We start from the raw sequence: 57671 nt of genomic DNA on the forward strand, positions 1-57671 counted from the left end.
ACAACCAGGAGGTTGGCTTAGAAGCAGCCATCCTTTAAAGAAAGCGTAACAGCTCACTGGTCTAAATAAGGGTTTCTGCGGCGAAGATGTAACGGGGCTCAAGACGTGCACCGAAGCTTAGGGTGTGTTCTATGAACACGCGGTAGCGGAGCGTTCCGTAAGCCTGCGAAGCCGAAGGGTAACCGACGGTGGAGGTATCGGAAGTGCGAATGCAGACATGAGTAGCGATAAAGAGGGTGAGATGCCCTCTCGCCGAAAGACCAAGGGTTCCTGCTTAAAGCTAATCTGAGCAGGGTGAGCCGGCCCCTAAGACGAGCCCGAAGGGGGTAGTCGATGGGAACCACGTTAATATTCGTGGGCCTGGTGGTGTGTGACGGATTTCGTGTGTTGTCAGACCTTATTGGATTGGTCTGGCTTCGAAGAAGTCCCAGGAAATAGCCCCACCGTATAGACCGTACCCGAAACCGACACAGGTGGTCAGGTAGAGTATACCAAGGCGCTTGAGAGAAGTATCCTGAAGGAACTCGGCAAATTGCCTCCGTACCTTCGGAAGAAGGAGGCCCCACATTTGGGCAACCATTTGTGGGGGGCACAGGCCAGGGGGTAGCGACTGTTTAGCAAAAACACAGGGCTCTGCTAAGTCGGCTTCAAGACGACGTATAGGGCCTGACGCCTGCCCGGTGCCTGAAGGTTAAGTGGAGGGGTGCAAGCTCCGAAATGAAGCCCAGGTAAACGGCGGCCGTAACTATAACGGTCCTAAGGTAGCGAAATTCCTTGTCGGGTAAGTTCCGACCTGCACGAATGGCGTAACGACTTCCCCACTGTCTCCAGGATATGCTCAGCGAAATTGAATTCTCCGTGAAGATGCGGAGTACCCGCGGTTAGACGGAAAGACCCCGTGCACCTTTACTGCAGCTTCAGAGTGGCATTAGGAAAGAATTGTGTAGCATAGGTGGGAGGCTTTGAAGCCGAGGCGCCAGCCTTGGTGGAGCCATAGGTGAAATACCACCCTGTTGTTTTCTGATGTCTAACCCAGCACCGTTATCCGGTGCGGGGACCCTCTGTGGCGGGTAGTTTGACTGGGGCGGTCGCCTCCTAAAGAGTAACGGAGGCGCGCGATGGTAGGCTCAGGACGGTTGGAAACCGTCTGCAAGAGTGCAATGGCATAAGCCTGCCTGACTGCGAGACTGACGAGTCGAGCAGAGACGAAAGTCGGTCATAGTGATCCGGTGGTCCCTCGTGGAAGGGCCATCGCTCAACGGATAAAAGGTACGCCGGGGATAACAGGCTGATAACCCCCAAGAGCTCATATCGACGGGGTTGTTTGGCACCTCGATGTCGGCTCATCACATCCTGGGGCTGGAGCAGGTCCCAAGGGTTTGGCTGTTCGCCAATTAAAGTGGTACGTGAGCTGGGTTCAGAACGTCGCGAGACAGTTTGGTCCCTATCTGCCGTGGGCGTCGAAATTTGAGAGGAGTTGACCCTAGTACGAGAGGACCGGGTTGAACATGCCTCTGGTGGACCTGTCATCGTGCCAACGGTGCAGCAGGGTAGCTATGCATGGACGGGATAACCGCTGAAAGCATCTAAGCGGGAAGCCTCCCTCAAGATAAGATTTCATAGAGCCGTCGAAGACCACGACGTTGATAGACTGGATGTGGAAGTGCAGTAATGCATGGAGCTAACCAGTACTAATTGCTCTATTCACGCTTGATAGTCCCACCATCAATGACAGCCCTGGGCTGTCGGATGGATGAGATTTAAAGCTCAACCAGATGATTGAAAACGCACGGATAACATCGACAAGAACCCAACATATTGCGCCGGCTTCATAGCTTGGTGACCATAGCGTCTGTGACCCACCCGATCCCATCTCGAACTCGGCCGTGAAACCAGATTGCGCCGATGGTACTATTGCTTAAGCACTGGAAGAGTAGGTCGTCGCCAGGCTTTGAAGCTCGCGCAATATGTTGTGTAAGAACCCATTCACAAACCCCGCTGCCTCAGGACAATCAAGAGGCCCAGCCCTCTCCTGATCCAGCACAAAGTTGACGCGGGATGGAGCAGCCCGGTAGCTCGTCAGGCTCATAACCTGAAGGTCGCAGGTTCAAATCCTGCTCCCGCAACCACTGATAGCGCACTCGATACGCCGCCCTCACGGGCGGCGTTGTCGTTTGTGGCAAATCCTACCAGAACATCCGTCCGCGCGACGACTTCGGCCTCGGGACCCTTAGGGCCACCGGGGTGGATCGTCACGCGCTCGATCAACTGCCCGATGATCTGCGCGGCTTCGGTGCGGATGCGCTCGTCATTGAGCGCGTCGCGCAAGGCGCGCACCTTGTCCTCGAAGCGCGCGAGCAGCACCGGGTGGGGCAGGATATCGGCCGATAGCGGGGCTTGAGCTTTGGACGCGAGCTGGGCTTCGAGCCGGGCCTTTTCGGCCTCGCGCTCGGCGAGCAGCCGCTGGAGCGTCGGGCTCAGCACCCCGCTCAGCATATTCTGCTCGAGATTGGCGAGTTCCATCTCGACCAGTTTAAGCTTCTGCGCGGTCAGGGTGTCATTTCCCTGCTGTTCGCGCGTGAGGCGCGCCGCCTCGGCGCGGAACGCTTCGACAAAGGCGCGGGCATGGTCTTCGGTGAGCAGCCGGTGCTGGAGGACCGAAAGCGTCGCGTGCTCGATCTGCGCGAGGCGGACCGAAACGCGGTTGTCGCAGGTCGCGCGCTCCTTGACGCCCGCGCAACGATAATAGTCCTTCCCCGAAATTGTGTAGTTCGCGCCGCAGGTGGCGCATTTGATCAGCCCCGAAAGCAGGTGTCTGCGCCGGCGCTGGCGTCCGGGGTTTTCGGTCGCGCTGCTTTTGCTGCGGCGTCCGAGTTCGCGCCGGACGTCGTCCCAGAGGTCATCCTCGACGATGCGAAGATCGGGGACCGCGATTCGGATCCACTCGTCTTCGGGGCGCAGGCGGTAGAGCCGCTCGCGGCGGTCCGAATCCGGATTCTTCCGCCATTCGCGGCGGTTCCAGACGAGTTCGCCCCGATAGAGTGGATTGTTGAGCATGCCGACCAATTTTTTCGGATCGCCGCGGATGCTCGACGCGTTCCACGCGCCGCCGCGTGGGCCGGGAACCTCAGCCAGGTTTAGCCGCTTGGCGATCTGGATCGCGGACAGGCCGCTCGCAAACCACGCGAAGATCAGTCGGACATGCTCGGCTTCCTCGGGATGGATCTCGAGCAGGCCGGTCAGAGGGCGCCCGCGATCGTCGAACCCGGTGACCTTGCGATAACCATAAGCGCGGCCCCCCGCGAAGCGCCCGGCAAGCACCGCGGCGCTGAGGCCGCGGTGGACCTTCTGGCGCAACTGGCTGAGGAACAGCGCACCCAACATCGACGCGACCGCGAACTTGACGTCGTCGATCTGGTTTTCGGCGATCGTCCACAACGCTACGCGGCTGAACCTGAGCTTCTTACCAATCCAGGCCACGTCTTCGGGGTCGCGGGCAAGGCGGTCGAGCGATTCGGCAACGACGACGTCGATTCGTCCATCTTCGATGTCGCGGAGCAGGCGCTTGAGGCCGGGCCGATCTCGACGATAGCCAGAAATTTCGGGGTCGATATAGGTGCCGACGACCTCGCCGCCGAGAAACTGGACCAACGAGTCACACGCGGCGACCTGGTCCGCGCTCGAAGCTGGGTTCTGCTTGTCGCTTGAGTGACGACCGTAGATCGCGATGCGCGGGGGGCTTAACGACATGGTTTTTCTTCCATCTGCATATGTACAGAATCTTCAGCCTGCTTCTTCACATGCTCTTGCGCGGCGAGGCGGCCGAGCAGCCGGGCGAGGGCGCTGAGGCCCTCGCTGGGCGCGGTACTGGTCTCCGCGGTCATCAGAGACCGTCGAGCCAGGCGGTGATGTCCGAGAGCCGCCAACCGACACACTGCGCGCTGAGCTGGCGCTTCGCGGGAAAAGTCCCGGCTTTGACCTTGCGCTCGATGGTGCGGGCGCTGAGCCCGGTGATTTCGCAAATTTCGGCTATGCGAACGATGCGGTCGATCTGCATGGGAACCTCGGATGAAACGACCACGACTGTGTGGCCGTCATCTGATTTGTCGCGTTCGCCCGCGCGAAACTGGTCTACCCACCCGGGGGGGGGGGGGTATTAAAATTTCGGCGCGAATGGGCGCGCGAAACTCGGCGTTGGAACGTGATCGCGCCGACAGGAGAAGCGCCAGGCGAGTGCTGGCGACAGCGCTGGATCGAGACCAACGGGCTCGAATTGCTTGTTCTGATAGTCGAGTGGCAGGCCGGATTCCTGGTCGAGGATCCTGCGTGCGTCGGTGATCATGTCGCGGCCCGGACGCGAAGCGTCGGCCTTGTTCTCGCGCGCGGTTTTGGCTGGTTTCAAATTGGTGAGAAGGCGGCTCGATGCCTGCGCGATCAGCGCTTCACGAACCTCCTGTCGGTCCCAGCTTTGTTGCCGCGCGACCTTGAAAAAATCGGGCCCCGTCTTTTCATCGCCTTTTGCAAACTGGTTCGCATCGAGCAGAAAGATCGCGCGGTAGGCGGCGATCAGACCTTGGATAAAGACTCGGATGTGACTGAAATTATGCGCAACAAGCGTTGCGCGCTCCAGCGCGGTCACGTCTCGATTGTCGACGAAACGGTCGACCCTGTCCGGCAGTTCGATCACCATGTGGACGAAGCTGATGATCGCATAGCTCAAAGCCGTTTCTGGTCGCATCCCATCGCGAAACGACCCTGCGTGCAAATGCGTGCTCGAACGCGCCTTGCCGTCGCGATCTACATGCTTGTCGCCTAATATCTTGCCGATGCTTTCTACGTGTGAAAGGCCATATTGGGTGGTCGCAAGAAAGTGTCTTCGCTGGCCTTCTCTAAGAGGCACGTTCTTATTGTGTATTTCAGATTCAGAAAAGCCCGATCTGTGTGCGAGAGAAACAGCGATGTTTTTTAGTCCATTTCCCGTGGCAAAGCCGATCAGCGAGCGCATTTCTTTTTCATATTGAGGATCGTGCCCCGGGCCATCATAAAGCGGATGCTGACGCTTCAGAGATTTTTCGATCGTCTTCAAATGCAGCCGAGTTTTACTTGCCAATTGGTCAAGCCGTGCCATCGTCTGGGGCTTGAAGTCTTGTCCTTCAAGCCAGCCCCCGGTGGGCCATACCGTGGCCTGAAAGAGCCGGCAGGCGATGACTTGCAGATCGTGAAGGCCCCACAGAGCCGAGAGATTGATCAGCATATCCCGCGCGCTTGATGTCGGCATGTTGATCTTGCCATCGGCGAGGGCCTGCGCGCAGTCACCGAGATACCCCCTGAGCAAGTCATCGACAAAGCGGCGATCCTTGACGCGGGCGTGTGCGAGGTCGCGGGCCAGAATCTCCAGGCTCAAAATTGGGTTGAAATATTCGATCTTTCCCTTGGCGTTTTTGCGAGGGATAACGACCTGGCTCAGGATTGCAGCGATCGCGGTGTCGTTGGCCGGGGTGTGGACCATGCGTTTTAAGCGTGTGCGGATGGCATCCTCGCCCTCCGGAGCGAAACCGTCCGGCAGCAAGACCTGGTGATGATCGAGCCAGCCCGATGGGACCGTTCTGAGTTCGGTGGCGGTTGCAAGTTCGAGATCAAACCGTGTCGTGCGAAGCCTCTGCAGGTCCCGCTCATTGTCCACTGTTCGACCGTACAGCAATTCCGCCTGCGCACTGGCGATGGAATCCATGGCGCTCTTGAGGGTGAGATTGGCGGGAAGGTGACGGGACAAAAAATCAAACTGAAACATCGCAGCGCTATGAGACGCAATGCTGAACAGTCAGTGCAGTGCGTTGGCTAAATTTTGGTAAAATCGCGGAAGGGCGTCACTTGCGAAAATGCTCTTCGCGGCAAACGTGCAATTGCCGCCCTCGACCCTCTGCCGCCGTTTATTTATCGGTTTCCGTTCTCCAAATGCAGACGGGCAGCTTCCCAATTTCTCACGTGCCATGTGGGCCGCAGGTGCCGATCTCACAAACGCCGAAATGGGCGGCCCCTGCGATCGGCCGGGGGTTGGGCCTACAAAACATTGCTGATGCGATCCCGGCCGAGGTGCTAGGGCTCCGGGATGTCAGGAAGATCGTGCCCGCCAGGCGCTCGGCGCCATCTTGGTCCAACCTAAAAAGGCACGACGGAAAGTCGCCACGTCGGCATATTGCAGGCGCGATGCGATTTCCCTCACAGTGAGGTTGGTCCCTGCCAGCATGGTCATCGCTAGATCTCGGCGGCAATGGGTGCGCAGCGCAACCAACGAGGCGCCTTCGCGCGCAAGCCGGCGACGCAGTGTGGCTGGGGTAAGGCCGAACATCCGTGCCATTGTCTGTATTTCGGGAATGCCCTCTCCCATCGACAGCGATGCGCGCATCGCGCTCACCAGGCGTTGCGATAATGTCTCGGTTCCATAATCCGGGGGCAGCAAGTCGAAGGGGAACAGAGCGAACAGGCCATCGATTTCGGATGGCTTGCGGGCAATCGGCCAGTCCAGATAATGCTCGGCGAACGAAAAGCTGTCTTTCGGCTGAGCGCAGCGGGGATTGATACTGAAGAGATCCTGGAGCCCGGTTTCATCCAGCATATCCGGAAAGGCCAGCGTCACATCGATCAGCGGCACTTCCTCACCGATCACCCAGCCCAAAATCCGGTGATAGGAGGCAAGTGAAAACAGCGAGATAAGAAATTCGGCGACGCTTTTTTCGCGCGTTCGTCTGTCCAGTGCGAAATTGACCACATTCCCATCGATCGTGACGGCCCACTGTGCCGCGCGCTCGCCGAGCATTGCGTAGAAATCCGTCATGATCCCCACCGCCTCGCGTAACGTCGAGCAGCCGAGCATGGCCATCAGCAATATGCGGTGGTTACGCACCGGAAAGGGTATGAGCCTGTTCTTGCGGCAACTCTCATCGTGCAGCGCAAGCACGCAATCCGATGCCAACTGAGCAAACGCCGCCCGCGGAATTAGCGTCGCACGCCCCTCACGCGCGGCGCGTTCGAGCAGACCAAGGCCCGAACGCTTGAGAACACTCCGGACATCGCCTCCGGTCTCGGCCAATGTGTCAAGCAGCACGACCATGGCCGAGGCCGGCACAAAGCGTGGCGATGTCGAAGCCGCAATACGCACGTAGGAAACCCCAGGTGGCCGTGAGAGTATCCTAGCACACCTGCTCTCTAATGCCTCCTATTTTGCACCCAAATGCCTCCATCTTCGAAAGTCACTGATCCTATGCATGTGCCCGACCAACAGGAGGGGATCTGCAATGACGAAGGGACTATTGAGCCCGGTAATGGGAGTGGTGTGTCTTGTTTCGGGACAGGCATATGCGCAGGTGCCCGCCGAACCGTCCGCCGGGCTTGAGGACATTATCGTCACCGCGCAGAAGCGCCGCGAAAACCTGCAGGAAACCCCCCTTGCAGTAAGCGCCCTTACGGCGGAGACGATTGAGCGGCGCGGGATCACTGATGTTTCGTCGCTGACGGCAACGGCACCCAATCTGACCGTGACGACGACGGGCGCCTCCACATCCAATATCGCCTTGTTCATCCGCGGGATCGGGGAATCCGAAACGATCCTGACGGTCGACTCGCCCGTCGGCCTCTATGTCGACGGCATCGTGCTTGGCCGCAGTTCTGGTGCCGTCTTCGACCTTGTCGATCTCGAGCGGGTCGAAGTGCTGCGCGGACCACAAGGTACGCTATATGGCCGCAACACCACCGGCGGCGCCGTAAACCTGATCTCCAAACGGCCGTCGGACGAATTCGGTGCTGATTTCTTTACCAGCTACGGCAATCTCGACGCCATCCAGCTCAAGGGCAGCATAGACACCGGCGAATGGGGCGACAGCGGGATTAGCGCGCGGCTGACCTATCTCCATAAGCAGCGCAGCGGCTATGTCGACAATGTCCTGACGAAGAATTCGCACGACCCCGGCGCCTATAACGTCGACGCTTTTCGCGTAGCGCTCCGCTACGACAAGGGCGGCGCAGTGCGGCTCAATTACGCCTATGACTTCAACGATCGACGCAGTGTCGCCAATCCCATGCAACTCGCGATCGCCCGCTCCGACATTCTCGCCTATGCCAGCACCTCGTCAGCGCTAGGTGGTGCCCCTCTTCAGATCTCACGCGACCGCCTGAAGTCTCTGCGCCTCGACGCCGATGGCCCTATCAAAGACCGCGTCACGGGGCATGCGCTCACCGCCGAAATCGATCTTGGCGACAATCTCATGCTTCGTTCGCTTACGGGCCATCGCCGCTGGTCCAACCGCGTCGTCAGCGATCAGGACGGCAATGGTGGCTTGGTCGGCTTCGTAGTCGACCCCGTGCTTTTTGCCGGAGGCCCGTTCCTGCCGCTCGGCGTGCAACCGATCAGCCTGTTCAATCTGACCTTCGAGCGCGGCCAGCGGCAATGGACCCAGGAACTAAACCTGATCGGCAAGATCGGCGACAATGTCGATTTTGTGCTCGGTGGCTTCTATTTCAACGAGGTTGCCCATGAGGATAATCCAACCTTCCTCACCTATATTCTTCCATCTCCCGTCCCGATCGAGGCTGCACCGGGGGTGTTGGTCGATTCCTTCGGCGTAAACCTCGCCAGCAACTTCAATTACCGCTTCAAATCCCAGTCAAAGGCGCTTTTCGGACAGGTTACCGGCCGGCTCAACGACCGCCTGAGCGCGACCGGCGGGTTGCGCTACACCCGCGACGATCGAAAGCTTCGCCAGCGCGAGCCCTATGTCCGCGATCTCGACCGCGATTTCGAGAAGCTCAATTGGGCGGCGACCCTGCACTATCGCTGGAACGACGATCTCATGACCTATGCGCGCGTCGCAACCGGCTACAAGGCTGGCGGCTTCAATGCGCGATCGCAAAATGACGGTTTCGAGCCAGAGGATCTTACGTCCTATGAGGTCGGCCTGAAGAGCGAATGGTTCGATCGCCATCTGCGGTTCAACCTGACCGCGTTCCATGCCGACCACCGCGACGTGCAGGTCGGCCAGTTCCTTGCCGGATCGGGGGGCTCGGTCGGCATCACGGTCAACGCGGGCAAAGCGGAATATAACGGCATCGAAGCTGAATGGACCGCGTTGCTTGGCCAGCGTCTGACAATCAACGGCAATTTCGGCTATGTCGATCGCAAGTATAAGAGCTTCATCATTCGCGACCCTGCGACAGACGCGCTCGTCGACATCGCGAAAACCGCGCGGTTCATCTATTCCGCAGGCACCACGGCAAATATCGGCGCGGAATATCGCTTCGGGGATGTTGGCGTCGGTACATTGTCCGCCCGCCTCGATTATTCCTATCGCAGCCGCACCTATTTCCATTCGACGACGATCCTCAATCCGTTCAACAACGAATTGTCAGACGGCAAGGTAGGCCTGCTCGACGGCCGCGTCACTCTGGCGGACATGCAATTGGGTGCCGGCAAGGCGCAGCTGTCGGGTTGGGTCCGCAACATCACCAACAAGGACTATCTGCTGGGCGCGGTTGATTTCGGATCGCTCGGTTTTGGGACGGTCGGATACGCCCAGCCCCGCACCTATGGTCTCGATCTGCGCGTGGGGTTCTGATCATGACAGTGCAATTCGAACACCTTCTCTCCCCCGGTCGTATCGGCCCGATGGCGCTGCGCAACCGCATGCTCCTCACCGCCATGGGAACCGGCCTCGCCGAAGATGACGGCACCTGCGGTGCGCGCGCGCTGGCCTTCAACCGCCGGCAGGCCGAAGGCGGTATCGGGCTCGTCACTCTGGGCGTCGTCGGCGTTGGCTGGCCGATCGGCAGCAACATGAAGGGGCAGCCCGCGCTGTCCGAGGATCGGCACATCGCGGGCATCGCCGCCATGGCGCAAGCTGTGCAGCAGCATGGTGCTCGCTTTGCGGTCCAGCTGCATTTCGGTGGCCTTGTTGGAATGGAGGATATGCTTGCGGGGCGCCCCGCATGGACCCCGTCGCTCCCGAAAACTGTCGATGGCGATATGCTGGACGGCTTTCTCGCGGAGGAGGCCGCCACCACGCCGTTCTTCCAGCTGCGCGACGTCCGCTACAAGGTGATGACGCGCGACGATATCGCCGACCTGGTGGAAATGTTTCGCGCGGCGGCAAACCGTGCACGACGCGCCGGGGTTGATGGTATCGAGATCCACGGCGGTCACGGCTACATCATATCCTCCTTCCTCTCTCCCGCGACAAACAAGCGCGACGATGATTATGGCGGCAGCGTGGCCAACCGCGCCCGGTTGCTCGTGGAGATCATCAAGGCCGTGCGGGATGGAGCTGGCCCAGACATCGCCGTCTGGTGCAAGATCGACACCGAGGAATATGAACGCGAAGGTGGTATACGCATCGAACATGCGCTTGAAACCGCCCGGCTGGCGGAAGCGGCCGGTGCGCATGCCATCACTGTCACGGCCAACCACGAGGGATCGCGCGGAGCATTGCACTCGGGATCGCACACCCCTCAGGCGCCCGGCCTAAATCTTCCCAAGGCAGCCGCCATCAAGCGCGCGGTTTCGATCCCGGTGATCTTTTCAGGCCGGGTCGAACTCGAACTTGCCGATGCGACCATTGCACGCGGCGAGGGAGATTTTCTCGGCATGGGGCGCAAACTTCTCGCGGATCCTTCTCTTCCCGCAAAGATCGCAAAGCGTGATCCATCGGCGATACTGCCATGCGTCTATTGCTACACCTGTATCAGTTCCATCTACTATGGCGGATCGGTCCGGTGCGCGGTGAACCCGGAAACCGCCTTCGAAGACGAAGACTGGTTATCGCCTGCCTCCATCACGCGACACGTCGCGGTGATCGGCGGTGGCCCTGCCGGCATGGAAACGGCCCGCAGACTGGCCCTGCGTGGTCACTGCGTTACGCTCTTTGAACGCAGCCGGATACTCGGCGGAACGCTGCGCTTCGCTTCAATCGCATATGATGCCAATGAGCGCCTGTTGGATTGGCTGGTCCGCGAGATCGGGCAGTCGAATGTCGACGTTCGGCTCGGCGAAGAAGCGACGCCTGAGTTGCTGCGGTCGATCGCTGCCGATGCGGTCGTTGTTGCGACAGGCGCCCGGCGAGATCTCTTTGCGGTCCCCGGCGATGATCATGATCATGTCCTCAACGGCGACGATCTGCGTCGGCTGATGATGGGCGACAAGGCCTTGCCCGGCCGCGCGAAGCTGGGATGGGCAAGCCGCGCACTCGCCAAGGCGGGGGCATTGACCGGAACGACGAGCCGTCCTGCGCTGGTCCGCGAATCGACCCGAAGCTGGATGCCGCTCGGCAAACAGATCGTCATCATCGGCGGCGATCTTGTCGGGCTCGAATTGGCGGAATTTCTCGTCCATCGCGGACGTCAGGTCACCATCCTGGATGACACCCCAAAATTCGGGCGCGGCCTCCAGATCGTCCGTCGCTGGCGCGTGCTCGACAATCTTCGGCAAGCGGGCGTGCATTTCGAACCGGGGGCGAACGACTTTGCGATTGAGAAGACCGCCGTTCATGCAACCCGCTCCGACGGGCAGCGTATTCGCTTTCCGGCAGACCATGTCGTGCTGGCTCGGGGTGCGGGCGCAGACATCCGCTTTGCCGAAACGCTTCGGGCCGCGGGCTTTGCTCCGTACGTCGTCGGGGATGCCGCGGGCGTTAGCTATATCGAAGGGGCGATGAGGAGCGCCGCAGAACTGGCGCGCACTCTGTAACGAGGCTGAAGGTGCGCGGCGCGGGCAATCAGCCTGTCCCGCACACCCCAAAGCGCCCGTAACCACATATCCGTATCCGAAGTTCAACAAGGGAGGGGCTTATGGCCGTCAATGGAGTCAATCGCATCCTGATCGCTGTGCACGATCTGGAAGCGGCCAAGAAGAAATATCACGACCTGCTCGGCGCCACGTTCCTGGATGCGCATTGGACCGGCACCCCGTTTGGCATCGCGGTGTCGATCGCCTGGGATGCCGGGATCGAGCTGTGCGCCCCCCTTCCCGACCGAGAAGACAGCAGCGCCGTTTCAGGCTTCCTCGCGAGCCACGGAGAAGGCGTGATGAATGTCTTTTTCAACGTCACCGATGGGGAGGTCGCGATGGAGCGTGCCACCCGGCACGGTTACACCAGCGTCCATTCGCTTGATTATACGCAGGCCGAAATCGACAAGCATCTGGGCGGTCTGTTCCAGCGCTATCAGGAATTCAACCTCGACACCGCCCAGCGCTGCGGCTTTACGATCAGTCTCGCCCGCATTGAAGCCAAACAGGAAAGCTGAACGGGGTCCGCGTTTCGGACGGCCGCGAAGAAAAACGCCCCAGAAAGCCGACATAGCCGACACTGGAGGGCCTTTGCTAGCTCCCAAACGCCGCCTCGATGGGTGGGAGCGTCGGTTATGTCGGATGGAGCGGTCCGGCAGATTTTGTCGCGGCGGCGGGTTTTATGCAGAGGGTTCGGCGAGCGCATCCAAAACCGCTGCTGCCGCGCGCAGAATCTTCAAAAAATTATATTACAATTCAAATGATTAGTTTCAAAATGCACCGAATTAGGAGGAGTGGACCATGGCGATTCGTAGCCGCACGATTGAGCATGACGGCCCCGGTGGCCCCGTTCGAAGGGGTTTTCGTATGGGACGATGCCGTATCCGACCCACGCCCCGGCGTCATCATCGTGCATAATGTCATGGGGGTGAAGGCGTTCGACCGTGGTCGGCGTGCTGGTCGAAGTGCCGGTGATGCTGTCTGTCGTCTCGATCGTGAAGCGGACGCGGCCCTGGTACGAGGCGAGAGCGACGGCATGACCCAGATCTATTTCTCGGAGGCTCGGCACGCCGATGAGGTCCTGCAGCTCGCGCTCGGCGCCGCGCAGCTCCCAACCGACGATCTCGGCGGTCCCGACCAGATGTTCTTCAGCCTGTCCGACGATGAAGGGCTAATCGGGTTCATCGGTCTAGAAGGGAACGGCGCTGACCGGCTGCTCCGCTCGCTGGTCGTGCTGCCGAGCCGGCGCGGCAAAGGATATGGCCGGATGCTGGTCAAGCGCCTTGAAGGCGTCTTTGATGGCGCGGTCGAACGGCTGCATCTCCTGACCAACGGCACCGGGGAGTTCTTCCGTAAGCTCGGCTACGCCGACGCCGATCGCGACGCGGCGCCGGCATTCATCGTCGCGACCGCGCAGTTCACGTCGCTGTGCGGTCCGCGCGCGACCTATCTCGTCAAGGATCTTGGATGACGCGCCTTCGTGACCTGATCGACCCCGACCATTTGCCTGCGCTCGATCGCAGCATCGCCATCACCCGGCCGGGCGCCGGCATGGGCGATGATCAGCCGCCGCCGCGTATTCTGTTGCTCTACGGGTCGCTGCGCGAACGCTCGTTCAGCCGCCTCGCGGCCGAGGAAGCGGCACGGCTGCTGATCCTGTTCGGTGCCGAGGTGCGGATATTCGATCCGAGCGACCTGCCGCTCCCTGATCAGGTGAAGGGCGACGATCATCCCGCCGTCCATGAGCTGCGCCAGCATGCGCTTTGGTCCGAAGGCATGGTCTGGTGCAGCCCCGAGCGGCACGGCCAGATCACCGGCATCATGAAGGCGCAGATCGACCATCTGCCGCTGGAGTTCGGCGGCATGCGGCCGACCCAGGGCCGCACCCTCGCGGTCATGCAGGTGTCGGGCGGCTCGCAGTCGTTCAACGCGGTCAACACGTTGCGCCTGCTCGGCCGCTGGATGCGGATGATCACCATCCCCAACCAGTCGAGCGTGGCAATGGCGTTCAAGGAGTTCGACGAAGCCGGCCGCATGCGACCGTCGAGCTATTATGACCGGATCGTGGACGTGATGGAGGAACTGGTCCGCTTCACGATCCTGACCCGCGCCCACGCTGGGCAACTCGTCGATCGCTATTCCGAACGGAAGGCCGCACAGGCGAAGCGTGATGCTGCGGCCGATCTTGCCTCGCGCGCTCTCGGCTGATGGCCGCAGGTTACCCGCCACCTAGACTTAGAATGACCGCTTATTCTGAAAACAGCCTTTCGGACTAACCCATCCAAACGGCAGCTAAGTCCCACGATGCGGCGTTTGGCGCTCCGGAAAACCGACCCTTGCCGGTCATTCAGCCGCCGATTTTCCGTTCCTAGGTGCGGCCTGTCCGCTATACCATTCTGGATGCCCAAAATGGCCGTTTGGAGACGGTCCGCTTTTGACGCCTAAGGTCGAATGGCCGACCTCTTGCGACAAGCTGCGATTACGGAAGCGGCGTGATAGCGTCCATGATCGTGAGCCGTTCAAGCGGCCGTGCCCCAACACGCGAATTGGTCACGAGAATCGTAGCGCCCGGACCGAGCTCCTTCTTCACGAGATCGTGGAAACGGCGTGGCAGGTGGATGCGATTTAGCGTCGCCTCATCGACCTCGCGGTCGGCATCCCCTGCGTGGCCCGGCAGTCCGACATAAACCCAATGCGGCCTGCCGCCCTTGAAGACAAGATTGATGACGTGCGAGCCGGGATCGTCGTCGGCGATCTCTGCAACGCTGCGACCGATCTCCACGCCGTTTCGCAGGACGACGACCCGCTTGGTCGAGCTTCGAGACAATGATGGTGAGCGGCCCCTCGCGCGCCAGTTCGGGTGTCCACAAGCCTCCAAAGGCGAGGAGCAAGCCCGACAACCGCTGCAAACTTACCGCCCGCTCGGTCAGCACGATGGTGAGGATGGGCTGGATTCCCAACAGCGTTGCCAGCGCTCCAGGCGTGACGCCGTGGTCGAGGGCCAGGAGATAACAGGTCGAATAGAGGCCAGCGATCAACAGGCCGGTAATCGCAACCCGTACTGACATTACGCCGACGTTCGGCGTTAAGCCTGTCGTTCCGTAGTTGCGCCCACTGCACATACGATTATGATGAACGTATGAAGTTCATCACTCTCAATCGCACGTTCGCTTTCCCGCTGATCTGAGCGGGCCGGTTTCGGCTCCATTGGCGGCATTGCCGCCCGATGATACCTTTTTGAGAGACTTTATGCGAAACCAATCAGATCCTGCGCTGAGCGCAGATGACATTGCTGCATTCGTGCGCGACGGCTTCATTCGTATCGACGAGGCTTTCAGCGAGGAAACAGCAGCACAAGCGCGCGCAATCTTGTGGAAAGCCACCGGCTGCGATCCCAACGACCGTTCAACATGGAACCAGCCGGTGGTGCGATTAGACCAATTCAGCCAGGTCCCGTTTCGGGAGGCAGCAAATACGCCGAAGCTGTGTGCGGCATTCGATCAGCTTGTCGGTGCTGGCCGCTGGTGTCCTCGTGGAACCCTTGGCACCTTCCCAGTTCGCTTTCCCTCTCAGGAGTCGGCCGGCGACGATGGTTGGCATATCGATGTTAGCTTTGGATACGAACACCCCGACTTCATGGAATGGCGCGCTAATGTCAGTAGCAAAGGTCGAGCCTTGCTCATGCTGTTCCTTTTTTCAAATGTTGGTGTTGATGATGCGCCGACCCGCATCCGTGTCGGATCGCATGCTGACATAGCCAGGCAACTTGCGCCGGCCGACGAAGCTGGCCTGACGCTTCGCGACCTTGCCGCCGATGGTTTCGCCAGCTCGGCGGAGAGGCAAGAGGAACTGGCGCTGGGTCAAGTTGGCACGGTATATTTGTGCCATCCGTTTCTAGTCCATGCAGCGCAGCGGCATCGAGGCACAGCGCCACGGTTCATGGCTCAACCTCCCCTGATGCCGAGGGAGCCCCTTTCGTTGCATCGGCAGGACAGAGACTATTTGCCGGTTGAACGGGCGATCTTCAATGCGATCTCCCGCCAGTAGCAATATCTCATCGGCCCGTCCGCTGCGCGCTCCCGACGGCAAAAGCGGGCGGCTGTAATTTGCTCGCCACTCGCGCACTCAAAGGGGAGCTTGGTATTGAATCGGTGATCGATTTCAGCGTGAGGCTGTCGATCCCATCCCAGCTTGCAGTCAAATTGTGTCCCTGAGCCGTCACGTCGTTGGCAAGCAGGTCACGCACGAACGGCGAGCCTTCCGAGGGACGATCTACCGCAATCGCCGACATTGCGGCCGTTCAACGGCCAATGCGCATCCCCGAAAGCGGACATCGCCCATCAGGTGGGGCGTCCGCACTGTGCTTCAGGTTTTACTGCCACACCCGCGTGGTCAAGTGCTATTTTCCCTTCGAAATTCGGAGGGGCGCTGACCGGTCCAGCCAATAAAGGCGCGACGGAAGGTGCGTGCGTCGTGAAAGCCGGTACGCCGGGCAATAGCCGGAATATTCAGCGCGGCCTCGCCAAGAAGATGCTTGGCCATTTTCTGCTGCCAGGTGGATCGCAGAGAGAGAAAGGATGTTCCTTCTTCCTTCAGACGGCGATGGAGCGTCGAGGGACTAAGCTGCAGATGTTCGGCGGTGGCGATCCGATCGGGAACCGGGGCTTCCGCCAACTCGCATTCAAGGAACAATGCGCTGACACGGCCTGATATCGGCGCACGCTTGCGCACGGAAAACAGCGGATCGTGGGCGATAAGCTCCATGGCCTCTGTCGCGAGAAACGGGCGGCCGGAGATATCTTCATCGAGCGCGCCGACTGCGAACTGAAGATATGTTCGGCCGCGGCCGAGTGAAATGGGGATGTCCAGGGCCAAGAGGCAGGGATCGTTGATCGCGCGCCCCTCAAGGGGGAGGCCGATTTCGACGATTTTCGATTTCGTCCCGCCAAGCCAGGTCAACACATTTACGAGGAAGATCAAGCCCGCGGCTGTGAGACTGAGCGGTGGATTCTGCAATGTCGACGACAGATCAACGACCAGTCGATCGCCATCCTCCTCATGGGTGAGGGTGATGCCGATGCCGTTCTGGGCGATCGCGACATTGAACTGGACGATGCGCTCCACCGCTTCGCGCAAGGTTGTGGTAGGCGCGAGAGCCGTGACGAGCATCGCGATGACGTCCCTGCGCGCGGCAAATGCAACCGGGGCGTCCCGCCCGATTGCTTCTGCAAGCAGGATCGCCGCAGCGCCGTACATGCGAGCGAATCGATGCCGCGGAAGCGCGAGAACCGCCTCGCCCGATACAATTCCCGCCAGTGGCAGGTCATGTTCGGCAGCGGCCAATATGCCGAACCGATCATCAGCACACATCGCAAGATCGCGGAGTAACGGTGCCAGCATGCAGCTTGGAATTACATCCTCAGCGGTGCGTACGTCCATATTGTCTGATGGTGTGGTCGCCATGACTTGACAAATTATGTCCCCTTTCTGGCAAAATTCAAGCGCTAGCCGCTCAATCGCGCGACGTTCATTCTTCAGTCTCGAAAGCATCGAGCAGCGATCAGGGCGGCAAGGTGACCGCGGCGGGGAAGAGAATGAAGCCTGAACCATTCATTATCCACGCCGAGCAAGCGATGCTCGATGATCTTGAGCGACGTCTGCAGGCAACCCGCTGGGCAGACGACATCGCCAATGACGATTGGTCTTCCGGAACAAACGCATCCTATCTCCGTGAGCTCACCGACTATTGGCTCAATCACTTCGATTGGCGGACGCAGGAAAGGGCCATGAACGCTTTTTCTCATTTCCGTGTCCTCCTTGATGGCATTCCGATCCATTTCATCCATCAGAAAGGCGTGGGCGGTCATGCGATGCCACTGATCCTGACCCACGGCTGGCCGTGGACGTTTTGGGATTTCGCGAAGGTGATCGGTCCGCTGACGGATCCCGCGGCGCATGGCGGCGATCCGGCGGATGCCTTTGATGTCGTTGTGCCGTCCTTGCCGGGGTTCGGCTATTCAAGTCCCCTCCGTCAATCCGGCGTGGATGCCCGCGTGACGGCTAATCTGTGGCGCAAGCTGATGGTCGAGATATTGGGCTATCCCCGCTTTGCGGCGCATGGCGGCGATTGGGGGGCGTTCGTGACCGCCCAGCTCGGGCATAAATATCCGAAAGACGTGCTGGGCATCCACATGATCGGCGGGGCGCCGCTCGATTGCTTCGGCAAGCCGCTGCCCGACGCCTCAGCCTATGCGGCGGATGAAGCTGGCTGGCACGCCAGGACCCAGGCCTTCTTCGCCACGGAAAGTGGCTATTCGGCGGAACAGAGCACCAAACCGCAAAGCCTTGCTTATGGCCTGCAGGATTCGCCCGTCGGTCTTGCGGCATGGCTGGTCGAAAAGCGCCATGGCTGGAGTGATTGCGGCGGCGATGTTGCACGACGATTCACCAAGGACGAGTTGCTCACGTCGATCATGATTTACTGGCTTACCGGCACGATCGGTACGTCGGCGCGATATTATTACGAAAATCGCAAAGCTGGCTGGCGGCCGTCGCATGATGGTGCCCGCATGGTCGATGTACCAACCGGCTGCCTCAAACTGGAGGCAGACGTGTGCCATTGGCCGCGCAGCCTGATGGAAGCCAATTTCGATCTGCAGCGCTGGACCCGTTCAGCCGTGGGCGGCCATTTCGCCCCGGCGGAGGTACCCGATCTGGTCGTCTCCGAGATCCGGGATTTCTTCCGACCCTTGCGCCGCAACGAGCAGGAGGATCAGCGATGAAAGTGCGTCGGCCCACGCTCGATTTTGCGAAATCCCTGCCGCTCTGGATGAAGGATCGCGAGTTCTGCCACATCCTGAACGCGTCGTCGGTCGTAATCATGCAGCTCGAACCCTATCTGAACAAGGTCATGCTGCGCGCGCGGACAATGCTGCCGTCCGACGATCCGCTCCAGCCCGATCTCAAGACGTTCGTCCAGCAGGAAACCGTCCATTGCCGGCTGCATGCACGCTACAATCGCGCGCTGTACGAGGCTGGCTATGATCGCCTGAAATCGTTCGAGGCAGCCATGGGGGCCGATTATGAGCGCTACCTCGACACAAAATCGATGAAGTTCAACCTCGGTTACTGCCAGGGTTTCGAATGCCTGGGCCCATTATATGCGGAGCTGATCTTCGAAGGCCTCGACGATCTGTATGAAGGGGGTGACGAGCAGGTCATCCACCTCTGGAAATGGCACCTTGCCGAGGAATATGAGCACCGCATGGTCGCCCACGACGCGTATTACCGTCTTGGGGGTAACTGGCTGCACCGGTTGTACAGCACCTACACCACGCTGCGACATCTCAAGAAATATAGCGGGATTATCGCGGCGCATATGCTCAAGGTCGATCGAGCGAGCATGTCGCCCGACGAGGTGCGCCAATCGAGACGGGCAGCCAAGCGCGCGCGGCGACGCTTGGCCTGGTTCCTCGTCCCCCGCTTCTTGCCGCTCCTTTCGCCCTTCTACACGCCCGCGCGCCACCGGCCGCCTAATGGACTGAACAGATATCTTGGTGAGGCGTTGCCAATATGAGGGAATGAGGCCGGATCGTCGCCGGTGGGATCCGCAGTTTTCCAGCTTTTTCGGCTGACGTACATGATGGGACCGTATTCTTCAGGGACTCCCGCCCGACTTCCGCAAGCGCCGCCGTTGTTCTAAACCTGAACGGCCGGCAGCTATTGGGCAGCTGAAATCGAGATATGGATGATTGCAAGCTGCTTCCCGTCACCGCCCGCAACTTCCAAATCCTATCGGCGCATCGAGTGAATGGCGGTTTTGGGCAGTCACCCACCTACTATGACGCGCTGGATCTATACCGCACCAAGGTCGCGGCATACATCGACAGCGTGGACGCCAATGTCAGCGTCGCGAAGCGCAGAGGTGGGCGCGGTAGCCCTCGCAACATGATCCTGAACTTCGGCGGCAGGTCGAAGAAACCGCCGTCAAACACGCGACCACCTATTACGAGTCGGAAGAAGGCGGTGTCTGGGAAGTGGAATCGGTCGAAGCGCACGCGCGGGGATGGGACCTTGAATGCAGACGTGACGACGAGGTTCTTTACGTCGAGGTCAAAGGCTGCAGCGGGAACGAGGTAAGAGCTGAACTCACGCCAAACGAATGGTCCAAGATGAACGATTTGAGTTATCGTCCAGCCTAAGTTCTATACGTGGTGACCGGCTGTCTTAGCGAAGCGCCCCTCGCATCTATATTCCAACATGAGCCCAGGCGCGGCTGGCGGACGATGGATGGCAGAAGCTTGAAAATCGAGGAGCGGATGGCGGCGCGGGTGTCGTGTTTGGACTGAAGCTCGGAACCGAGAAACGATGCATATGACGCCGACGGCGGCATTCGCCGTTGTTCGGCGTATCGGTTCAACAGGCGCCGCGTGGTTCCGATCCAGATAAACGGCAACTTTCGGGGTCTCTCGAGCGGTCTGAACGGCGGGAAGTAGGGCGCAAATCGGACATGGACGCTCGCGCCGAGAATGTCCGTTATCTACCTTGTCTTGCTCCAGAGCTGACCGAGCACAAGGTCCCATTCATACCCGAATGGAAGGCGATAATCCGACCTGTCAGTCACCGGTGGACGGCGTTCGCCATGGCGGGGCTCGCCGCAGGCCTCAGTTACCGCCAGCGATCCCGGCCAACACCGAATGCGGTCCGAACGCTTCGACCCATTGGACGAGTTCTTCGTGGACAATGGCCTTGCCCTGATCGCTCGCGAGCGGCCGGATGCAGTCGGAAAACCCCCACGACTGAAGCTTGCGCGCCGGAATCATCAAATGCACATGCGGCGTATTGGTCGACCCCCGGGCCGAGGGAAGGTGCATGGCGGCGATCACGGCGAGGCTGCGCTGAAGACAGAAATGCTCGTAAGCAAAGGCGCGCACCTCTTCCCAGATCGTGTGCAGCCGGTCGGCATCGGGGAAGCGCAGCGTAAGCATCACGACGAGGTCCTTGAGCGCATCGAAAGCGTCGGCCTCATAGCGTTCGCAGAGCGCTTTGGGCGTGTAGAGTGCATCGGGCGCAGCCGGCGGCAACAGCACATCCGATCGGTAACAGCCCGGTGCCCAGTCGACAGAATTGTTCGTCTGCCCAGGCCGCAGACGCCGCAGCACCGTGTCCGGAACATTATGTTCGGGGCCGTTCTTGATCGCGCGACGGACGACGCCGAAGACAAGATTGGCAGGACCACCTGCCACGGGCACGAAATCCAGCCCGGCGGGCGCGAAACGCCTGGCTGCGTGTCCGGAATGATCCCAGCTTCTGGTCGCACGCGAGTGCGGCGCATAGGCATATTTCTTCACGGTACCTACCTGTATCCGGGGCGCTGGCAGCCGAGGCCCTGACGGCAGCCGAACAGGAAAACGCTTTCATTCTTCCTATCCGACCACCTTCTCTTTCCATCTCCATTTCCCTTCTCGCTCAGCGGTCGCGACCGCCGCGCTGCAAATGCGTGTACAGGGCCAGCAGGTCATCCTCGGAGCCCTGTCGTTCAAGCACTCGCCGCGCCTTTCGCTTGCGCTCTGCTGCCAGCAGCGCGAGCCAGTCATGGTCGTTTCGCGCGCTGGTTGCCGCGATCCGCTCGCCGGCGGGGAGGCGTTGCTCAGCCGCCTGGTCGGTATCATCAGCGGAATCGGGCATGGCTGCGGCCAGATCGCGTGCCCAGCGGTCGAGCTGTTGGCGGCGCCTCGCTTCGAGCCGCGCTTGAATGTCCTCGAGATCCTGGACCGCAGCGACGCGCTCCAGCCCGCGTCGATCCATGGGATCCTTGACGGCTTGAAGATCGATCATGAGCGGACCGCTCAGGCCGGTATCGCGCGTGTCGCCGGCCAGACGGCGCCGGCGCATCGGTATGAATTCAAGGTTGGCAAGAATTGCGATACCCGTTTCGAGCGGGCCGCGCGTGGCCGGGGATGGCGAATCCGGTGCCGGCCGGGCTGCTGGCGCCGGTGTGCGAACCGGGAGCGGCGGGGGGAGCGGGCGTATCGGCTGCTTCTCCGCAACCGGGATGGGCCGAACCGGCGCGGGCATTGGCCGCGCCACATGCGCGGCATCATTTTCACCAGCGATGGCGATCCCGAGCACGCGCGCGCGCTCGGTCGCGCGCGCGACAAACTGCGCGGAGCCGGTGATATGGACGGTGCCCCATCGTTGTGCGGCGAGCTGCAACGCCGCGTCGATCGCCGCGACATCGCGCGCAGCGTGAACGACGATAAGCAGGCGGTGATCGGTAAACTGAACGCGTCCCTGATAGTCACAATATTCGGTCGCGTGCGCGCTATGACGCGCGACGAACTGCGAAGCCGGCGACCATGATCGTTCGACCGCGTCGCGTGCGGACGCAAAGAGGAGCGCGGGCGCGTCGACGGGCTGGGGCGCGTTCGGCTGACCGGCAGGTGTCCATTGGTCGCGCGAAAGCTTTTGCCGGGTATATGCGGTGATCGCGTCGGCGTAAGCGCGCCGCAGCGCCGCCCGAGCGGAGCGTGCCTCCGCCCGCACGGTCTGGGCAATCGGCTTTGACCGCGCAGGCAATCGCGCAAGGCTCGCATCCAGCCAATGCGCGATGCGGTCGCAATCCGTGTCGCGCCGCGCGCGCAGCAGCGCCTGTTGCTGCGCAATGCATTCTATATAGGCGTCGTAACCGCTATTTTCATGTCCGATATCGGGTTTGAAGGCGCCAAGGCGCTTTTCGAGCGCGCGCCGCGCCAGCGAACGATGGAAGTCCGAGGCCCTGAAGTTTTCACACTCGACCGCGATCCGCGCACCGCTACCGACTTTTTCATAAGTTGCTCCGACATCATGAAATCGGGCGTGCAGGTCTTGCCAGCTCGATGCGTCGTGCGCGGCCACCAGGAGCGCAGGACGGAGGGCGTGTAGCTTCGTCGGGAGGCGTTCGCGCGCAGCGGCGGGCGTCTTGCCTCCCTTTGCGTATTGCCCCGACGTGTCGCGCACCATCTGGCCGGTCTGGCGGTCATAGACGATGCCGCGGCGCGCGACGTAAAGCGCGTTGGGCTCGCGGATGCGGCCCTGGCGTTCCTCAATCAGCGCCAGCGCCTGGTGCAAATCGTCGATCAGCCAGTCACTGCCAGCAGCTTTTCCGGTCTCCGGATCGACCCGGACCACCGAGAGATGGATGTGCGGATGCGCGGTATTCGAGTGCTCGGCCCAGACCGTCGGGCAGCGCTCGAGCTGGAGCGTCTCAAGTACAATGGTGATGGCCTCGTCGCGCTGCTGTTCGGTCCAGCGCTCGCCTTCGTGAAGGCTGAGGATGATGTGGGTAAGCGGCGCCTTGACCCTGGGCGCCCGCGCCGCGACCGCGAGCATCTGCGCCTGCCAGGCGCGCAGGTCGTCCTCGCCGACCAGGTTGCGCGCGCCACAGGCTTCGACCTTTTCGCCGGGCTCGGCACCGCCGTCTCTCATCGCGAGCGCATAATCGGTGAGCGCGAGGATGTTGCCGTCGCGCTCGACCAGCGCATGCGGATTGGCGTCGACAATATAGCGCGTCAGCGCGAAGACGGCGTCACGCAGATGCGCGAGATGCGGGTGTCGGCCGGCAGCGCTCGCCCGGGTGCGCGGACGATGCATCCGGATGATCTTGCCGATCACCGGGCGAACTCGCGGTGAACGAGGCGCGACAGGCGGTCGACCAGTTCGGTAAGCGTTCGCATGTGCTCGGGGTTGACCGCCGCGCTTCGCTGCACAGTCGCATGGATCGCAATCAATTGCGCCAACGCGGCCAGTGCAGGGCTGACCTCGGGTTCATCGCCGGCAAGGCGAGCGAGGATATAGGCCGACCGGCTCATCTGCGCGGCCGCCGCCCGCGCCTCGATCTTGCGCAGCAGGCGCTCGGGAATCCGGATGGTGACCGGGCTGCTGGACGCAGTGCTATGCGTCATGCGCGGGCCTCCTTCAGATGCTGCGAGAAGGCCTGCCGCCGAGCTGCAAAACGGTCATGTACACATGACCCATCCTGCTTGCACTTCTTTCCTCCCAGGCGAGCGACAGTCGAGCGAATGGTGGAACCCGGCGCCGAGCGACGGTCAGATGTTTCTGGATAAAGGCCGAATGGCTGGGCGGGCGCGCCTGCGATCGGCGCGGCGGACGGAATGCGACGACACGCGTGAACAGGTAATGAGTAAATGTCGTGTCGAAATTTCGAATGAGGTGAAGTCATGTGAGCATTCTCGCGAAATGTGATCGAATGATCGTGAATTGCGAGAATTTATGGCCGTAAGAAAGGTGTTGGTGACGTCTATGAAAATATTGCGCGTCAACATGCGACAATGGGCGTCAACGTGCGACAGGCCTCAATGGACATGGTTTGTTCTCGTGATTTATTGATCATTCATTCCGAACAAACGAAGGAGTGACGAATGATCAACGAACGAGAGCGCCTCGAACAGGCGCGGGCGCGCCTCGCGCAAAAGCGGCTGACAAGGCGCCGGGAGGATTCGGTGATCGAACTGGTCGAAGCGCTGAAGGTCGAGATCCAGGCGGCGCGGGCGGAAGGCAAAACCTGGCGCGAGATCACCAGTGATATCGCGGGCGGTGAGAGCATCAAGACCGACTCGGTGCGGCTCGCCTTTTCGCGGCTGCAAGCGTGCGCGCCGAAGACAGACGCGGTGCCGCGGGGGAAGCGCAGGCGCGCGGAGCCGGCATCGGAAGTGCACGCTGATCCGGCGTCAGTTGCTCAAGTTATCCACAGCCCGACGGAAGCGCCCGACGCTGGATTGTTCGCGCCAATGTTCGATGCACAGGACACACGCGGGCGTAGCCTGGAGGGGCAGGCATGAGCAAATCTGTGCTTGCCATCACACTTACCAACGCGGGCGGCGAGGGTAAGACTACCTGGTCGGAGACGCTCGCCGCTCTGGCCCGCCTGGGTGGTCGCGCCGTCACCGTCGCCGATATCGACCCGGGGAATCGCGGCTTCCTCAACCGCAACGGCGACCGCGCTGCGGTCTCCCTCGACTGGGCGGGGCTGGAATATGATGCGGGCGACCCAGCCGGCTGGTTCGAACGCCACGTATGTGGTCAGGATCTGACGATTCTCGATACCGGCGCGAACATGCTCGCAGCGCAGGGCAAAACCACCGCTTTTTTGGCGGGGTTACTGAACCTTGCTGCGCAGAATGAGGTACGGGTTATTTTTTACTGTGTCACAAGCCCCAACAAAGCGGGTTCGGATGGGCTCGTCGAACTCATGTATCAGCGGTTTGCCCGGGCCGGAGAAATCGTCATCGTGCAGAATGATCGCGACGGCTCGGGTGACTTCAAGGTCTCGCTGGCCCAATTGGGCGCGACCATGGTCGAGATGCCGCATTTGCCCGCCGCGCTGCAGGCGGTACGCCTGCGGCGCGCTATCCCGCTCGACGCGGTACTGCGCGATCCTGAGCCCGATTACGAGCGGGCGACCGCGATGATCGCCGCCAAATTGCTGGGGGTGGCAAGGCAGCCCGCGATTGCCGAAATAGTCGGGGACGCAGCGATCACCGAACTTCAGGCACTGAGTGCGCGCGCCCCGCTTGACTACCACTATACGCTGTCCACGCTGCGCCATGCTTCCAACGCCAGCCTGAGTGCGAACGAACGGCTTGGCCGAGCCTGGAATGGTTTCCGTAGTTCGAGAGCGGAGGACGATGCCGAACTCCTCATCGTTGCGCGCGAACTGCGTGCGGCGCTGATGAACTGGAGGCAGATGCACTGAAACGAAAAAAAGGCACGGGGCGTATCGCCCCGTGCCCCCTTCAGTCAGCTAGTCGTCAATGCCGCGCCCGCGGATGTTCATCGACAGCATCGGTGGCTCGTCGGCCATTTTCCAGCCCTCGCCATGTTGGTCGCACAACGTCGCATAGACATGGTTGCGGACCCTGAGTCCGGCAGCTCCACCACAGACCTGGCAAATCTTGCCAGACGATCGCTCGGCGGCAAGGAGGATGGGCATCGCGTCATCCGGACATTGCTCGAGATAGACCCGCATCATCCCGAATTTTTCCTTTGCCTGCGGAACGTTCACGGTGAAGCCTGCCGCCGAAAGATCGGCGAGAAGCGTCTCGTAGAGCGCGCCCCAGCCGGAAGGCAGCGAGTCGCGCCAATGCAGGTTGTTATCCTCTGTCATGCCCGGAGCTCCGCGATTTTGGCGTGCCAGCGATCCCGGGCGATGGCGAACCCCGTTTGCGCCGCCAGGGGGTCGGTAAAGGGCAGCGCCGCTGTGTGGTTGAGCCGGTGCGGCTGAAAGCAGAATGCGCCCCTGTGGTTTTCCGCGTCTGCCAGATCGGGAACCAGCCACAGCGGCGCGTTACGACCGGCGCTCCAAAGCTGCAGCCGCTCATAGATCTGAACCTCTCCATCCCGGCACATATAGAGCCTCATATCAAAACGCGCTTCGCTCCCCGCATCACGTGGCTCGACCAGGAGAAGGTCGGCCCGCGTTTCACGCACCGCGTCATACTGCGCCAGATGTCGTATGTTCGGGCGCCAATAGCCAATCATCAACCCGGCCTCATGGCAGAAGCTATATGCGGCGAGCGCGGGAGGTACGACCGGCCCGCACAATTCGATTATCCAGCCCGCCATCCTTGCAAGCGCATGCGCGGCAGCTTCCCCAAGCGCAGTGCGCGCCTGATCTTCGGTCAATATCATTGTCAGTGTCCTTTTCGCGTCCGGGCGGCTGTCGACCCCGGCGCTCAGAAGTTTTCATTCCTTCTTTTCAGCCACTGACCCGATTAAATTCCTATATTTCAGAGTGCGTGCGGAGGGGCTTTGCGCACGGACGTTTGCCGAACACCTCTCCCAGGTGCAACTGGCAATGTTCATATTTCTTGTCACTGGCGCCGCGCGGAAATGCCGGATGCAGACCGCTCTGCGCAGCGGGCTAAACCCCAACAACAAACAACACACGATACAGGCATGATATTTAAAGTCGTCACCGTCCATGCAGCGTTACCTGCGCAGGACGCGGTGATTGCGGAGGCTGATTGGAAATGGCGGCTATGTCGAGAAAATAGCCTAAAAACGGGCGGTCTCTCAGCGGCCCGTTTTGTGTTGATCTGCGATGCTGGTGAGGCACCGCTGGATGTCCGTTTCATGGCGAGAGCCGCCGCTCGACATTTCGCTTTGGAGCGGCAGGATGCTCCCAGACCCAGTCATAATCTGAATGTCAGCTTTCAGGCGCGGCAAAATCGCTGTCGAACCGCTTGGATGGGCGCGAAGCTTCCGCGCCGACGCGGTTGGAGACCTGCTCCAACGGCCTTCAGTAGAGGTATATTGACGGAATCGTATCGGGACAAAACCTTTTTGTCAAATTTGTCCAGACAAATATTCTATGCCATGCCTTTGTTGAGATCGCGACGTGAGCAAATAATAAGGAGGCAAAGGCGTCAGTGGGGAAATCGACTAATTGGCTGGCGAGGGGGGCGCCACAATTTCCTTTGCAAAGTGCGGCGACGAAGCTCGCATTTCTGCTGCTGACGCCATTGTGTATGGCGTTGATCCTTGGGTGGAACGGCGTGGGTATGCTCAAGCCATGGCCGGCACGGAGCCTCAGCGTTTTCTACTGGGTTGTCGTCACGCCCGGGATCTGGTTGTTCACCTATTTGCTCTTTTCCGCGGTCCGCAAAATGATCGGCAAACCGCTGCTCGCTAGGAATTTTTTGTTGCTCAACTGCGCTTGCGTCCTCGTAGCGCTCAATCTTTATCGGCCCATAAACAGCTATTTTGCGCTCTGTTTCGGGCGAATCTTCAACCTATCGGTTGAGCGGGTTGCGCGGCCATGGCCGATCGACTTCGAGAATTTCATCGACTGGCAGCTCGCCTACCTCCCGTTCGTTGCGCTATGGGTTTTGGCCTCCACGATTGCTGACAAACTCAGCCGAGATCATTTTCTTTCGGGCGCTCCAGTAGTTGAGTTCAGCCCTGTCGAAGAGCCCCGTGCCGTAGGGTCGCTTCGGGAGCATATTGAGGCACTCGACCAGAATGAGTTGATCTCAGTGTCGGCGGAAGATCACTATGTGCGTGTCCACCATATTGGTGGTGAAGCGCGCTTCCTCTGCCGCTTTTCGCATGCGCTCGATATCTTGCAAGATCACAACGGGCTGCGGATCCATCGATCTCACTGGGCAGCGCGCGAACATATGCTGGTGCTAGAATCCGCACCAGGCAAATCATCACTCCGGCTGAGCGATGGGCGCCGCTTGCCGGTGAGTGCGAGCTATCGGGATGCGGTTTTACTGACGGTGAGGTCCGCCACAACGCACTGATATGTCGTGCGTTGTTACTGAAAATTTCACGAAATCACCCATTCGCGAATTTCAAACTCACGCAAAACCGGGGGTTTTGCGTGCAGGAGCCTCGCATCCTAATCACCAATAATTCCACGTCTCTCTCAATGAACATTTTGCGGATTCCCAATCAGTGAGCACATCGGACCTCCCCTTGATCAGTTCAAACACGGCGACGCTGAATCGTCGGACCCTACTGCAGGGAGGCGCGGCTCTACTCGCAAGCAGCGTAATGTCCGGTGCCGTCCGAGCGCAGGGACCGAAGAAGATACACGATGTCCTTGTGATTGGTGCGGGCCTGTCAGGTCTTCATGCTGCGCTACTTCTGGAAGAGCAGGGGGCCGACGTGCTCGTTCTTGAAGGCCGGCCGCGCGTGGGCGGCCGCGTCTATACGTTGATGGATGTGCCCGGTCGACCGGAAGCAGCAGGGGAACTGATCGGGAGCAATTATGCACGGATGATCGATCGTGCGCAGATGCTGGGAATGAAAATCATTCCCGCGCGCGGCAGCAACATCAAGCGTGAATGGATGTTCAATATTCGCGGTGAGACCATTCGCGAGACTGAGTGGCAGGAACATCGGCTGAACCCTCTCAAGGGCGCGGACCGTTCTATACTCCCGACCGTAATGCTCCCGGTACTGTCCAACCGGGACAATCCACTGGCGGAAATGCCGCTAGATGCCTGGCTCAGCCCGGAAATGGCTCAATACGACATTGCGCACTCGCAATATTTGCGGTCACGCGGTGTGCCCGAAGAAGCGATCCGGCTGATGGACATCGTTATCCATACCGGGAGGATCGACACGACGTCCGCGCTTCATGAGCTGCGGCGCTACAATGTCAGCAGCTTCAACGCGAAGCTGTCGGCCGAGCGCAAAGAAGCGGACGCCTTCATGATCGAAGGCGGAAACTCTCGCTTACCCATGGCGATGGCTCAAGCACTGCAAAAGCCGGTGCTATATGGCAAGACCGTCGTCGCCATTTCCGAACGAAAGGGATATGTCGAAGTTTCCTGCGCTGACGGTAGTTCTTACGAAGCCCGTCAGGTCGTTTGCTCGACACCGATGCGCGTCCTTCAAAACGTGGTGTTTGATCCACCCATCCAGGGCGAACATTGGCGCGCGATCAATGAAGTCGACTACGGCCTCTCGCTCCAGGTATTCTTCAAGTATCGCCGCCCTTGGTGGCCGCATGCCGACAGCCCACGCGCGATCTGGACAGACACACCAATTGAACGCTTTGCGTCTCTGGAGTGGGGTGTTGATGACGGACAAATGCCCAATGTCGGCATCGCGTTCATCAATGGCGAGCAGGCGCTAAAGTTCAGCTTCATGAATGATCGTCAGGTTTACGACTGGACGATGAAAATGCTGGCCCGCGTTCTGCCGGCAACCGAAGGCGCGCTGGAGCCTATCACCATTCAGGCCTGTCACCGAGATCCACATGGATCGGGTGACTGGGTTTGCTGGCAGCCGGGTCAGGTCAAGCGATTTGCTCCGTTGATGCGCGATCCCCATGGACGGACCCACTTCTGCGGCGAGCATACCGCCGTGCTGGAGCGCGGTATGGAAGGAGCCTTTGAGTCCGGAGAGCGGGTCGCACTCGAAGTGCTGGATGTACTGTGATGCGGGTGCGGAAAGCGATCATGTGCGTCGCCGGGATCGTGTCCACTGCATCGGCTATGGCGGTACCCACGGGGCTGACGGATGATCGGAATGCACGCGACCTGACGTTCGCGACTGAGTGGTTTGAAGGCGAGTTCGATAACGACCTCCAGATCTGGTTCGAAACGGATCCACGATCTCACACCGCCCCTGAGGAACGCCATCAACGGAGCCATGCGGTTCACACGCGGCTTCCCGATACCTTGCTGGGCGCTGCGGCATTTCTTGTCCGTGAATATCAAGACGACGACCGCACAAAGCTGGTGAGTGAACATGTCGTAAGCCTTCAGTCGCATAAACCTGAGGAAGGCATTCGGCTGCGTTATCATCGCCTGCTCGGAGACGTTGCGCCGACGGGACTGCCGACAGCATCTCAACTGGAGGCGATGATTGGTTGCGATGTGATTTTGCGTCGGCGCGGTGTCCAACTGGAAGGGCGGATGCAAAAGGGCGGCTGCGCCTCCGGGGCTGGTAAGAGTCGGTCTGTGATCGACGAAACGATCTGGCTGGGACCAAATGTATATTCCCGTGAGCGAATTGAAGTTTCGCCCAAAAAGCCGGGAGCTTCGACGGACGCAGATTTGGGGCCGGTCCACTTCTACAAAGCGCGCGGGTTTGATTGCGTGGCTAATATGTTTGCCGACAGTTATCTGAAGCCTTCCACCAACGACAAGCACTACAAATTCGAAGGCCGCCACGATCTTGGTGACGTGATGCTCGTAGAGAGCCCGCGCGACGGCAAGCGATACCAGCTTCAGCTGAGGCGTCAGCGTTACCCATATTATCAGTCAGGCGGGGAGTTCCTCCTGATGAGGCTCCGGGAAGTGGATGCACCCACCTCTGTTGCGATCGTCACAAGCGACACCGGTAACGACAATATCAGCCTGAATCTCGGCTGGGCGATGATCAGCTGCAATGCGCGGCAACCCTAGGTCGTGGCCCCGGCTAACCGAAAACTAACGACAATACGGACGACAGAAAAACAGAAGGGGACTGTGAATGAACGTACGATATGTGTTCTTGGTTACGGCCAGCGCTTTGGCTTTAAGTGCGATACCTGACACTGCTGCGGCGCAGGCGGGGGATGAAGTACAGACAGCATACGCAGTCAACGACATTTTGGTCACGGCACGCAAGCGTCAGGAATCGCTTCAGGAAATTCCGCTAACCATTACCGCGTTCGATTCTGAAAAGCTGGAAGCGGCCGGGATCGCCAATGTCGAGCAATTGACCCAGTTTACTCCGGGCTGGCACTTTGAGAATGCAGGGTCTCGCCAGGGCAGCTCCGCACGCATCCGCGGCCTTGATATCAACACGAACAACCCTACGCGTCAGAACGCATCCTTCTTCTTAGATGGTGTCTATTTCCCCGGAACCGTTCAGTCGCTGGATTTCAACGACATCGCGCAGGTGGAAGTCATCAAGGGGCCGCAGAGTGCATTTTTCGGCAGACAGACCTTTGGTGGTGCGATCAATTTCACTACCAAGGAACCCACAAACGAATTGGAAGCGCGACTGTCGGCGACAGCGGCGACGGACGATTATTACGATCTGTCGGGAAGCATTTCGGTTCCCTTGATTGAAGAGAAGCTCTTCTTCCGTGGTTCTGCGCGCTACTACTCCTACGGAGGCCCGTTCCGAGATACCCTTACCGGTGAACGTCTCGGCGCACAGGAGAGCCGTAATCTCAATACATCGCTGATCGCGCGCCCTACTGATAACCTTGAGCTGAAGTTGCGCTACATCAACATCAAGGATGATGACGGCCCGATCGCTTCGGCGCAAATTGGTTCCAGTCAGCTCAACTGCGGCCCGTTCGGTACCGGCAGCCGCAAGTTTTATTGTGGCGAGCTTCCCGTAATCCGGGACTTCCAGATCAACACCAACGTTGCGCCCAATAATTGGGGCGTGAAGAATTTCGGGTTTTCGCGCGATGCAGACATGTTCAGCGCACAGGCCCGCTGGGATTTCGGTGGCGGTTACTCGCTTACGGGTTCTTTTGCACAGTATCAGGACAGCAACGTCGATGTGATCGACGCTGACCTGACGGCTGTCCCCGCCTATGGCATCGCGACGTTCCAGGAATTCAACGACAAGTCCTATGAACTTCGTCTGGCGTCACCAGAAGGGCGCCTTCGCTGGTTGGTCGGTGCCTATTACTATGACGGGTTCTTCTCGTCGAACGCGATCTACTCATACGGTCCGGATTTCTCGGTGACCCCGGCGCGCCAAACGCCTGATATCGCACGGGTAGAAAACCTCGCCTTCTACGGATCGGCAACCTACCAGATCCTCGATAATCTCTCGCTGAGCGGCGAACTTCGATGGCAAAGCGACGAGGTCACGAATGAGGGTGGGCAGAACGCGGCCCGTCGCGTCCTCAGCGGAAAGACCAAAGCGGTTCTGCCGCGCGTTATCCTCGACTGGAAACCGACGCGTGACATCATGGCCTATGCGGTATTCAGTCAGGGTAATAAGCCTCAGCAGTTCAACGCGAATATCGCAGGCCTGTCACAGGCCCAACGCGACTTTATTTCGTCCGAATACGGGGTGGGCGTCACGCTGGATGAGGAAAGGCTAGATAATTACGAGTTCGGCCTGAAGACCAAGTGGCTCGATGGGCGTCTCACCGCTAACATGGCGATGTACCAGATGGACTGGAAGGATCAGGTGTCGCGTGTCCAGGTTTTCCGTTCGGCAAGCGATGCGGCAAACCAGCTTGGACAGCTCGATGTTGCTGCCAATAGCGGATCGTCGCGTATCCGCGGTTTCGAGCTCGAAACGAGCTTCGCAGCTACGCCACGCCTCCACCTAGAGGGCAGCTTTGCACTGACCGATGCCAAGTATACCGATTTTAACTCGGTTTACATCGAGCAGGTGACCGGCAATCCCGATGCCGTGGGCAATCGCGCGCCGCGCTTCCCGAAATATCAGGCATCGTTCGGCGCGTCGCACACCACCCCGGTTGATGATGATTGGAACGTCGTGGCCCGTGCTGACCTCAGCTATATGGGCAAGCGTTATACCGACGAGAGCAATCTTGCCTGGATGGGCGATTACGCGCTGGTAAATGCTCGCCTGTCTGCAGAGAGTGAGCGCCTCCGGATCAGCCTTTTTGTCGACAATCTCTTCAATCAGAAGGGGTTTTCCTCGGCACAGCGTTATCGTGACATGACGGCGGGCGGTATTCCGTTTGCCTTCGCGTACACGCTCCTGATCCCGCGTCGTATCGGCATTACCACCTCCCTCAATTTCTAATGGGATGAAGACGGGCCGGGCTGAGGCCGGCTCGTTGCAAGAGGATGTTCAAATTATGCGTACTATCTTCTCGCTCTTAACCGTGCCGGCCTTGTTCATTTCCATTCAGGCGAGCGCACAGACAGCAGTGGATCCAGGCCAGCGCGCGTGGCTTCAGTGCCGGGCCTGTCACACCTTGAAGAAGGGCGAGCCGAACAAGGTAGGCCCCAATCTGCACGGCCTGTTCGGTGCCAAGGCCGGGACGCTGCAGCCGCAATTCCGTTATTCCAATGCGCTTATGACATCGGGGGTCGTCTGGAACGAAAAGACGCTTGATCGCTGGATCACCAACCCGGCCGCGCACGTCAAAGGCAATCGTATGGCCTATGGCGGCAATGCAAAGCCTGAGGTCCGCGCGGCACTTATCGCGTTCCTGAAGCGCGAATCCAAGTAAATGGGGGCGCCTGACCTTACCCGGAGAACTGCGCTCAAAATGGCGGCCGGCGGGGCGATGGCTCTTCCGCTCATCCGGATCGCTGGCGCTCGCGCGGCTCTACAGGAACGTGCCGATGTCGTGGTGCTGGGCGCAGGCCTTGCTGGCCTGAATGCCTCTCTGCTGCTGGAAGAGCAAGGCTACAAGGTCGCGATCGTCGAGGGGCGGAGCCGCGTTGGCGGGCGTCTCTACACCATGGACGATGTACCAGGCCATCCGGAAGCCGGCGGCAGTGGCGTCGGCAGTGGATATGCCAGACTCGTGGACCGCTGCCGACAATTCAACGTGGATTTCGAGGGGCATCGCCCACGCACCGAGAGTTCTTCCACGAATACTGCCATCCACTTGCAGGGGCAGACGATTAAGTTGTCCGACTGGGCTGGTTCTGCCCTCAATCCTTTTGCGGGTGATACGCGCCGGCTGCCACCATGGTTGGTCGGGCCGACGGCGCTCTCCGCCTACAACCCCTTGCCCGATGCCGCCAGCTGGAGGGATCCAGCCTTCGCAAATCATGATCGGTCGGTTGCGGCTGTCTTGGAAGAGAAGGGATGGACCGCCGAACAACTGCGCGTCGCTTATGGGACAAACACAAGCTACGGAAACTCGGCGCACGACTTGTCCGCAATGATGTGGTGGCATATCGGCCGCAACGCCGAGATCATGGCGGGTGACGGTAAGGTCTATGCCAGCGTTGGCGGGAATCAGCGCATGCCCGAAGCAATGGGGCGGGGCGTGAAAGCCACAATCCACTTCGACAGTCAGGTTGTCGGGATCAGAAGCGACAATGACGGGATCGAGGCGGTTTGCGCGGATGGCAGTATATTTCGTGGCAAGGCGATCGTCTGCACCTTGCCTGCCTCGGCCTTGCGACTGGTCCGGATTGATCCAGGGCTGCCGCCCGCACCGCAGGCCGCGATCGACAATCTAACCTACAATCGGGTGTTCCAGATCCATTTCGTACCGACGCGACGTTTCTGGGAAAGTGACGGGCTACCGCCTTCGCTTTGGACTGATACGTTGGCCGGTCGTTTCATGGCCCTCCATTACGGCCAGAATCCGTCCGATGTGACCACTTTTCTGGCCTTTGCGAATGGCTTTGCGGCCGATCATCTGGACCGAATGGAACCGAAAGCCGCAGTGGCGGCCGTGCTGGCGGAGGTCGAACGCATTAGGCCCTCGGCCAAGGGGGCGCTGCGTCCAGTGAAGACATGGAGCTGGCAACGTGATCCCTTCGCGGGAGGGGCCTATGCCTGCTGGCAACCTGGCCAGATTGCCCGATATGCGAATGCATTCGACGAGCCCGTTGGGCGCCTCTTCTTTGCTGGAGAGCACACCGCTGCCATCGCGCGCGGAATGGAGGGCGCCATGGAATCTGGCGAGCGCGCCGCGCTGCAAATATTCGAAAGGATCTAGGAGATAATGATGAGCATTGATCTATCGCTTGATCGTCGCAGCGCCTTGCTGGGTCTTGGCGCAGCCACGGCTGGTTTGTCGCTGGTAGCAACCGCACGCGCTAGCACGGCACCCGGAGCGCGGCCGGAAAACTCGCTGCCGATTGGGGATCCTCACTTTAACATGCGTACACTTGCCCGTCTGCAGGGTGACCTGTCGGGCCGAACAGTCTATGCTTATTCGGCAGGTCAGGTGTACGGGGTACGTGCGGGACGTGCGTTGGGTCTCGGTGAATATGGTCTTCGTATGTATGGCTATGAGGGCTGCAGCGTCAGGCGTTCGCATATTCGTGAGGACGGAAAGATCGAAACCCGTTCGCGTTCTTGGCTGTTCTACAAAGATCTCGACCGCAACGTCTTTCTGGACCGCTACACAAACCCGTACACCGGTAAAACGGTTGATGTGCCTGTTTTCCGCGCGGGCATTACCGGTGAAGTCTTGGGCCCCAATGGGCTTGAGCTGAAAGCGAACTTCGGGATGAAATCGAGTGTGTTTGGCAAACCGATTGCGCTCGATATCGTCACCATTGGCGACCGCGCCGTGGTTACACGTCATGGCTTCACCCAGTGGACGCCGCCCGGAACCAACGAACCACGCACTGAATTCACCACCGACAGCTGGGCATGTGCGCTTGCGGATCTCCAGACCGAAGATGCCCCGGCGATTAAGTCAACCCACGCTTGGACCAGTCAGACTGAATGGCAGACCTGGCTTCAGATGCCGAACGATTTGGACGGCGCGCATATCTGGCGGGCCGAGGGTGGTAATGTCTATTCAATTGAGGAATTGCCTCACGGCTTCGTCCAATATTGTATGGCGCGCGATCCCAATCTTCTGACCGGGGCGCTCGGCTAAGCTAGATGGGCCTAATCGGTGGCTTGTCGTTGCCGACTGCCGAGCCTCGGTCGTACTCAAAGCTGCATTTCACTGCAGGCAAACCCGGGTCAACGAATTAACCCGCACAGAACAGCCCTCTAGCCTGACTGCGCGGGGGCTGTTTTTTGTTGCGGCAAAGAGCACTTCAACCTGCGGTCACCTCATACCAATCTGCATTTCTTATGAACCACGCGCTTGTCCCTCGTCAGTGTCCGCCGTCAGCACCAATGGCACAGATTTGAGGTTGTTAATTAAGGAGGATTTGGGCTTCGTCGTAGTGACGAAGGAACGAAGATGAAGCCCAAATCCTCCTTAAGAAAATTGTCGGCGTAGACCCCTGCGGATCGGGTGGTGAAGGACATCCGGCGGCAGACCCAGCGCCATTTCTCGGCCGAAGACAAGATACGCATCGTGCTGGAAGGCCTGCGCGGCGAGGACAGCATTGCCGAGCTGTGCCGCAAGGAAGACATTGCCCAGAGCCTACCTGGTCGCAGGAGTTCATGGAGGCTGGCAAGCGTCTCATTGGCACTGACGGCGGACAGATGTGATGAAAGGCGCGCGCCAGTACGGTGCAAGGAGTTGCACAGAAAAAATGAGGCGCTGCTTCGCATTATCCTGAAGGGACTGCAGCGCCTCAAGTTGCTCCACAGGCTGCCGATCGCATCCTGCGTCGTGAGAGTTGGATAGACGATGTGTTCACTCAAGGCATTTACACGAAATTCGTGAGTTTTTAGATGGCGGAGAGCAGTTCGTGAACCAGGCGAACTCTCGTTCGGCGCCAACTGGGCATATTCGAGCAAATACTCCAGCTCAGTGTTCGCAGACCCGCTGGGTACCGAGAACGGCTACAACCAGCTCGACCTGCGCGCTGACTGGAATAATCTCGCTGGCAAGGAAGGGCTTGCGCTGGGATTCTTTGTCAACAACGTAACAAAGGAACTCTACAAGATTGGCGGCGTGCCGGTCTACTCGGTCCTCGGCACGACCAGCTTGCTCTATAACGAACCACGCACCTGGGGCATCCAGCTCCGCTATCGCTTCGGCAATTGACATGCTTCGCGGCGTCGCGGCACTTCGCCTTCGTAGGCAAAGCTTGACTGGAGGCCTTCGTCGCGATGCCTGCCATGATGTTCACAGATGATTGAGAGGATGGATTGACATGAGGAAGGTTGTATCGCCTCTGGTGCTTGGTGCGATATTGTTGACGTCCTGCCTGCCGCTTCACGCGCAGCCAGCACAAGCCCCGACCGATCGGGGCGGCCAGAAAAGCGGAGGCAAAGTGGCGGATCCGGGCAGGCTTCTGTCCGTGGAAGACCTGAACCCCTCCTATAGTCTAAGCGAGGCGGGGAAGGCTTATGCGATCCGCTACACATCGACGGATGGTATCACCGGTACCGGCATCGTTACGGTTTCGGGTGCGCTGTTCATGCCCAAAGGCGCACCTCCCGCAGGAGGTTGGCCAGTGGTGGCCTGGACGCACGGCACGGTTGGGATCGGTGACAATTGCGCGCCCTCGCGAAATCCGCGCTCGGAACGCGACAGCGCCTATCTGAACAAATGGCTGCAGGCGGGATATGCTATCGTCGCGACCGACTATCAGGGATTGGGAACGCCCGGTCCGCACCCCTATATGAACAGCCGCGCCGCCGCTCATTCCACGCTCGATTCCATACGCGCGGTGGTGAACGGACGTCTCAACTTGGCGAACAAAGCGCTCCTCGTCGGTCAATCGCAAGGTGCCGCCGCTGCCTTCGCTACCGCTGGACTGGCGTCAGAATATGCACCTGACCTACAGATTCGCGGTGCGATCGCGACGGGCATTCCCAACCTCATCCCTCCCGATGAAAATGACAAGGGAGAGGTCGCCTCTTATGACCCTTCCAAAGGGAACAAGGTCGATCCCACGATCGCCTACCTTTTATATATCGCGGAAAATGCTCGGCAAATCGACTCGCGGATGGATCCGGCAGCGGTTTTCACTGAGCAGGCTCTTCCCTTGATAAGAAAATCTGCTGATCTTTGCGTTCGCGCGATGTTCGAGGAGGTTTTCGATAAGAAAATGAAAAGGAATGATACCTTCAAGGCCGATTTCATGAAATATTATGCTGAATATTTTCGTGTAAACACTTATCCATCTCTACGCGTTGCCATGCCTATTTTCATTGGGATAGGTGGGGCAGACGTTGATGCCCCCACAGCCTTACAAGTTAATTTCGTTAAGAAAGTCTGCGAGGCAGGATCAAAGGTGGAAGCCCATATTTATCCTGGACTTAATCATTCCGATACGGTCGGTCGATCGGTCTTGAATTCTACTTTGTTTGCGCAAGCAGTTATGAATAGCAAATCAATTGCGAATACTTGCGAATCTGAGATTATATCGCATTGATAATTGTTTTTTGTTAATAAATTCCGGGATTCGTGCTGAGCTCCCTTGATTTTTGGTAATCAGCAGCGGAGTTCGTCATCTTTGTGGTGGTTGTGCGCGGTGATGCCAACGTGCCCAGGAGCATGCCCCTGGGCACGTTGGCCGGCGGTCTCTGCGGAGGGATGCCCCTGTCCTCGCAAACCAGCCAATTGAGTTGCCTCCGTCGAGCGTTTTGATCGGTTTTTTTAGTGGATTGAAGCCAGCGCATCATATCGGGGGGAGGTGGAGTGAAGCGGAGCCGGAGGCCGTTTTCTGGTGTAGGTGGTCGATAGTCTAGGCCGTAGACAGGTCATTAACGCGCGCAACACCACGAGGCTTATTGGGCAGCAGCGGCTCAATCACGCGCCACTCGAAGTCGGTCAGATCGTATCGGCTCGTCCCGAGCCCTGAATCAGAAACTCCGCGCCATGGAAATCCCGTTTATGGGTTCAAGGCCTAATGTTACGCCGCTCACTCCCAATCGCACAATCTGCTCAGATTATGGACAAAGGTGTAATTATGTCTATAATCTGACAGTGAAAGCGAGAAAAACAATGGCAAGCATCGCGCATCCGGAGAATAGCCCGTCCATGCCCGATCTCGGTGGACCGGCCTTGCGTGCGTTCTTCGGAATTGCTCAGGCTTGGCACCTGAGCGAAACGGAACAGCTCAAGCTGCTCGGGTTGGTCAGCCGCTCAACTCTGCATAGCTGGAAGGCGGGCAAGGTGACCAAGGTGAGCCGCGACACCCTTGAGCGCATTTCCTACCTGCTGGGGATCTTCAAGGCGATCAACATACTGCTGCCTATGCCTGACCGCGCGGACGCATGGATGCGAGCTGCGAACAAGGCGCCTCTTTTTGGCGGCCGGAGCGCGCTTGACCGGATGACCTCGGGCAACGTCGCGGACCTTTTCGTCGTTCGCCAATATCTCGACGCGCAGCGAGGATAATATGACATTTACCGCATATCAGCCGCAGCTGGCGGCCACGGATTGGCGTGTCTATCGAATAGTCCCGTCGATCTTCCCTCCGGTGTCGCTATTCGACCGGATCAGCCATCCGGCGGACCTCGAGGCACTCTTCGCTGTCGAGGCCCTGACCAACGATCGCCTACGCGAGGAGGTCGGCGATATCAGTCTGGTTCCCGTCGAGGATCGGGTCACCGGCCCGGGCTCGACCCCGTTCATGGCCTCGTTCACACACCTCAGCCCACAGGGCGGGCGCTTCAACACTCCCGATTTTGGCGCCTACTACGCCTCACCCGAAATCGAAACGGCAATCGCTGAAACCAGGTACCATCGCGAAGAATTCCTGTCCTTCACCAATGAGGGGCCCGTTGACGTCGACATGCGCGTCTACCTCGCCCGGGTGATGGGGGATCTGCATGATGCGCGGACGGATGCCCCGCTCGAGATATACGACCCTGACAACCACAGCCATGGTCAAGCGCTTGCCACGGTGCTCCGTCATAGTGGGTCGAACGGGCTGATCTACGCGAGTGTTCGTGCGCCCGGCGGAAACTGTGTGGCGGTGTTCCGCCCCCGGTTGTTGTCGGAATGTCGCCAGGAACGCCATCTCACCTATCGTTGGGACGGTCACCGCGTCACCCAGATTTATGAAAAGCGGGATTTCAGCCCTAATGGGCGGGCCCCAGAGACATAAGCGATCATGCAGAGGCTCACCGCGCGGCGGGTACATCCTTGAGCGCGGTCGTCCACGATGTGCTTTTGCTCTGGCGGTTCCGCACCGGCTCGTCTTGGGCGGAGATACCCGAGCGCTATGGCCCTTCGACGACCTGCTACAACCGGTTCGTCCGCTGGCGCAAGGCCGAGGTGTGGGATCGGCTGCTCGCTACGGTATCCGTCGCCTTCGACGGTCAAATTGTAATGATCGACTCCACCTGTGTCCGCGTCCACCAGCATGGTGCGTCGGGCAACAAGGGGGAGCCGGTGGGACGTTCCCGAGGTGGACTGACGACCAAGATCCATATGCGCCAAGGGACAGCCGCGCCATACGATGGAAGATGTTTCGCGGCATCCGAAAGCTTATCGCAGCGCGCGGACGGTGGATATGTCCGAACTCGCTAATCGGCGAAAGTAGGCCACCGAGCCTATGTGCGCTCTGTACAGATCAGAGCGCGCTGCTTTACGCCCGCGGGCTGGTGATGACGATCTGCTCGATCATGTTGGCGTGGGCCGCCGGCCTCATTGAAGTCAAATGCCGTGTGAGAGGTGCACTCTGGTCACGAGAGTTCGTACGCCACAGAGCAAGTCTGCCTACTGGGCTCGGACCGAGCCCAGTAGGCAGACTTGCTCTAAGGGTTAATCTCGCCCGAGAATTAGGCCGCCGGTGGGCACGCCTATGCCAGCTGTTACCACCAGACGGCTTCACAGCTCGAAAATGAAATCGAGAATTCACCCAATTCCTCGGTTATCTATGCCAGCACGCTGGGCGGCGCAATCCACACCTGCCTCACATAGCGCCCCCATATCCGTGGTATGGTTTGAGCCACACCCGCATTGATACAGCCCCTCCTGTTCAACCACGCATCGGCATTTTCCGGCTGGGCGTGATCTGGAGGTTTATACAGTGAGCGAGAAATTCGGCGGCCTGGCCGTCTTTGCCGTCACCATCATAGGCGCATTTGCGGCGACGCCCGCTGCGGCGCAGCGCGGGCCGACCAATACGCAGGTAATCCCGATGGAAGGGGCAAATACCTGCCCGACCGGCTGGCTGACGGGCAATGGCACGTCGGCCCGGCCGGCGCTCAAGCATTGCTATCCCCAATCGAATGGCCAATCGGCGATGGCCTATCGCAAGCGCGGTTCGTGCATGGAAGGCTATGGCGAGAACGGCGACGAATGGTGCCTGAAAGGCTTTGTCACCGTCCCCGAATATGCGGCCGCCCACAAGATCGATAAGCGCGACATCCGCGATCGCTGCCCGGCAGGTTATCACAGCTACAAAATGGTCTGCTCGAGCCAATATGCCGAAGCATCGTCGGCCCGCTACAAGGGCGCGGCCGACTGCAAGCCGACCGAGCTGGTTGAATGGGGCCTGTGGTGTGTCTCCAACTACCAGAAACTTTCCGCCATTCAGGTGAGCAGCGCGGCCAAGCGCGACTGGAACAACATTTATACGGGCACGCGGGGTCAATCGCCGCTGCAGAGCCCCGACGACGATTATAGCGAGCTGTACCGCAAGCTTTTCGGCGAGCCCAAGGCCGCCCAGAGCATCAACGAGCGTGTGGCACCGGGTGCGGTCGGCAAGGGACTGGGCTCGACGTCCGGCAACCGCAGTGAGGCTAAGCCTTGCGAAACCGGTCGCGCAGTCGGCGGCATGCTGGGCGGCAAGCTTGGCAAGGCAATTGGCGGGGCTGCTGCAGGCTGTTGATCTGCACGCCTGACTTCAGGTGAGAGTGCACAGGGGATTTTCCGGCGAACCAGCGCGGCCCCCTGTGCGCTTTCCAAGGTGGACACGGGTGTTCGATGACGGGTTGTTATTGCCCGGACGCCGGGGCGTTGCCTGTGGTTTAATGTCAGTATACTGCCTGGTTCGAGCGGGATGGGCGCTAGGGTGCCCATTGCCATGGCTGCTCTCCATCGGCGGATCTCTCACCCACAACCCATCACTTCGCACGCGGAAGTTGCGATCCGGCCGCTTCCTCTCCCATGGCAGCCGTTCTCGGTGCTGCGATTTGGTAAAGACGACCGGACGAATGCTTTCGGGATCGACAGCTTGCCGGTCCAATGACCGGTTATGAGCGCCTAGCTGACGTTGCTGCTAGGAAGAGCGGATACGAAGGGGAATGTGGTGGGCGCTGCAAGGCCGTCGCCCGGCGGTAGCCATAACGACCATATTGCTTTGCCAGTGCGATGATATCCTCGGTCAGCGCCTGTTCGTCATCCGCCCCGCGCGGCACCTTGGGTTGCGTCGATCGATGCTGATCCAACACGCGGCAGACCCGTCGTCTCAGCGTCTCAGCATCTCAGCGTCTCAGTGTCTCGGTGCCGGAGGTCAGCGTGATTCCGGAAAGTTCAGCCGGGCCGCCCGATATGCCGGCAAAGATGCGTGCTCCGCCTGCCAGCTCAGTTCCTGATCATCCGTGCCGCTCTTCTCATAGGCAAAATGGCTTGAGCGGCTCGATCGCGCTCTCGTCGATGCGTAGATGCCAGTCATAGTCCACTCTCCCGGCGGGCTGCGCAGCTGCGCTGTTCGCGCTGCTGACACATGCAGCCGCACCGATAAGGAACAGGGCTGTACGTGAAGTCATCAAAGGCATGCTGCCCCTCTTGGTCCGTTGGGCATCTGCTGATGGCTCGAAGACTTGCCCCCCGCATCCATGGGGATTGTTGAACTGCGCCTTTTCAACGAGTTGCGTGGCATTCAACACCGCCACACAGGGGATAAAATGAAGACGTTCGGAACCACTGCTGCAGTTGCCTTTGCCCTGCTTTCGGCCCCCGCGGCGTTTGCGCAGGACAGTTCGCCATTTTCCGGTGGCTATGTCGGCGTGCAGGCTGGCCTTGCCCAGATCGACAGCGCGCATAACGATCTCGATTACTGGTATTATGCGGCTCAGAACCAGTCGGAAAAGGATACCGGCGTCCAGGCGGGCATAAAGGGGGGATATGACATTGTATCGGGCGCGCTCATCGCCGGCGTTCTCGCCGAAGTGAATGTCGGCAAGGTCAACAGCTTTGCCGAGGTCACGCCGGAGGCTCCGAGCTATGCCATCGGCACCAAGGCCACGATGCTTGGTTCGGCGCGGGCGAAGCTCGGTTTCACGAGCGGCAATCTTGCTGCCTTTGCAACGGGCGGTCTGGCCTTTTCGAATGCCAAGCATAAATATCGCGAGACCGATGGCACCGGCGAATATTTCGACGGCAAGGGCGATCGTAGCGGCTATGTCTTCGGTTTCGGCGCGGCCTATGCCGTTTCGAAAAATGCATCGATCGGGCTTGATGTCAGCCGTTATCAGTTCGGTTCGCGGACGCATGACCTGCGCGACAGCGATGGCGAGATCATCGATGCTCGCTGGCGTCTGAAGGACCGTATCGAAACGGTCGCGGTCAGCTACAACCTGCACTTCTGATCACCGAGGTGTGTTGGAGGGGAAAGGGCCTTGCGTAAGCAGGGTCCTTTTCTCCCCAGTCCCAGATCACAAATTGAGCTGTCCGCGCTGGACGGCGGCGTACACTGCCTCGCCCCGCGAATTGACTTCCAGTTTGCGGTAGATCGCCTTGACATATCCGCCCACGGTTAAGGGCGATATGCCGAGTTCGCGGGCTGCAGATTTGTAGCTATAGCCGCGCGCGAACAGCGCCAGCAATTCGGCCTCGCGCGGGGTCAGTTGTTCGCCCCCGGCCGGGTCCGCTGCGGCAGGCTCCGCTGCGCGCAGGCGCTCAAGCAGGAAAACCGCAGCAGCGGCACTGATCGGGGCGCCGCCGTCGAGCGTGACGCGAATACCATCAATTATCGCTTCGGCCGCTGCATCCTTCAAAAGATAGCCGTCTGCCCCAGCCGAAAGCGCGGACACCACGGTGTCTCGGTCGCCAAAGGCGGTGATGACGAGCGACAATATGCCGGCTTGCTTCAGCGTCGGAATGATTGTCAGGCCATTGCCATCGGGCAGGCCGAGGTCGGTGAGCACCAGATCGGGCCGTTGTGCGATCAGCGCCCCCATTTCTGTCAGCGATGTGGCTACGCCGCACAGTTCCAGATCATCGGCTGTTTCGATAATTTCAATGAAATAGTCGCGCACCGGTGCGCTGTCTTCGAGCACGCCGATCCGGCGTGGCCATGCAGCGGTCATGCTGCTGCTTCCCGCAGGGTTTGCGCCAGCGGCACATGGGCCACCACGCGCAGGCCGGGGTCTGCATCCTCAAAGGCGATCCGCCCTCCCACGGCCGCAATCCGCAACTGCATGTTTGACAGACCGTGGCCGTTATTCTCTGCCACGCTCAATCCCTTCCCATTATCTGTTACGGCGATGATCAGGTCTGACTGCGTTTCATCGGATACCGCCACCGATATCCGGTCTCCGTCCGAATGTTTCAGCGCATTGGTGACGGCTTCCTGCATCATCCGGAAAAGTTGCAGAACATGCTGGGGCGCGAGATCGGTCGCGCTGTTCACAGCGGCGGTCCAATGGAAAGCAAACCCGGCATCCTCGACACGCGGGCGCACGCGGGCCTCGAACACGCCGAGCATCGTCTGCATTGATGTTCCGGCCGCATCGACGGAATCGATCATCAGCCGGATCTCTTCCATCACCTCCTGCAAGCCTTGGGCAATACGCTGCTGGTCCGCCGTCCCGCGGCGGACGGCGAGGAGGAGTCCAACAAGTTGTCCGCCTACACCGTCGTGCATGTCGCGCATCAGGCGGTGGCGTTCTTCGCGGCGCGCGGCCTGCCCAACAAGTTCGCGTTCGCGACCATGGGCCTCGGCCAGTTCCGCCTCGCGCGCTTTCACGGTGCGTTCAAGCATGGTGTTGAGATCGATCGCTGATTGGAACAGCGTGAAATTGCGCTGAAGAAAGGCGACGGTGAACGCCAGCAGCAGAAGCGGTGCAGAATCCATCAGATAACCGCCAGATAGCAGGCCGAAGCGTTCACCGATCCCGTCCAGCGCCAGGCATACCGCGCAGACCGAAAGCAGCGCGGCCTCCAGGGCGCGCTTCTCCGGCGTGCGCGCGAAATGCCAGACCAGCCGGGCGACAGTCAGCACGCCCACGATGAATGATGACCATGCCCACGCGTCATTGGAAAGATCGAACCCCTGTGGCATCGGCCATGCGGTGATCCACAAAATGCATAGCCCGTTGAACACGGCCCAGAATATCGCGAGCGTGGGCTGCAGGAATGGAATGGGGCGGCGCGTCCATGCATCGATGAAACCGAGCAGGCTCACCGCCAGCGCGGTGTTGACGACATAGAATGCGATCATCCGGCCGGTTCCGCCGAACGGCAGGTCGAAATAAAGCCCATAGGCGGCAAAGGCGGTCCACGCCCAGCACAGCGTCATCAGCCAGGCGGCAAAGCGGCGATCCTGCGCGCGGAATGTCAGAACCAGCGCGAAAAAGCCAAGGATGAAGGTCAGCCAGCCGCCGAGCAGCCTGTAATCGATCGTCTGCCAGAAACGCATGGCGGTGGCGGCGCGCACCTGCTCATAGGCGCCCAATAGGGGGGGGGCTAGATCGGTATAGGGAAAACCGTCCCGCACGGTGATGAACGACAGGTCATTCGATCCGGTCTTGAGCATACCGGCGGGGATGCGGATCAGATAGGGGCGTTGGCCGTGAAAGCTCTGCTGCCCGAACTCCATCGTCCCAAGTTGATGGACGATGGATCCGTTTACCCGGATGATGAAATTATCGACCTGCTGAAAGGCGACAAGGCCCAATCCTTCGGCCGAAATATCGCCCAGCGTGAAGCTTGTGCGCATGGCCAGATAGGCCGGATCGCAGCAATCGGTATAGGGCAATTTGATCGTGCGGTATCGCGCGGCATCGGCAGCGGCGGGCGTTGGCGCGGCGAGCTCGGCCAGTTCGACGCGATCAAAGGCGATCCTGTCAATATCGGTTTGCGAGGGACCCGGTCGCCACGGGGCATAGAAAAGCCCCCAGAACAGCAACTGCACTACCAAGATCAACAGGCCAAGGCGCCGAAGGTCCTTGCTCCGCCCTCCCGTTACAGGTGCCTGACGCGCAATTGCGCCTGTTACGCCAATCCCACTCGACACTCTGTTCCCCCGACATCCCCATGCGGTCTGACGAAGGTCTTACGTAAAGCATGCTGCTACAACAATAGCTTACCAGCCGGATCAGGGGGCTCGGTCATTGGGGACGGCTCGGGCTGGGTCTGCCCAAACCGTCCCCGGCGCCGCGCTGCAGCGCTGGCGGATCAACAGGCGACCGAGCCGAGAACGCCGCCGAGCTTTTTCTAACGAAGGTTCGCTATTGGGGCACGGTGCTTGACCGCGCCATGCCACGGATATGGGGGCGGGTCAGTCGAGGCACATATTGATCGCACCGGCCAGTTTACTGCCATAGACGATGCTGGGATTGGCGGCGGCTTCGACCTCGGCGTCAAATGCCTCGGGGTCGACCGCCATATGCTTTGCAGAACAGGCGCATAGCATGGCGCGGTCCTGCCGCGAAGCGCGCATCCGCACGCGTACCCCGTGGTCGTCGAAGCCGGGGAGAAGAATGCCGCCCTCGATCGCCTGCTCGCACAGCCGGGCATCGGCTTCACTTTCACCGTCATCAGCGTCTTCGTCTGGATGGGCGTAGTCGGTTCCGGCAAGGTCGGCCATGTTGCCGCTGCCGGGCAGGCAGGATTGCAAGGCATCCTCGATCTTTGCCTGCATGGCGTGGGCTTCGTCATCCCCCGTGGCACGCAGCAAGCCATGCCGGTCGGTGGGGTCATCGGCGAATTCCTCACCAACGCAATGACAATATTCGGCACGATCCCAAAGAGTGCGGTCGATGGTCTCGCGATAGGGTTTGCCGGCGATCGCCTCCAACTCCCCTTCCAGCACCATGGCACAAATCCGCTTGCCTAGGTCATAGCGCTGTTCCTTGACGCTTTGCCCCTGCGATATCTGCGCAGTCAGGAGTATGCCTATGGCAGCAAGGAGGGCAAATGGACGCATGGCCGATATTTTCCTGGCGTGGTGAGCGATCAGGCCGCAGGTGAGGCAACGGGCGGAGTGGCGCTTGCCGTGCGCCTGCGCCGCCACCAGATCGCCCCGTATATACCTGCCCCGATCAGCACGAACAGCGCGACGGCAAGCAGAGGACGGTAGAAGAGCCAGGCGATCGCAATGGTGAGCGTACCGAGCGCGAGGCCGGAGACCATGGCGATGAAGCCGGTTCCCATGCGCACGATCGAGCCAAGAAGCGGAAGGACATCGGCCAGCACGCCGAGCGGCCCCAGCACCATCTTGAATCCCGCGACCAGCACGACGAAGCCGATCGCGCGTAGCACCCAAGCTGTCGTGCGGTTGGCCGATTTCGCCTGCGCGAACATCTGCTCAGCGGATGCGGTGCCCGCCCGAACCATCAGGATCTGCGCACCGGCCTTGGTGGGGTAGGGCTGAATGGTGCCGCGCGTCTGCCCCCCTATGATGCTGACCGCCATGCCCTGGGGCGCAGTGACATAGGAAATCTTCATGTCCCCCACCTTCGGTTCAGCCGGATTATCTCCGATGTAAAGACGGCCTTCGGTCACCGAGGCAGGGCGCGACAAGGCCTTGGTGGCGATTTCGGCCTGCTCGGTGGTGATCTGGAAAGGGTGATCGGCGGAAAGGCCGTTCAGAACGGCGGCGTCCACGCCGAAGGCGCCAACTTTGCCATGTTCGGCACTGAAGCTCTCATTTTTTAGCGTCGGGGCCGGGTTCTCATGGCCGGCAGGCTGGTGAAAACCGCTCGAATCCCGCGCAAAGTCGCTCCATTCGCGAGCATAGCTATAGGTGGTGGTCGTTTCCTCGCCGCCGCCCAGCTTGGTACGCGTCTCGGACTTGGCGGTTTGTTGCCACTGATAATATTCCACTTTGCGCATCAGGATCAACGCATCGCTCTGGATCCCCAACGCCGCATCCTGACGCACGCCTTCGGCAAGCGCGGGGGCCGAGACATGGACCAACCGTCCCTCATTGGCCGGATCGATCCGGTTTGCGTCCACCGCGACGACATTTGCGGCGCCTTCCGCATTGGCCCGGATCGCATCGACTGAACGTCCCTCGTTCCAGAAAAGCAGTACGATCCCGGCCAATGCCAAAATCAGCCCGGTCACTACGCCACGAAAGGAAGCGCCGAGACGGGAAAACCACGAGCTGTGGGTGGTAAAGATGATCGGATCGGGCATGGCGTGACTCTCGAAATGGACCGCAAGGCGCGCACCAGGCCGCCTGCACAAGCCTCAGCCGATAATATGCCCAGCCATCTCATGGCTGCGCCATAGATATGGGGGGGCGGGCCACGTAGATAGACGAGGGAGAAATCGGGCTCGCGTCGCTCCATAATTCTTGGTTCACAGCCCCAGCCCAAAGCGCGTTCTGCAGCGGTCAAATCCTGCTCCCGAAACCAACACCACAACACACACAGGCGCCACTCGGCGCCTTTTTTGTGCCCAAATACCTGGCGTCCGGCGCCCGCGCGGCGTTTGCATCACCCGCACAATCGCCACTCCGACGGGAATCAGAGCTCAATCCGCAAAACGCAGTGGTATGGCTCTGCCGCGACTATCGCGAGTGTGCTGTACTATTGTTCAATGTAAATTGACGCATGGGTCGTTATTCCATAGACCAATAACATTCGCGAAGTTTTGCGATGGCTCGAAGGCATAATTCGAGCGCTGCGTACTGTACCATCGTGCAATAAAATTGTGTGGGGAGAGGTATGGTTCACCGTTATGGACGGCGTGTTTCGCTATCGGCCGGGCTTTTGCTGGCGGCTGCACCTGCAATCGCGCAGGAAGGCGGGCTGGAAGATATTGTTGTCACTGCGCAGAAGCGCGAGGAATCGCTTCAAAAGACGCCGATTTCAGCCGCGGCCTTCACCAGCGCCGCGCTTGAGGCACGCGGCATCGCCAATCTGAGCGACCTGCAGGCGCAGGTGCCCAATCTGCAGCTGACGCCGCATCCCAACAGCGCCACCACCAGCCGGATCTTCATCCGCGGCGTCGGCAATCTCGACGATCAGATCACGCAGGATCCGAGCGTCGCCGTCTATATGGACGGCGTCTATATCGGCCGCAGCCAGGGGCTCGCGAACGAGGTTGCCGAGTTGGAACGGATCGAGGTGCTGCGCGGCCCGCAAGGCTCGCTCTATGGACGCAACGCCACGGGCGGCGCGATCAACTTCATCACGCGCGCACCGGTGCTAGGCGAATTCGAGGCCAAGCAGAGCGTCTCGGTCGGCAATTACGATCTCTTCCGCACGCGCACGCGGCTGAACATTCCGCTGGGCGATACGCTTGCGGTCGAGCTGGGCTATCTCCATGCCCGCAAGGACGGCTTCGTCGCCAATCGCGGCACCGGCGTGAAGCGCTTCGGCGATCAGCGCCGCGATGCCTACCGCGCGGCGGTGCGCTGGGTACCCATGGACGGTCTCGATTTCCGTTATACCTATGACCGCTCGGACATTGGCGACACCCCGCCCTATGTCGCGCTCAGCCCGCTTTACCCGGCCATGGCGGTTCGCCCGGACGAAGGCTCGTCCGCGGTGGCGGGGTTGCTGCGCAACGATGTGCGCGCCGAAGGGCATAATTTCACCGCCAACTGGCAGATCAACGACGATCTCGCGCTCAAATCAGTGACCGGCTATCGCAAGCTGCGCAATTTCTCGAACCAGAATTATCTGGCCGGTGCGCTCGGGCCCTTTGCGCTGTTCACCAACCAATTCGACGATCACCAAAAGCAGTTCAGCGAGGAAATCCAGCTCGTCGGATCGGCGCTGGAATCGCAGCTCGAATATGTCTTCGGCCTCTATTATTTCGATGAATCCTCGCGCAGTGCGGCGCGCACCGTCACCGCGGCGCGCATTGCCACTGACCGCGCGGTAACCGCCGACAACCGCGCCTATGCGGTTTACGGCCAGGGCACCTACAGCCCCGATGCGCTCGACAACCGGCTGCACCTGACCCTGGGGCTGCGCTGGTCGCGCGACGAACGCAAGGCGACGCTGCAGGATGTCGTGACCCAGGCCAATGGCACCGCGACGACATTGCCGGCAGGCGCGGGCGACAACCGCTTCAGCAATGTCAGCCCCACCGCCATCCTCGCCTATGATATCAGCGATCGGATCAACGCCTATGCCAAGCTGGCGCGCGGCTATAAATCGGGGGGCTATAATGTCCGCGCCTCGACCACGCAGCGTTTCAATGAAGGCTTTGGCCCCGAAACGCTGACCTCCTATGAGCTTGGCCTGAAATCCGATCTGCTCGAACGGCGCCTGCGGTTCAATATCGCGGCCTTCTATGCCGATTATAAGGATATCCAGATCAACACCCAGAGCGACGCGACCAACCCCACGCGCACCGATGTGCTCAATGCGGGCAAGGCGCGGATCAAGGGGGTGGAGGTCGATATCACCGCCAAGCCCGCCGACGCGCTCACCCTTACCGCCAGCTATGGCTATACCGATGCCAGCTATCAGCGGATCGCGGGGCTGAACGGGCAAAATCTGGCGCACCTGTTCGTCTTCACCAATATTCCCAGGCACAGCCTCAATCTGGGCGCCGAATATGTCGTGCCTGATACGCCGATCGGCACGCTCACCGCCGGCATCAACTATAATTTCCAGGACCGCGCCTACGCGGCGAGCAACGATCCGCGCTATATCATCCCCGATTACGGCCTGCTCGATGCGCGGCTGACCCTGTCCGAGTTGCCCGTGGGCGCCGCCGATATCCGCCTGTCGCTTTGGGGCAAGAACCTCACCGACAAGAAATATTACAGTTTTCACGGCAATTCGGGGCTGCCCGGCGCCATCTTCGGCGATCCGCGCAGCTATGGCCTCGATCTGTCGCTCGCATTCTGAACAGTGCGAGAGAGGAGAGACATGACACAGACCGCTTCTTCATCCGATCTCGGCCATGTCCGGGTCACGCCCGTGCAACCGCTGATCGGCGCCGAGATATCGGGCATTTCGGTCGGCACGGCGAGCCCGGCTGAGCTTGACCTCATCCACAAGGCGCTGCTCCAATATAAGGTGATCTTCTTTCGCGATCAGAGCCTGTCGCGCGCCGAGCATGTGGCGTTCGGCGAATATTTCGGCGAGCTCGAAGTCCACCCGCTGTCCGCGCATCCCGAGCATCCCGAACTGCTCGTGCTCGATTCGATCGGTGGTCTGCGCGAGGGGCGGCAGGCGCCGTCGGCCGATTTCTGGCACAGCGACACCACTTTCCGCGATACGCCGTCAGCGTCGTCGATCCTGATGGGCTATACGATCCCGCCGCTGGGCGGCGATACCTTATGGTGCAACACCGCCGCCGTTTATGACGGGCTCGACGATGATCTGAAGGAACGGATCGAAACGCTCCACGCCGTGCACAATGGCTTGGTGTCCTTCGGCCGTCATCTCGACACCGCAGAAAAACAGGCGGCCTTTCTCGAACGCCATCCGCCGCAGATCCACCCCGTTGTGCGCCTCCACCCCGAAACCGGCGAACGGCTGCTCAACGTCAATAGCGGGTTCACCACGCATATTCTCGACGTGTCCGAAGACGAAAGCACCGATCTGCTCCGGCGCCTGTTCGACGAGGTGAAGCGGCCCGAATATCAGGTCCGCTTCCGCTGGGCACCGGGATCGATCGCCTTTTGGGACAATCGCTCGACGCAGCATTACGGCGTTGCGGATTATCTGGGCGTTCGCCACCTTGAACGCGTCACCGTCGTCGGCGACCGGCCGAAGGGACCGCATCCACGAGGATAAGCAGCAAGGGGAGACGGGTGATGCGGGCAACGGAGACTGTCTTGCACGAGCAGCTGGTGGCGGAGCGCGGGATGACGAGGGGGCCCTATTTCACCCTCTTCGTCCTCTTTTGCAGCCAGATGTTCGCGATCGGTACGATAGCGTACGGGTTCGGCCTGTTGGCCAAACCCATCGCCAGCGAATTCTCCCTGTCGCGGGCGGATATGAATATCGGTCTGATGACGCTGATCCTCGGCATGGCGATCTTTTCTCCCCTGATCGGGCGTGCGCTCGATCGGCTGCCGGGCCGCGTCATCCTGTCGGCGGGGGCGGTGCTGTTCGGGGTAGGGTGCCTCGCCATCGCCCTGTCGGCCTCGCTCGGCGCGATGATCTTTGCGGCCTTTTTCCTCGTCGCCTTTGGCGGCGCGGCGCTGGGGCCACTTACCGGCTCAACGCTCACCGCGCGGGTCTTTTCCGAAAATCGCGGCCGCGCGCTCGGCATTGTCTCGGTGTCGACCTCGGTCGGCGGCATGCTGCTTTTGCCGGTCATGGCCTGGATCGTCGAGGGGCATGGCTGGCGCGCGGCGATCGGTGCGGTCGGGCTCGCCGTGCTCGTCCTCATCGGCGGGCTTGGCTGGCTGGTGCGGACGGGGCCGGCGGAGCAGGATGGGCTGGCCGCCGATGCTGCGCCCGCGCCGCAATGGACGGCGGGTGCTTGCCTCCGCACCGTTGATTTCTGGGCGATCGCGCTGTCGATCGGTCTGGTCATGGCGGTCGATCAGGCGCTCCTCGTCTCGCTCATTCCCTATGGCACCGACCGTGGCTTCTCGCTTCAGTCGGCCACGCTTGTCGTCTCGCTCATCTCGGGGATGGCCATTGCCGGCAAGCTCGCCGTCGGGACGCTGGCAGACCGGGTCGATCCGCGCTGGCTGTTTCTGGGGATCATCGTCCTGACTGCGGCCTTTCTGCTGCTTCTCACCTTCGATCCCGGCTATCCGACGCTGATCGGCGCGGCAGCGGTCGTCGGCATTGGCTTTGGCGGCACGATGCCGCTCTGGGCAACCTTTATCGCCCGGCATTTCGGCACCAGCTCGTTCGGCACGGTGATGGGGCTGATGGTCCCGCTCCAGATGCCGCTCAATCTGATCGCGATCAGCTATGTCGGTCATGCCTATGACCGTTCGGGCAGCTATCATCCGGCCTATTTCATATGTCTGGCGGTGTTGCTCGTGGCGCTGCTCGCGGTGCTGCCGCTGCGCCGCGTGCCGGCGCGCTAGGCGGCGATCATCGGTCGCCGAACAGCGCGCTGAACACGCGTTCGGTTTCTTCGTCCAGATAGGCGCGTCGTTCCGCCGGCGGCAGGCGCAGCGCATATTCGCCGATCGGCGTGGTCGCGGCGGACCAGAGAATGCCGTCCAGATGGTCCGCATCGGCAAAGCCCTGCGCGCGCAGCCAGCGCATCGCGTCGATCCCGCGCACCTGCCGCAGCGTCAGCGCAAGGCTTTCGAACCGGGGAAAGCGGATCGCCGCATGGTTGAGCGCGAGCATCGCGGCGATTTCCCAGCGTTCCTCATCCTTTTCGTCGAGCAGAACCGAGGCGATGAACTGCTGGCGCGGCTGGCGCGCCTGCACCACCGCATGGACGGCGCGGCGCTGGATCTCCTGAAACGCATCGGCGATCAGGTCTTCCTTGCTCGCATAGAAATAGGTCGTTGCGGCAAGCGACACCTCGGCTTCGGCGGCGACCTTGCGGTGCGTCAGATTGGCCAGCCCCTCGCGCCCGATGATCCGCATCGCGGCGTCGATGATCCGGCGTTTGCCCTGCGGAAGGCTGGGCGCCTGATCCACTTCGGGCAGTTCCGGGTCTGGCACGCGCATCAACACCGCACGGCGGGTCAGGCGATCCTCCAGCCGCGCGATTACCGCGCTGATCAACGCATCGCGCCGGAACGCCACCGGATCGAGCAGCGCGAAGGGAACAAGGCCCTCGGCGATCAGCCGGCGTATGGCGATCCTGTCGGGCGCGGTGTCGTGATGCTGCAAAAGCGTCTGCCAAAAGGCGGCGCGCGTCTCGATCGCGATCGCCGGTGGCTCGTCGAGCGGCAGCAGCCCGCGCAGCGCCGCGCGCCGCAGTTCCTGCTGCAGGATGACGAGCGGCCCCAATTCGCGCGTCAGCGCTGTCACCGTCGCCGCGACCAGCGCGCCCGTCGAAAGCAGGCGTGCGGCGGGATCCTCCAGCGCGCGCAGCACACCTTGGCGCCACTCCGCCAAGGTTACCCCCGCCGCGCCGTGAACCGCGTTCAGCAGCCCGGCTATCGTCTTGAAATAATAAATGACCGCCGATGGCGCGATACCGATCCCGCCCGCCACCGCCCGCGCGGTGACGCCGCCAATCCCGGTTGCGCACGCAATGCGCACCGCCTCGGCGACAATCGCCCCCGCTGTTTCCTCGCTGGCCTGTTTCTTTTTGGACATGATCTCACGCCAACTATCTCTTGCGGAAAGAAAATTGGCAAATGCAATTGGTGCTGGCCGGTCCTCCTCCGGATGAACGGTGCGCGCGTGCCCCATGCTCACCCATTTGTGTGATGCGATGCGCCCGATGCTCTTTCAGAATGACGGACGGAAGGAGGAGTCTGGCCTGCTTCCGCCGAGGCGCGTGGTCGAGCGCGTATGATGGAAAAATAACATGGAAGAGCGGGATATGTCTGATCTGGTCACTGGCGGCGAAGCCGTGGTTGCGGCGCTCGAAGCGCTTGGTGTCGAATGTATTTTCGGCGTGCCGAGCCAGCAGAATCTGGCGCTTTTCGATGCCTTGTCGAAATCCACGCAGATCCGGGTGATCGGCACCCGCAATGAGGCGGGGGCCGCGCATGCCGCCGATGGCTATGCGCGCGCGACCGGCAGGCTCGGTGTCGCGATCGTCAGCACGGGGCCGGGCACCGCCAATGCCGTGAACGGGCTTTATGAGGCGGGCTTTGCGTCATCCCCGGTCATGCTCATCACCACGCAGATCGACCGGGTTCATCTGGGCAAGCACAAGGCGTTCATCCACGATGCCGAAGGCCAGTTCGCGATGCTGCAAAGCGTCACCCGGCGCACCGCGCGGGTGCTCCACGGCCACCAGATCCGCGAAACGCTGCTGGCGGTGGCCGAGGATATACTGAGCGGCCGGCCCCAGCCCGGCGCCATCGAAATTCCGACCGATCTGCTCTCGGCGCGCATTCCGGCCAGCACGGCCGCGCCCCGGGCGCTCCAGCATGACGCGCCGAACCCGGCGATGCTGGGCGCGGTCGCCGATCTGATCGCAAAGGCAAAGCGGCCGCTTTTGTGGCTTGGCGGCGGGTGCATCCGGGGCGATGCCGAGGCGTCGGTGCGCGGCTTTGTCGAGCATCTCGGCGCGCCGGTGGTGACGACGCTCAATGGCCGCAGCGCGCTTGCGACCGATCATCCGCTCGCTGTCGGCAGCGCGACCTCCTATCCGGCGTTCCGCAAGCTGCTCGACGCCGCCGATCTCGTGGTGGCGGTCGGCACACGGTTTCAGGCGGTGGCCAGCGGTTTCTGGACGCTTCCGCTGGCGGGCAAGCTGGTGCAGATCGATATCGAACCCGCGATGATCGGGCGTAATTTCCCGGTGCTGGCGGGTGTTGTCGGCGATGCGGGCGAGACGCTCGATGCGCTGCGCGATCTTGTCCCGGGCGGCACCGTCGATCCCGAATTCATACGGTTGGGCGCGGATGTGCGCGATGAACTGCTCGACGATTCCACCGATCGCATCGGCCCCGATCATGCGCGGCTCTGCGATATCGCAGACGCCGTGTTGCCGCACGATCGCATCGTCGTGTGCGATGCGACGATGGTGGGCAACACATGGGGCAGCTACCGGCTTCCGATCCGCAACTTTAGGGGCTTCACTTACAGCACCAGCCTCGCGATCGGCGTGGCGCTGCCTGTCGCGATCGGCGCTGCGATCGGTTCGGGGCACCGCACGCTTGCGATCCACGGCGACGGCGGCGTGATGCTCAATTTGGGGGAATTGGCGACAGCGGTAGAAACGCGCGCGCCGATGACGCTGCTGGTGTTCAACAATCGCGGTTACGGCGTGCTCAAGATCCTGCAGGAAGCGGCGGGCGTCACGCCCTATGCGGTCGATCTCCACACCCCCGATTTTGTCGGACTGGGCAAGGCGATGGGAATGCCGAGCGAACGCGTCGACAATCCCGACGATTTCCAGGCTGCGCTCGAACGGTCGGTGCGGATCGACGGGCCGTCACTGATCGAGGTCGATCTTGCCTTGATGGGCGAACCCCGGCTTTGAGCCGGGGCTGCTTTAATCGACGATGAAATATGGTGGACGCGGGTGCGTCCACCATGGGCAGATCAGTTCCCGAACCGGAATTTGGCCGAAAGGCCGTACATGCGCGGTTCGCCGTACAGTGCGGATTCGAACCCGATCGCGCCACCCAGCGGAAAGCCACCCAGAATATAGGCCTTGTTCGTCAGGTTCGTCGCGAACACCGACAGGTCGATCCCGCTCTGTGCGACGTCGGCCAGCTCGATTCGGGCGTTGACGAGGCTGTAACCGGGATAGGTGGTGATCAGATTGGCGGCGAGCTCGTTCGTGTTCGCACGTCCCTGCCAGCTATAATCGGCCGCCACGCTGAGCCGCCCGAACGACTCTGCTGTCGGCACTGTGTAATGGATCCCGAAGCCATATTTCCATTTGGGCTGGAACGCCGTTTGGCGGCCCTTCACGGCAGCGGTGCCCGGCACCGTCACGTCGCTATGCGCGTCGAGATAGGATGCAAAGCCGTTGATCAGCAGATTGTCGACGGGCTCCAGCGTGGTTTCGAATTCGACCCCCTTGTTCGTCGCTTCGGCCGCGTTGCGGACGAGCGACTGGATCGCGACATTCGGGATCACGACGGGTTGCGAGATCTGGATGTCTTTATACTTGTCGAGGAACAAGGCGAGGTTGGTGCGCAGCGGGAAGCCGACATTCCAATCCGCCTTCAGGCCGATTTCATATTCGTCGACGAATTCGGGTTCGAACCGGGTGAATTCGGGTGCGGGGGAGGGGAGGTTGACGCCGCCGCTCTTGTAACCGTGGCGATAGGCGGCATAAATCTGCGCGTCGTCCGACAGCTTGTACCGCACGGTCGCATCATAGGACGGCGCCTTGAACTTCGCATCCGCGCTGAACGGGCAGGTGATCGGCCCGGTGCCCGTCGGCACGCGCTGGGTGCAGTTGCCCTGCGTGTCGGAAACGCTGATGCTCGCTTCGCGCTTGTCCCAGGTGTAACGGAACCCGCCGGACACTTGCAGCCGATCGGTAAGGTCGGTTTCGACATGCGCGAAGACGGCGTTGCTTTCGTCCCGCGCATCGAGATTGCGGACGGTGATCGTGCCGAACAGGTGCTGGCGCAATTCCTGCGGGAAACCCGGCTTCGACAGTTCGTGGTAGAAACCCAGAATATAGCTGGTGTTCAGCCCCGGGATCCGGCCCTGAACCTGGAACTCCTCGGTCAGTTGCTCCTGACCGGTCTGCCATTTGCGGGGCAGTGTGGCGTTTTCATACAGGAAGGTGGGGATCGGTGTCCCGTCGTAATCGCTTCCCCGATCGATGCGCGATTTCCGGACGGAAATGATGTTCTTGAGCGTGATCGTGTCGGTCACGTCCCACGACGTCTTGTTGGTGATCCCGAAATTATACTGCTCGTCGTACAACAAGGTCGGGATCATCGTGCGCCGCACCCCCAGTTCCTTCTGCCGTTCCAGATAGGGCGCAAGCGCCGCCGCGATCGGCATGTTGGAGTTGATTTGGCGCAATATGGCGGATGTGCCGTTCTGATCCTTGTGCAGTCCGTCGATGATCGTCAGGCTTTCAAAGCCATCGGTCGGGGTGAGCAGAACCGACGCGCGATACGCCTTGTAGTCGCGGTTATCCATGTCCTGGCCGGTGACGACATTCTTGGTGAAGCCGTCGCGCTTGGCGATATTGGCGGCCAGTCGAACCGCAAGAAAATCCTCG

The 57671-nt window shown here is 60.4% G+C and carries 46 protein-coding genes, 1 tRNA gene, 2 rRNA genes and 5 pseudogenes (2 of these 54 only partly in view); 34 read left to right on the forward strand and 20 right to left on the reverse strand.

Annotation, left to right across the window (positions count from 1 at the left end):
• From QYC26_RS10480 to QYC26_RS10495, 4 genes are all read left to right on the forward strand, one after another.
• A 23S ribosomal RNA gene (locus QYC26_RS10480) occupies window positions 1-1715 on the forward strand (it extends 1078 nt beyond the left edge of the window).
• 120 nt (window positions 1716-1835) lie between these two features.
• Window positions 1836-1950, forward strand: a 5S ribosomal RNA gene (gene rrf / locus QYC26_RS10485).
• Window positions 1951-2052: 102 nt separating this feature from the next.
• A tRNA-Met gene (locus tag QYC26_RS10490) sits at window positions 2053-2129 on the forward strand.
• Window positions 2130-2244: 115 nt separating this feature from the next.
• Complete coding sequence (locus QYC26_RS10495; protein ID WP_317512172.1) at window positions 2245-2391, forward strand: hypothetical protein; 147 nt, start codon at window positions 2245-2247, stop codon at window positions 2389-2391.
• A 321-nt stretch (window positions 2392-2712) separates the two neighbouring features.
• Here the strand turns inward: QYC26_RS10495 and QYC26_RS16790 are convergent.
• From QYC26_RS16790 to QYC26_RS10525, 5 genes and pseudogenes are all read right to left on the reverse strand, one after another.
• Window positions 2713-3750, reverse strand: a pseudogene (locus QYC26_RS16790) (recombinase family protein); the annotation flags it as partial.
• On the reverse strand, window positions 3741-3884 hold the full coding sequence (locus tag QYC26_RS10510) for a hypothetical protein (protein WP_317512175.1): 144 nt from the start codon (window positions 3882-3884) through the stop codon (window positions 3741-3743). The pseudogene QYC26_RS16790 and the gene QYC26_RS10510, both read right to left, overlap by 10 nt.
• Window positions 3884-4057, reverse strand: coding sequence for a helix-turn-helix transcriptional regulator (locus tag QYC26_RS10515; RefSeq protein WP_317512176.1), 174 nt, complete (start codon window positions 4055-4057; stop codon window positions 3884-3886). Before QYC26_RS10515 ends, QYC26_RS10510 begins: the two co-directional genes overlap by 1 nt.
• Before the next feature lie 99 nt (window positions 4058-4156).
• Complete coding sequence (locus QYC26_RS10520; protein WP_317512177.1) at window positions 4157-5791, reverse strand: hypothetical protein; 1635 nt, start codon at window positions 5789-5791, stop codon at window positions 4157-4159.
• A gap of 321 nt (window positions 5792-6112) precedes the next feature.
• On the reverse strand, window positions 6113-7159 hold the full coding sequence (locus QYC26_RS10525) for an AraC family transcriptional regulator ligand-binding domain-containing protein (protein ID WP_317512178.1): 1047 nt from the start codon (window positions 7157-7159) through the stop codon (window positions 6113-6115).
• 136 nt (window positions 7160-7295) lie between these two features.
• Between QYC26_RS10525 and QYC26_RS10530 the strand changes: the two genes are divergently transcribed.
• From QYC26_RS10530 to arsH, 5 genes are all read left to right on the forward strand, one after another.
• On the forward strand, window positions 7296-9608 hold the full coding sequence (locus tag QYC26_RS10530; RefSeq protein ID WP_317512179.1) for a TonB-dependent receptor: 2313 nt from the start codon (window positions 7296-7298) through the stop codon (window positions 9606-9608).
• A gap of 2 nt (window positions 9609-9610) precedes the next feature.
• Complete coding sequence (locus QYC26_RS10535) at window positions 9611-11731, forward strand: FAD-dependent oxidoreductase (protein WP_317512180.1); 2121 nt, start codon at window positions 9611-9613, stop codon at window positions 11729-11731.
• A gap of 101 nt (window positions 11732-11832) precedes the next feature.
• Entirely contained in the window at window positions 11833-12288 is a 456-nt protein-coding gene (locus tag QYC26_RS10540; RefSeq protein WP_317512181.1) for a VOC family protein, read from the forward strand.
• A 518-nt stretch (window positions 12289-12806) separates the two neighbouring features.
• Window positions 12807-13241: a GNAT family N-acetyltransferase gene (locus tag QYC26_RS10545; protein WP_411197650.1), complete on the forward strand. Its 435-nt coding sequence runs from the start codon at window positions 12807-12809 to the stop codon at window positions 13239-13241.
• Window positions 13238-13978: an arsenical resistance protein ArsH gene (gene arsH, locus QYC26_RS10550; protein WP_317512182.1), complete on the forward strand. Its 741-nt coding sequence runs from the start codon at window positions 13238-13240 to the stop codon at window positions 13976-13978. The genes QYC26_RS10545 and arsH overlap by 4 nt, the downstream gene beginning before the upstream one ends.
• Before the next feature lie 271 nt (window positions 13979-14249).
• Here the strand turns inward: arsH and QYC26_RS10555 are convergent, their stop codons facing one another.
• A complete protein-coding gene (locus QYC26_RS10555) occupies window positions 14250-14552 on the reverse strand; it encodes a hypothetical protein (protein ID WP_317512183.1) in 303 nt (100 codons plus the stop codon).
• 425 nt (window positions 14553-14977) lie between these two features.
• On the opposite strand from QYC26_RS10555, the gene QYC26_RS10560 reads away from it, so the two are divergent.
• Window positions 14978-15817 (forward strand): phytanoyl-CoA dioxygenase family protein, encoded by an 840-nt coding sequence (locus tag QYC26_RS10560; protein ID WP_317512184.1) that lies wholly within the window; start codon window positions 14978-14980, stop codon window positions 15815-15817.
• Window positions 15818-16162: 345 nt separating this feature from the next.
• Here QYC26_RS10560 and QYC26_RS10565 read toward each other — a convergent pair whose 3' ends face one another.
• The gene (locus QYC26_RS10565; RefSeq protein ID WP_317512185.1) at window positions 16163-17209 is read right to left on the reverse strand and encodes a helix-turn-helix transcriptional regulator; all 1047 of its coding nucleotides are present in this window, start codon (window positions 17207-17209) and stop codon (window positions 16163-16165) included.
• Window positions 17210-17343: 134 nt separating this feature from the next.
• On the opposite strand from QYC26_RS10565, the gene QYC26_RS10570 reads away from it, so the two are divergent.
• The 3 genes and pseudogenes from QYC26_RS10570 to QYC26_RS16795 form a co-directional block, all read left to right on the forward strand.
• Window positions 17344-18552 (forward strand): epoxide hydrolase, encoded by a 1209-nt coding sequence (locus QYC26_RS10570; RefSeq protein ID WP_317512186.1) that lies wholly within the window; start codon window positions 17344-17346, stop codon window positions 18550-18552.
• Window positions 18549-19346: a metal-dependent hydrolase gene (locus QYC26_RS10575; RefSeq protein ID WP_317512187.1), complete on the forward strand. Its 798-nt coding sequence runs from the start codon at window positions 18549-18551 to the stop codon at window positions 19344-19346. Before QYC26_RS10570 ends, QYC26_RS10575 begins: the two co-directional genes overlap by 4 nt.
• A 412-nt stretch (window positions 19347-19758) precedes the next feature.
• A pseudogene (locus tag QYC26_RS16795) lies at window positions 19759-19971 on the forward strand (protein NO VEIN domain-containing protein); the annotation flags it as partial.
• 462 nt (window positions 19972-20433) lie between these two features.
• Here QYC26_RS16795 and QYC26_RS10580 read toward each other — a convergent pair.
• From QYC26_RS10580 to QYC26_RS10590, 3 genes are all read right to left on the reverse strand, one after another.
• Window positions 20434-21120, reverse strand: a complete 687-nt coding sequence (locus QYC26_RS10580) for a hypothetical protein (protein WP_317512188.1) — start codon at window positions 21118-21120, stop codon at window positions 20434-20436.
• Between the two features lie 118 nt (window positions 21121-21238).
• Window positions 21239-23422, reverse strand: a complete 2184-nt coding sequence (locus QYC26_RS10585; RefSeq protein ID WP_317512189.1) for a relaxase/mobilization nuclease domain-containing protein — start codon at window positions 23420-23422, stop codon at window positions 21239-21241.
• A complete protein-coding gene (locus QYC26_RS10590; RefSeq protein ID WP_317512190.1) occupies window positions 23419-23712 on the reverse strand; it encodes a hypothetical protein in 294 nt (97 codons plus the stop codon). The genes QYC26_RS10585 and QYC26_RS10590 overlap by 4 nt, the downstream gene beginning before the upstream one ends.
• A 477-nt stretch (window positions 23713-24189) precedes the next feature.
• Here QYC26_RS10590 and QYC26_RS10595 point away from each other — a divergent pair, with 477 nt between their 5' ends.
• Together QYC26_RS10595 and QYC26_RS10600 are read left to right on the forward strand one after the other, a co-directional pair.
• Entirely contained in the window at window positions 24190-24609 is a 420-nt protein-coding gene (locus QYC26_RS10595) for a hypothetical protein (protein WP_317512191.1), read from the forward strand.
• The gene (locus QYC26_RS10600) at window positions 24606-25523 is read left to right on the forward strand and encodes a hypothetical protein (protein WP_317512192.1); all 918 of its coding nucleotides are present in this window, start codon (window positions 24606-24608) and stop codon (window positions 25521-25523) included. Before QYC26_RS10595 ends, QYC26_RS10600 begins: the two co-directional genes overlap by 4 nt.
• A gap of 48 nt (window positions 25524-25571) precedes the next feature.
• Here the strand turns inward: QYC26_RS10600 and QYC26_RS10605 are convergent, their stop codons facing one another.
• Both QYC26_RS10605 and QYC26_RS10610 read right to left on the reverse strand, forming a co-directional pair.
• On the reverse strand, window positions 25572-25934 hold the full coding sequence (locus QYC26_RS10605; RefSeq protein WP_317512193.1) for a hypothetical protein: 363 nt from the start codon (window positions 25932-25934) through the stop codon (window positions 25572-25574).
• Window positions 25931-26458 (reverse strand): hypothetical protein, encoded by a 528-nt coding sequence (locus QYC26_RS10610; RefSeq protein WP_317512194.1) that lies wholly within the window; start codon window positions 26456-26458, stop codon window positions 25931-25933. Before QYC26_RS10610 ends, QYC26_RS10605 begins: the two co-directional genes overlap by 4 nt.
• 740 nt (window positions 26459-27198) lie before the next feature.
• Between QYC26_RS10610 and QYC26_RS10615 the strand changes: the two genes are divergently transcribed.
• The 14 genes and pseudogenes from QYC26_RS10615 (at window position 27199) to QYC26_RS10680 (ending at window position 41616) form a co-directional block, all read left to right on the forward strand.
• On the forward strand, window positions 27199-28074 hold the full coding sequence (locus QYC26_RS10615) for a LytTR family DNA-binding domain-containing protein (RefSeq protein ID WP_317512195.1): 876 nt from the start codon (window positions 27199-27201) through the stop codon (window positions 28072-28074).
• Between the two features lie 253 nt (window positions 28075-28327).
• Window positions 28328-29722: an NAD(P)/FAD-dependent oxidoreductase gene (locus QYC26_RS10620; RefSeq protein WP_317512196.1), complete on the forward strand. Its 1395-nt coding sequence runs from the start codon at window positions 28328-28330 to the stop codon at window positions 29720-29722.
• A gap of 20 nt (window positions 29723-29742) precedes the next feature.
• A complete protein-coding gene (locus QYC26_RS10625) occupies window positions 29743-30693 on the forward strand; it encodes a CpcT/CpeT family chromophore lyase (protein WP_317512197.1) in 951 nt (316 codons plus the stop codon).
• A 67-nt stretch (window positions 30694-30760) separates the two neighbouring features.
• Window positions 30761-33019: a TonB-dependent receptor gene (locus QYC26_RS10630; protein WP_317512198.1), complete on the forward strand. Its 2259-nt coding sequence runs from the start codon at window positions 30761-30763 to the stop codon at window positions 33017-33019.
• Between the two features lie 4 nt (window positions 33020-33023).
• The gene (locus QYC26_RS10635; RefSeq protein ID WP_317512199.1) at window positions 33024-33452 is read left to right on the forward strand and encodes a hypothetical protein; all 429 of its coding nucleotides are present in this window, start codon (window positions 33024-33026) and stop codon (window positions 33450-33452) included.
• A gap of 57 nt (window positions 33453-33509) precedes the next feature.
• Entirely contained in the window at window positions 33510-34904 is a 1395-nt protein-coding gene (locus QYC26_RS10640; RefSeq protein WP_317512200.1) for a flavin monoamine oxidase family protein, read from the forward strand.
• 6 nt (window positions 34905-34910) lie between these two features.
• A complete protein-coding gene (locus QYC26_RS10645; protein WP_317512201.1) occupies window positions 34911-35798 on the forward strand; it encodes a DUF1838 family protein in 888 nt (295 codons plus the stop codon).
• A 369-nt stretch (window positions 35799-36167) separates the two neighbouring features.
• Window positions 36168-36352, forward strand: a pseudogene (locus tag QYC26_RS10650) (IS3 family transposase); the annotation flags it as partial.
• Window positions 36353-36632: 280 nt separating this feature from the next.
• Window positions 36633-36869, forward strand: coding sequence for a hypothetical protein (locus tag QYC26_RS10655; protein ID WP_317512202.1), 237 nt, complete (start codon window positions 36633-36635; stop codon window positions 36867-36869).
• 109 nt (window positions 36870-36978) lie between these two features.
• Window positions 36979-38205 carry an alpha/beta hydrolase gene (locus QYC26_RS10660; protein WP_317512203.1) on the forward strand — a complete coding sequence of 409 codons (1227 nt, stop codon included), beginning with the start codon at window positions 36979-36981 and terminating at the stop codon, window positions 38203-38205.
• Window positions 38206-38777: 572 nt separating this feature from the next.
• The gene (locus QYC26_RS10665) at window positions 38778-39173 is read left to right on the forward strand and encodes an antitoxin Xre-like helix-turn-helix domain-containing protein (protein ID WP_317512204.1); all 396 of its coding nucleotides are present in this window, start codon (window positions 38778-38780) and stop codon (window positions 39171-39173) included.
• Window position 39174: 1 nt separating this feature from the next.
• Complete coding sequence (locus QYC26_RS10670) at window positions 39175-39885, forward strand: RES family NAD+ phosphorylase (RefSeq protein ID WP_317512205.1); 711 nt, start codon at window positions 39175-39177, stop codon at window positions 39883-39885.
• 65 nt (window positions 39886-39950) lie between these two features.
• A pseudogene (locus QYC26_RS10675) lies at window positions 39951-40211 on the forward strand (transposase); the annotation flags it as partial.
• Window positions 40212-40812: 601 nt separating this feature from the next.
• A complete protein-coding gene (locus tag QYC26_RS10680; RefSeq protein ID WP_317512206.1) occupies window positions 40813-41616 on the forward strand; it encodes a hypothetical protein in 804 nt (267 codons plus the stop codon).
• A gap of 430 nt (window positions 41617-42046) precedes the next feature.
• On the opposite strand, the pseudogene QYC26_RS10685 reads toward QYC26_RS10680, so the two are convergent.
• A pseudogene (locus tag QYC26_RS10685) lies at window positions 42047-42193 on the reverse strand (IS3 family transposase); the annotation flags it as partial.
• Between the two features lie 47 nt (window positions 42194-42240).
• Window positions 42241-42402: a hypothetical protein gene (locus QYC26_RS10690; protein ID WP_317512207.1), complete on the reverse strand. Its 162-nt coding sequence runs from the start codon at window positions 42400-42402 to the stop codon at window positions 42241-42243.
• A 232-nt stretch (window positions 42403-42634) separates the two neighbouring features.
• On the opposite strand from QYC26_RS10690, the gene QYC26_RS10695 reads away from it, so the two are divergent.
• A complete protein-coding gene (locus QYC26_RS10695) occupies window positions 42635-43318 on the forward strand; it encodes an outer membrane protein (protein WP_317512208.1) in 684 nt (227 codons plus the stop codon).
• 66 nt (window positions 43319-43384) lie between these two features.
• Here the strand turns inward: QYC26_RS10695 and QYC26_RS10700 are convergent, their stop codons facing one another.
• The 4 genes from QYC26_RS10700 to QYC26_RS10715 all read right to left on the reverse strand — a co-directional run bounded on the left by QYC26_RS10700 (window position 43385) and on the right by QYC26_RS10715 (window position 48092).
• Window positions 43385-44038: a response regulator transcription factor gene (locus QYC26_RS10700; RefSeq protein ID WP_317512209.1), complete on the reverse strand. Its 654-nt coding sequence runs from the start codon at window positions 44036-44038 to the stop codon at window positions 43385-43387.
• Window positions 44035-45876 (reverse strand): sensor histidine kinase, encoded by a 1842-nt coding sequence (locus QYC26_RS10705; RefSeq protein WP_317512210.1) that lies wholly within the window; start codon window positions 45874-45876, stop codon window positions 44035-44037. The genes QYC26_RS10700 and QYC26_RS10705 overlap by 4 nt, the downstream gene beginning before the upstream one ends.
• A gap of 354 nt (window positions 45877-46230) precedes the next feature.
• Complete coding sequence (locus QYC26_RS10710) at window positions 46231-46965, reverse strand: hypothetical protein (RefSeq protein WP_317512211.1); 735 nt, start codon at window positions 46963-46965, stop codon at window positions 46231-46233.
• Window positions 46908-48092: a TMEM43 family protein gene (locus QYC26_RS10715; RefSeq protein ID WP_317512212.1), complete on the reverse strand. Its 1185-nt coding sequence runs from the start codon at window positions 48090-48092 to the stop codon at window positions 46908-46910. Before QYC26_RS10715 ends, QYC26_RS10710 begins: the two co-directional genes overlap by 58 nt.
• Before the next feature lie 533 nt (window positions 48093-48625).
• On the opposite strand from QYC26_RS10715, the gene QYC26_RS10720 reads away from it, so the two are divergent.
• Genes QYC26_RS10720 through QYC26_RS10730 form a run of 3 tightly spaced genes read left to right on the forward strand, consistent with a single transcriptional unit; the run spans window position 48626 to window position 52917 of the window.
• Window positions 48626-50767, forward strand: a complete 2142-nt coding sequence (locus QYC26_RS10720) for a TonB-dependent receptor (RefSeq protein WP_317512213.1) — start codon at window positions 48626-48628, stop codon at window positions 50765-50767.
• Window positions 50768-50788: 21 nt separating this feature from the next.
• Complete coding sequence (locus tag QYC26_RS10725) at window positions 50789-51661, forward strand: TauD/TfdA dioxygenase family protein (RefSeq protein WP_317512214.1); 873 nt, start codon at window positions 50789-50791, stop codon at window positions 51659-51661.
• Window positions 51662-51702: 41 nt separating this feature from the next.
• A complete protein-coding gene (locus QYC26_RS10730) occupies window positions 51703-52917 on the forward strand; it encodes an MFS transporter (RefSeq protein ID WP_317512215.1) in 1215 nt (404 codons plus the stop codon).
• Between the two features lie 7 nt (window positions 52918-52924).
• Here QYC26_RS10730 and QYC26_RS10735 read toward each other — a convergent pair whose 3' ends face one another.
• Window positions 52925-54115, reverse strand: a complete 1191-nt coding sequence (locus QYC26_RS10735) for a TetR family transcriptional regulator (RefSeq protein ID WP_317512216.1) — start codon at window positions 54113-54115, stop codon at window positions 52925-52927.
• 229 nt (window positions 54116-54344) lie between these two features.
• On the opposite strand from QYC26_RS10735, the gene QYC26_RS10740 reads away from it, so the two are divergent.
• Complete coding sequence (locus QYC26_RS10740; protein ID WP_317512217.1) at window positions 54345-55958, forward strand: thiamine pyrophosphate-binding protein; 1614 nt, start codon at window positions 54345-54347, stop codon at window positions 55956-55958.
• A gap of 62 nt (window positions 55959-56020) precedes the next feature.
• Here QYC26_RS10740 and QYC26_RS10745 read toward each other — a convergent pair whose 3' ends face one another.
• Window positions 56021-57671: the 3' portion of a TonB-dependent receptor gene (locus QYC26_RS10745; RefSeq protein ID WP_317512218.1), read on the reverse strand. It continues 566 nt past the right edge of the window; only the last 1651 of its 2217 coding nucleotides appear in the window; its start codon lies beyond the right edge, outside the window — the gene reads right to left on this strand; it ends in the stop codon at window positions 56021-56023.

The sequence above is a fragment of the Sphingomonas sp. C3-2 genome (genome assembly GCF_033025475.1).
In the GTDB taxonomy this organism is placed as follows: Bacteria; Pseudomonadota; Alphaproteobacteria; order Sphingomonadales; family Sphingomonadaceae; genus Sphingobium_A.

Bases quoted from the DNA above. Each gene is read 5' to 3' on its own strand.
- QYC26_RS10725 (WP_317512214.1), top strand. From the start codon at position 50,789: ATGACACAGACCGCTTCTTCATCCGATCTCGGCCATGTCCGGGTCACG.
- QYC26_RS10660 (WP_317512203.1), top strand. From the start codon at position 36,979: ATGAGGAAGGTTGTATCGCCTCTGGTGCTTGGTGCGATATTGTTGACG.
- QYC26_RS10605 (WP_317512193.1), bottom strand. From the start codon at position 25,934: ATGACAGAGGATAACAACCTGCATTGGCGCGACTCGCTGCCTTCCGGC.
- QYC26_RS10630 (WP_317512198.1), top strand. From the start codon at position 30,761: ATGAACGTACGATATGTGTTCTTGGTTACGGCCAGCGCTTTGGCTTTA.
- QYC26_RS10545 (WP_411197650.1), top strand. From the start codon at position 12,807: ATGACCCAGATCTATTTCTCGGAGGCTCGGCACGCCGATGAGGTCCTG.
- QYC26_RS10600 (WP_317512192.1), top strand. From the start codon at position 24,606: ATGAGCAAATCTGTGCTTGCCATCACACTTACCAACGCGGGCGGCGAG.
- QYC26_RS10640 (WP_317512200.1), top strand. From the start codon at position 33,510: ATGGCTCTTCCGCTCATCCGGATCGCTGGCGCTCGCGCGGCTCTACAG.
- QYC26_RS10595 (WP_317512191.1), top strand. From the start codon at position 24,190: ATGATCAACGAACGAGAGCGCCTCGAACAGGCGCGGGCGCGCCTCGCG.
- QYC26_RS10565 (WP_317512185.1), bottom strand. From the start codon at position 17,209: ATGGACGTACGCACCGCTGAGGATGTAATTCCAAGCTGCATGCTGGCA.
- QYC26_RS10740 (WP_317512217.1), top strand. From the start codon at position 54,345: ATGTCTGATCTGGTCACTGGCGGCGAAGCCGTGGTTGCGGCGCTCGAA.
- QYC26_RS10590 (WP_317512190.1), bottom strand. From the start codon at position 23,712: ATGACGCATAGCACTGCGTCCAGCAGCCCGGTCACCATCCGGATTCCC.
- QYC26_RS10535 (WP_317512180.1), top strand. From the start codon at position 9,611: ATGACAGTGCAATTCGAACACCTTCTCTCCCCCGGTCGTATCGGCCCG.
- QYC26_RS10720 (WP_317512213.1), top strand. From the start codon at position 48,626: ATGGTTCACCGTTATGGACGGCGTGTTTCGCTATCGGCCGGGCTTTTG.
- QYC26_RS10635 (WP_317512199.1), top strand. From the start codon at position 33,024: ATGAAGACGGGCCGGGCTGAGGCCGGCTCGTTGCAAGAGGATGTTCAA.
- QYC26_RS10735 (WP_317512216.1), bottom strand. From the start codon at position 54,115: ATGTCCAAAAAGAAACAGGCCAGCGAGGAAACAGCGGGGGCGATTGTC.
- arsH (WP_317512182.1), top strand. From the start codon at position 13,238: ATGACGCGCCTTCGTGACCTGATCGACCCCGACCATTTGCCTGCGCTC.
- QYC26_RS10670 (WP_317512205.1), top strand. From the start codon at position 39,175: ATGACATTTACCGCATATCAGCCGCAGCTGGCGGCCACGGATTGGCGT.
- QYC26_RS10515 (WP_317512176.1), bottom strand. From the start codon at position 4,057: ATGCAGATCGACCGCATCGTTCGCATAGCCGAAATTTGCGAAATCACC.
- QYC26_RS10510 (WP_317512175.1), bottom strand. From the start codon at position 3,884: ATGACCGCGGAGACCAGTACCGCGCCCAGCGAGGGCCTCAGCGCCCTC.
- QYC26_RS10540 (WP_317512181.1), top strand. From the start codon at position 11,833: ATGGCCGTCAATGGAGTCAATCGCATCCTGATCGCTGTGCACGATCTG.
- QYC26_RS10645 (WP_317512201.1), top strand. From the start codon at position 34,911: ATGATGAGCATTGATCTATCGCTTGATCGTCGCAGCGCCTTGCTGGGT.
- QYC26_RS10690 (WP_317512207.1), bottom strand. From the start codon at position 42,402: ATGACTGGCATCTACGCATCGACGAGAGCGCGATCGAGCCGCTCAAGC.
- QYC26_RS10520 (WP_317512177.1), bottom strand. From the start codon at position 5,791: ATGTTTCAGTTTGATTTTTTGTCCCGTCACCTTCCCGCCAATCTCACC.
- QYC26_RS10625 (WP_317512197.1), top strand. From the start codon at position 29,743: ATGTGCGTCGCCGGGATCGTGTCCACTGCATCGGCTATGGCGGTACCC.
- QYC26_RS10700 (WP_317512209.1), bottom strand. From the start codon at position 44,038: ATGACCGCTGCATGGCCACGCCGGATCGGCGTGCTCGAAGACAGCGCA.
- QYC26_RS10715 (WP_317512212.1), bottom strand. From the start codon at position 48,092: ATGCCCGATCCGATCATCTTTACCACCCACAGCTCGTGGTTTTCCCGT.
- QYC26_RS10575 (WP_317512187.1), top strand. From the start codon at position 18,549: ATGAAAGTGCGTCGGCCCACGCTCGATTTTGCGAAATCCCTGCCGCTC.
- QYC26_RS10665 (WP_317512204.1), top strand. From the start codon at position 38,778: ATGGCAAGCATCGCGCATCCGGAGAATAGCCCGTCCATGCCCGATCTC.
- QYC26_RS10530 (WP_317512179.1), top strand. From the start codon at position 7,296: ATGACGAAGGGACTATTGAGCCCGGTAATGGGAGTGGTGTGTCTTGTT.
- QYC26_RS10695 (WP_317512208.1), top strand. From the start codon at position 42,635: ATGAAGACGTTCGGAACCACTGCTGCAGTTGCCTTTGCCCTGCTTTCG.
- QYC26_RS10620 (WP_317512196.1), top strand. From the start codon at position 28,328: ATGTCCGGTGCCGTCCGAGCGCAGGGACCGAAGAAGATACACGATGTC.
- QYC26_RS10610 (WP_317512194.1), bottom strand. From the start codon at position 26,458: ATGATATTGACCGAAGATCAGGCGCGCACTGCGCTTGGGGAAGCTGCC.